The sequence below is a fragment of the Sphaerospermopsis sp. FACHB-1194 genome, from assembly GCF_014696235.1.
Lineage (GTDB): Bacteria > Cyanobacteriota > Cyanobacteriia > Cyanobacteriales > Nostocaceae > Sphaerospermopsis > Sphaerospermopsis kisseleviana.
The window spans coordinates 1-57,671 of the sequence record NZ_JACJPU010000020.1 but is presented as its reverse complement, the minus strand read 5'-3'; the positions used below and the strand labels follow the sequence as shown (position 1 = coordinate 57,671).

The window sequence follows — 57,671 nt, the reverse complement described above, 5'->3', positions numbered from 1 at the left end:
TAATAGCCATCGGAATGACTTCCACAGGTACCGCAAAAACAGAACCCAAACGGTCAACCAACTTACCGCTATCAACTACCACAATAAATTCTTTTGCTAGATAATCTACCACTTTTTCCCGGGTATGTGCAGCACCACCACCTTTAATCAAGTTTTTATGGGGGTCAACTTCATCAGCACCATCAATAGCGATATCAATATGATCAATAGCGTCTAAAGTGGTGAGAGGAACACCGTACTGTTTTGCTAACACTTCCGACTGAAACGAAGTAGGGATACCGACAATATCTTTAAGTTCACCAGACTTGAGGCGATCGCCCAAAAACTGTATAGTGTAAGCTGTAGTTGAACCCGTACCCAACCCAACAATAGAACCTGATTTTACTAGGTTCGCTGCTGCTTTACCAACTTCTTGCTTCATTAACTTTACGGGATCTGCTGATACGGACATTCTCAACTCCTGAAAATTTCACAACATGAAAAATACTCTCATAGCCGAATATACTACAAAATTGGTGATTGGTGATTGGTGATTGGTGATTGGTTAAATAATATATAATCTACAATTACATTAATTATAGATTTATCGGAAAATCAGAAACATTAAAAAACAGTAACCGTCAATATCCAAGAACGAAGCTGAAAATAAACAATTACAATAATCTGGGATATGAAGAAATTAGCAATTTTGACCTTGGGGACATTGAACTTATTAACCTTCCTGTCTATATTTCCAGTCATTGCCCAGGAAGTCAACACACCAAAGCCTTCTATTGAAAATAATATTGAAAATCTTGTTGAAAATACAGACAAGAGCGATTTAGATTATATCCAAAAAGTTGTAGAATCAAAATTAATGGATAACTTACCCGATGGAAAATTTTATCCAGAAAAATTAATCAGTAGGGCAGAATTAGCAGCAATTTTAGTCAAAGCATTTTATTTAGATAAACGCCAAGCAGCTAAACAAGAAAAAACCATAAATGTACCAGATGTTCCGAAATATCATTGGGCATATCAAGATATTCAAACAGTGCTGAAAACCGATATTATGAAAGGATATCGGGGAAATATGTTTTTTCCAAACCAAAGAGTCACTAGGGCAGAAGGTTTAGCAATTTTTGCCCAAGCTTACGGAGTGTTTCAGTTTCCAAATGCAACAGTGAACCAGATTTTATCAAAATACCCTGATCAAAATTCTATACCGACATGGGCAAGAAAGGCGATCGCCACAGTCATAGCAGAAGGTTTCATCAACACAGACCCTAACGGGAATATTAACCCATTAAGCCCCATGACTCGCGGTGACATGGCCTACTTGTTAAGTAGATATTTGCAACGTCAGCAAAAACAGGCAGAAACACCCATAGTTCCCACTACACTGAAATTTTAACGGAGAGATGGGGTGATGGGGTGATGGGGAGAAATTATTTGTATTTTCCCAGTCACCAATCACCAGTCACCAATCACCAGTCAACGTTATATTGATAAAACTGGTGACAGTGAGATTTTTATAGTCCCGGAAGTGGGAAAATCAATTAATGCCAAAAAGTAGAGTTAGAGAGGAAAACCTTATAATATGCACCTGAGTGAAATTACCCATCCTAACCAGTTGCACGGTTTGTCTATTCGGCAGTTACAGCAAATAGCCAAACAAATTAGAGATAAACACTTACAAACCGTAGCCGCAAGTGGGGGACATTTGGGACCAGGTTTAGGAGTTGTAGAATTAACCTTGGGACTATATCAAACATTGGACTTAGATCGGGATAAAGTAATTTGGGATGTAGGACACCAAGCTTATCCCCATAAACTAATTACCGGACGCTACCACGACTTCCACACCCTCAGACAAAAAGACGGAGTAGCGGGATATCTCAAACGTTGTGAAAACCAATTTGATCACTTTGGCGCAGGACACGCTTCTACAAGTATTTCCGCCGCTTTGGGTATGGCCTTAGCCCGTGACTTAAAAGGGGAAAAATTTAAAACAGTAGCGGTGATCGGTGATGGTGCTTTAACCGGCGGTATGGCATTAGAAGCTATTAACCACGCAGGCCACCTCCCTAAAACTAACTTGTTGGTAGTTCTCAATGATAACGAGATGTCCATTTCTCCCAACGTCGGCGCTATTCCCCGCTACTTAAATAAAATGCGCCTCAGTCCCCCGATGCAATTTCTCACTGATAACATTGAGGAACAATTTAAAAATATACCCTTTGTTGGTGATGAACTAGAACGCATTACCGAAGGGATGAAACGGTTAGCTGTTTCCAAAGTTGGCGCAGTTTTTGAAGAACTAGGTTTTACCTACATGGGTCCAGTGGATGGCCATAATTTAGAAGAACTGATCGCCACCTTCCAACAAGCACATCAAATGACCGGTCCAGTGCTGGTTCACGTAGCCACCGTCAAGGGTAAAGGCTATGAAATGGCAGAAAAAGACCAAGTAGGCTATCATGCCCAAAACCCCTTTAATTTGACCACTGGTAAAGCTATTCCTTCTAGTAAACCTAAACCACCTGCTTACGCAAAAGTCTTTTCTCACACTTTGGTGAAATTAGCAGAACAAAACCCGAAGATAGTCGGTATTACTGCTGCTATGGCTACAGGTACAGGTTTAGATAAATTACAAGCTAAATTACCTAACCAATATATTGATGTGGGTATTGCTGAACAACACGCCGTTACCTTAGCTGCGGGTTTAGCTTGTGAAGGTATGCGTCCGGTAGCTGCCATTTATTCTACCTTCTTACAACGTGCCTACGATCAAATTATCCATGATGTCTGCATTCAAAACCTGCCTGTATTTTTCTGTTTAGATCGGGCAGGTATTGTAGGTGCTGACGGTCCAACTCACCAAGGGATGTATGATATAGCTTATCTGCGTTGTATTCCCAACATGGTGTTAATGGCACCCAAGGACGAAGCAGAACTACAACGGATGACAGTCACAGGTATTGAATATACCGATGGACCGATCGCTATGCGTTTCCCCCGTGGTAATGGTTACGGTGTTCCCTTGATGGAAGAAGGCTGGGAAGCGTTGGAAATTGGTAAAGGGGAAATTCTCCGCCAAGGCGATGATGTGTTAATTGTCGGCTATGGTACAATGGTCTACCCAGGTATGCAAGCAGCAGAAATTCTCAGCGAACACGGTATTGAAGCCACTGTCATTAATGCCCGATTTGTGAAACCTTTGGATACAGATTTAATTGTACCTTTGGCAAAACAAATTGGCCGAGTTGTCACTTTGGAAGAAGGTTGTTTAATGGGTGGTTTTGGTTCTGCGGTAGCGGAAGCTTTACTTGATGCGGATGTGGTTGTACCAGTTAAAAGAATTGGTGTTCCTGATATTTTGGTAGATCATGCCACACCAGATGAATCTAAGGCTAGTTTAGGTTTAACCAGTCAGCAAATTGCAGATAATATTTTGCAAGCTTTCTTTAAGAAAGAATTAGCTGCTGTTAAGTAGTTTTCTTTTCTCGTTCCCATACTCTGTATCTCTTATTATCTCTCGTTCCCATACTCTGTATGGGAATGAATTATTTAAGGCTCTGCCTTTAACATCCTGAAAATCCTCAAATCCTGGTAATCCTGATTCTGACAAAATTTATCTATTTCCTCACGCAAAGACGCAAAGGCGCAAAGAAGATATCCTGTACATTCTTAAATACTGATTCTGATCATCTGCGTTCTTATCCTGAAAATCCTTAAATCCTGGATGTTCTGATTCAGACAATACTACTCCCTTGGATTATTATAAAACCTATCATAACACAACCCTGTCAGAAGTCAAGACCCTTGAAAATACGTTGAGTCATTCGCAACCATTCTCAATAATTTCGGGCTAAAAAAGGGTGTTGAAACTTTTTTGGGATTTTGGGGTTAAGAATTGTTAAGGTAGTGACGTTGAGACGCAAAGATAAAATTAATTCATTCCTGGGTTTTTCTAGTTCCCATACTTTGCTATAGTAATCATTGAACCACAAAGAAAACGAAGCTATTTTTAGAAGTTAATGAAAACAGAAAAAACACAAGAATTATTAACGGCTATAGAGTTATTTGCAGGTATTGGAGGTTTTCGTTTAGGTTTGGAATCTGCTAATATTCAAACTATTTGGGCAAATGATATTAATGAATTATCTTGTCAAGTTTATCAGAGTAATTTTGGTGATGATTCTATTGTTTTAGGTGACATTAATAATATTGCTATATCCGATATACCTAATCATAATCTTTTAACTGCTGGTTTTCCTTGTCAACCTTTTAGCCCTGCTGGTAAAAAACTAGGAGTTAGAGATCAGGTTAGAGGAACATTATTTGAACGTATTGTGGAAATTATAGCTGTAAAACAACCACAGTATTTTTTATTGGAAAATGTCAAAAGACTTTTAACAATGGAAAATGGTTATCACTTCAAAGTTATTTTAAATGCCTTATCTGAATTAGATTATTTAATTGAATGGAGAATCATTAGTCCTATTAGTTTTAGTATTCCTCAAAATCGAGAAAGAATTTTTATTTTTGGTACTAAGTTTAATTCTGTCAATATCAATTGTGATTTTTTAGAAAAAACATCTGTATTTTTAACCCAAAAAGATTTGATAAATCTAGAAGATATAGATTTTCTCATAGAAAAATATATGTCCCCTATAGCTGAAAGTAAAGGCAAGAATGGTAATTGGGGAATTGCTTATAAAAATAAAATGTTTACTCGCAATATGTCGCTATTACCAGATATTAAACCCAGAAAAATGCTAAAAGATATTTTGCAAGATGAGACAGCAATAGAACCTCAATTTGATTTTACAATTGATACTTTAGAAAGGATTAAAAAAAGTAAGGCTGTGAATCGTTATTGTCAAGGAGTAGAGATATTATATAATCAGGATGGAGGTTCAAGACTGGGTTATACAATATTTGGTATTAATGGTATTGCATCAACATTAACTGCTTCTACTTCCAGACACTATGAACGCTATAAAGTAAATGATAAATATCGACGTTTAACTAACATTGAATATGCGCGGTTAATGGGTTTTCCTGATCATTGGTGTAGAGAAGCAAAAATTTATGATCAATATGCTTTGTTTGGTAATGCAATTGTTCCTGCTTGTGTAGAATGGGTATGTAAAAGAATTGGTAAAAAAAATATTGAGTTTACTAAATCTAATTACCAACAGTTAACTTTAGCTATTTAGTTTTTTATCTCTTTATTTGATGTATTCTGCAAAATATGGAATTACTCACACTTGAATCGTTGAAAATAGCTGCACGTAGTTTTTGCTTAGAACTGAGTGCAACACCAATTTATAATTTATATGGAGTTACAGATGGAAAAGCTGTAGGAACTTACGTAGAATCTGCTTTTAATCAATATTTATCAACGAGGTATGATTACACTCTTGGTAGTGCAGCGTTAGGAATAGATTTTCCTGGTTTAGAAGTTGATTTAAAAGTAACTTCAATCCGACAACCTCAATCTTCATGTCCCTTTAAAAATGCCAGTCAAAAAGTATATGGTTTAGGTTATCATCTATTAATATTTAGTTATGAAAAAAATGATGACCATAATTCTCGTACTGCAAATCTAAACTTTCAAAACGTTGTTTTTGTAGATAAAAAACGTACTGGAGATTATCAAACTAGCTACGGTTTACAAGAAATTTTACGCCGTCATGGTAATAAAGATGATGTGGTCGCTTTTTTAGAAGAACGAAATTTTCCGTTAGACGAAATTGGTAGAGAAACACTTGCAGAAAGAATTTTACGTGAACCTCCAGAAATTGGCTATCTGACTATTTCCAATGCTTTACAATGGCGATTACAATATAGTAGAGTGATTCAAGTCTCTATTGCAGGAAACACAACAGGTATAGAAAATCTCTTAATTTCTTAATTCACACAAAACTATTTAAAGTTAACAGTAAATCAAATATTTGCTTGATTGAAAATGATGGGTGGATGATATTTTTGTCTGAATCAGGATGTCCAGGATTAAAGGATGTACAGGATGAAAATGACAAATCTCTCTAAAAACCTCTTTCCTTTGTGTCCTTTGCGTCCTTTGCGGTTCGTTATTTATTTAGTGACTTGTGCGTAACCAACCATCATCAAATAACATCCTGAAAATCCTCAAATCCTGGAAATCCTAATTCACACAAAAATCTATTTCGCGCAAAGTCGCTAAGGAGCAAAGTCGCAAAGAAGATATCCTGAAAATCCTGATTCAGACAAAATCCCCATTCCCCCATCTTCTATTCTTCCACCCTATATCCTAACTCTGCTAACCTCACCCGTGAATGTCGCCATTTTGGTTGCACTTTCACAAACAACTCTAAATAAACTTTACCCGCAATTAGTTTTTGGATTTGTTCACGCGCAGCACTACCAATAGATTTTAACATTGTCCCACCTTTACCAATTAAAATTCCTTTTTGGGAATCTCTTTCTACGTGAATAGTTGCCATAACACGGGTAATAGTTGGGGTTTCTTCTACTAAGTCAATGGCGATCGCCACTGAATGAGGTACTTCTTCACGAGTCAACAATAAAATCTGTTCCCTGATTAATTCCCCCATAATAAATCTTTCCGGTTGATCTGTCACCAAATCTGGTGGATAATAAAAAGGACCAGGTTCTAAATGTGCAATTAATAAATCTTGCAGTTCTAGTAAACCCTCACCATTCACCGCTGAAAATTTGAGAATTTGCCATTCATTTTCTCTTGCTAATTCAATATAACTATTATCTATTTTTTCAGAATCTGCTGGTTGTTGATCTATTTTATTAATACCCAAAATTACCGGAATTTCACTCCGACTTAATAACTCAGCAATAAAGCGATCGCCTCCACCACAAACCGCTGTTCCATCAACTACAAACAATACCACATCTACCGATTCAATGGCTATTTTGGCATTTTGTACTAGCACTTCCCCCAGTTGATGATGTGGTTTATGAATCCCTGGAGTATCCACAAAAATTAACTGCGCTTTCTCAGTAGTTAAAATTCCCCTTAACCGATTTCTAGTAGTTTGCGCTACTGGTGAAGTAATCGCTATTTTTTGTCCTATTAATTGATTCATCAAAGTAGATTTACCGACATTAGGACGACCAATAATACCGATAAACCCAGATTTAAAATTAGCTGGTGCTTGGGGAATCGCAAATTCTTCAGCAACTGTAAAACTATAATTATCAATATTACTCACGTTTGATTACACCTTTATATTTTCAAATTAAAATAGATTGGTTTTTTCCCGAAAATAAAACAGACATAGAATCACAAACATAGAATCACATTGTTAGGTGCGAGTATGTCCTTATTCTTAGTTTAATCTATTACTGCATCTATTTTCATTCCCACGTCAAAAATATCTCAGCCATAAGACAAATTTGTGAAAATTATAAAACTACAAGTATTCTGACTCCTAACTCCCAAATTCTGGCAATTTATTCTTCAAGCACTCCCAGGACAAACTCACCTTGATTTACAGCCTAGTTTGTTGATATATCATAAACCAATCCATCAGTTTCAGTGCCAACATCAATTATAGTAGGTAATTTCCCTTCTTTATTAAAGCTGATAATTTGATACAGCCTATCTCCCGCTTTGACAGCACTACCCAATTCAACTCTAGATTGAATCATACCACCTGCGATCGCATAATATCTTTTTCTCTTGCTACTGGATGCAAAATAGATTTTATGGGATAGTGTTTCTGGTAGCATCAAATCACTAATTTGTAAAACCCCTTTGTGTGCTAAATAGTTTTTTATACCCCGTAAACCTTTAGCAACTGAATCAGGTTTTACCTGCATTCCTGTTCCTAGTTCCAATGTCCAAGCTTCGATATCAAATCTGATATTTTTACACCTTCAGGAGTTAATTCTGAATCTATCGAACCACAAAAAGCATGATTGCGGCTACATTCTGTTTCACCGTGACGGAGTAGGTAAAGAGTTAAACTCATAACAATTTTAGATTTTAGATTTTAGATTTTAGATTTTAGATTTTAGATTTTAGATTTTGGGAAATAGCTATATTAGAGAAAGTGCGTTATAAAACTCAACAATAACAATGACCACCACCTTAGTAAATGCCTATTTAGATGGGAATTTTGCCCCAGTTAGCCAAGAAATTACCGCAGAAAACCTCCAAGTCATTGGTGAACTACCCCCCGACCTTTCCGGGATGTTTGTTCGTAATGGACCAAACCCCCAACATTCACCCATAGGACAATATCACTGGTTTGATGGTGATGGAATGTTACACGGTGTAGAAATTACCAATGGTAAAGCTATTTATCGTAACCGTTATGTGCGTACTAGAGGTTGGAACATTGAAAACCAAGTAGGGAAAGCTGTTTGGAGTGGACTTTTAGAACCACCGCAAATGGACAACCCTTATGGACCAGGGAAAAACACCGCTAATACTGCCTTAGTTTGGCACGCTGGACAATTTTTAGCATTGTGGGAAGGAGGATCACCCCATAATATTCAACTTCCTGAATTACAAACCATAGGAGAATATACTTACAATCATAAACTAACTTCCCCTTTTACCGCCCATCCCAAAGTAGACCCAGTTACCGGGGAAATGATGTTCTTTGGTTATTCCTTTGCACCCCCGTACTTACAATATGGCGTAGTTTCTGCACAAGGGGAAATATTGCAGACTGTACCCATTGAACTACCAATAGGGGTAATGATGCACGACTTCGCCATTACTGAAAATTATACCATTTTCATGGATTTACCCCTGACATTCAGTGTAGAACGGATGCAAAGGGGAGAACCAATGATGATGTTTGAGAGCGATCGCCCCAGTCGTTTTGGCATTTTACCCCGTCACGGAGACAACAGCAATATCCGTTGGTTTGAGAGTCCTTCCTGTTACGTTTTCCACACCATGAACGCCTATGAAAAAGAAGACGAAATCATCCTTATCGCTTGTCGCATGAGTTCTACCACCGTATTAGAAACCAATATCTCAACAAATGATCCCACCGCAAATATACCCCTCTTACATCGTTGGCGTTTTCACCTCAAAACAGGTACAGTCACGGAAGAAAAGTTAGATGACGTACCCACAGAATTTCCCCGTGTTAACGAAAACCTGCTAGGGAGAAAAACCCAATACGGTTATGCTGGCAAAATGGCTAATAGTCTTATGCCTTTATTTGATGGTGTAATTAAGTATAATTTCCAAGATGGCAAAACCCAAACCCATGAATTTGGAGAAGGGCGTTATGGTGGTGAAACTGTATTTGCACCTCGTTTAAATACAACCACAAATGCAACCACAGAAGATGATGGTTGGTTAGTTACTTTTGTTTATGATGAAAATTCACAAACTTCTGAATTAGTAGTTATCAATGCTCAAGATATCACCGGTGAACCAGTTGCAAGAGTAATTATTCCCCAAAGAGTACCCTATGGTTTTCACGGTGCTTGGATATCCCAAGTACAATTAAATAGATAATTGGGCATGGGGCATTGTAAAATTAAATTAATCAACTCTTGCCAATTCCCCATTCCCAATTTTATGCCTAAAAAAACCAAGTCTGCATCACCAACACCCCCAACAACCACCACCCTAGCACTTTCTGACCTGCATATATATTTAGCATCTCTAGAAAAAGAACATCAATCCTTATTAAAACAGATTAAGAAAAAGCGCACGGAAATCAATAATTTTGTTGAAAAAATGCGTTCTCTAGCTACAGAAATATTTCAAAAAGCCAGTCCTTGTTTCCGAAAAATGTCAGATTTAGATCAAGAAATTCATGGGTTATTTCAGGAAATTCTGACTACTAGAAAATTTGGTAAACAAACTCAAAACAAAATAGAATCCCTGTACATGAATTTACAAATGTCAGGAATAATTAGCCCCAAAGCTGTAAGTGAAGATGAAGATACTGAACTAGATGAAATGTTTGAAAACCCAGAAACAGACAATCATCAACATCGTCAAAATCAATATTGGGATTCACAACAGGAAGTTGAATCAACCTCTGCTAGTAGAAGTGAAGATTCTCGAAAAATTAGACAGACATTTTTAAAACTAGCAGAAATCTTTCATCCAGACAAAGTACAAGATTCTGAAACACATAAATCTCATACAGAGATCATGAAAGAAATTAATAAAGCTTACCAAGAAGGAGATTTAGCCAGACTATTAGAAATCGAAAGACAACATCAGCTAGGGGAAAATATTGATAATAATAACGAAGATGATTTAAATCGCAGATGTAAAAATTTAGAACAGCAAAATGAAATTCTCAAAACTCAATATGAGAAATTAAAACAGGAACTAAGATTAGCTAAAAATACTCCTGAAGGAGCAATGGTTTCTGATGCTCGCAAAGCTGCTAAACACGGAATTGATGCCACAGGTGTAATGTTGCAGCAATTAGAATCTCAAATTGAAATTGTAGTTGATATTCGTGATTTTATTCAGAACTTTAGAGACAAGAAAATTACCATCAAAGAATTTCTAGAAGGTCCATCCAGTTTGCGTTCCCTCAGAGAAGAAATGATGGAAGAACTCTTAGAAGAAATGATGGCAGAATTTGGCGGAATAATTAATTTTTAAGGAGTCGTAGGGGCGAAGCATTCGGAAAATAACCTGTGATAAAAATTGATAATTTATCGTCCGAATGCTTCGCCCTTACAGGAAAATAACCTGTGATAAAAATTGATAATTTATCGTCCGAATGCTGATGCTTCCAGCACGCTTCGCGAACGCCCTTACAGGAGTCAGGAATTAGAAATTTTAGAAATTAGAAGCAGGATTTAATTTTTAGATACTAATTCAGCAAACTCCCTCAATTTCTGACCATACTTTTCTTGTGCAACCTCAAAAAAATCATTATGATTTGCATCTTCTACCCACAAATAAAGTTTCGGTGTAGTGACAGCAGCAAACAATTTTTCCCCATGCTCAAAAGGAACAATATCATCTAACTTACCGTGCATCACTAAAACCGGAACTTTGACTTTTTTGATCTTCTCTAAATTATTAAACTTATCAAATGGTAAAATGGGAAAAGGTACAACTACCCGAAAAGCAGAAGTAAAGGTACTTTCAATAATTAAACCCGCTATCGGTTTTCTTGCTGCTAAGTCTATCGCTGAACCTCCCCCTACAGAACGTCCAAAAACTATAATTTGCTCTGGTTTGATTTTTAAATCTTCCGTTAAATAATTATAAGCAGTATCAATATCTTGATAAGCAGCATTTTCTGTAGGTGTTCCCTGACTCGTACCATAACCCCGATAGTCATAAGCAAAGACACTAAAACCCACATCCCGTATTTTTTTTAAAGTTGCTCTAATATGTCCTAAGTCTTCAGCATTTCCATGAACATAAAGAATAGTGTACTTAGCAGTAGGGTTTGGTAAATAAACTGCGGAAATTTGCTGATTTTCCCTCGTTTTCAGCTTAATAATGTCTTTTGTATCCTCATAGCTGGAAGGTTGGGGTAAAAAAATCATGCTATCCGCACGAAAATACACATAGACCGCAAATAAGGTATAGATTACAACAAAAGACCGAATCATCCGCTTCCCAGTAAAATCCCCAATTAATAGTTTTTTGAGCCGTTGTTTATTCATGATCTAAAATAGAAAGGTTGTACTTAAATAGAATAGAATTTTGGAGGTTTTTCATGTCCCGTCGTTGTGAACTTACTGGTAAAAAGGCTAATAACGCAATGGCCGTTTCCCACTCTCACCGTCGTACCAAGCGTTTACAACACGCTAATTTGCAAACTAAGCGCGTTTGGTGGCCTGGTGGTAATCGTTGGGTGAAACTAAAACTCTCTACCAAAGCGATTAAAACCCTAGATAGCAAAGGTATAGAAGCAATGGCTAAAGAAGCTGGTATCAATTTAAATCACTATTAAGTAGTCAGGGTTAAAAATTGTCGTGATGAGAAGGCAGCAGGGAAGAGGTTTTTAGACAAATTTGCTTTTTGTTATATGCTTCTGTTTTTTTCGCGCCTTTCTACTTAATCTTCACTTTTCAAGGAAGTAGGGGTAGCGCCTCCGTGCCTACCCCTGTTTTTCGGGCAACCACGGGGGGTTTGCCCCTACTTCACTAATTCAGTACAATTACTGAAATTTTAGGAGCATTGCGAACCGCAAAAGAAAATCCGACTCCTGAAGATGGTAAATATTGTTATTAACCAAGTTGCTAAGGAATAGGAGTCAGGAGTCAGAATGAAGATTTTTCTCTTCCCAATTCCCAATTCCCAATTCCCAATTCCCAATTCCCAATTCCCAATTTTTTAACTTGTGACTTTAAACTTGTGAAAAAGGGCGCTGCTGTGCAGAAATTACTAAATATCCCAAAACAGCATCTAATTATTTTTACCCGTTATCCAGAACCAGGGAAGACCAAAACCAGACTGATACCTGCTTTGGGTGAAGTTGGTGCGGCTGATCTGCAAAAGCAAATGACTGAACATACCATATTACAGGTGCAAGAATTACAAAAGATATCTGCTATAACTGTGGAAGTGCGGTTTGCTGGGGGTAATTGGGAATTAATGCAAAATTGGTTAGGTGTTGGTTTTGTATATCAAACTCAAGGTGAAGGGGACTTAGGTCAGCGGATGATGCGATCGCTTGTAGATGCTTTCAGTAACAATGCAGAACAGGTAATCATCATTGGTACTGATTGTCCTGGTCTAAATTCCCAGATTTTAGCATCAGCCTTTGAGCAATTACAAACCTCTGACCTCGTGCTAGGACCAGCTATAGACGGCGGTTATTACTTAATTGGGTTGCAAAAACCAATTTTAGACTTGTTTACTAGCATTTCCTGGGGAACTAATCAAGTGTTATCACAAACAGTCACAATCGCCCAGGAACTTCATTTGTCTTTTGTAAACCTACCTACATTAGCAGATGTTGACCGTCCAGAAGATTTACTTGTTTGGGAACAGTGTACCCTGATAAATGGCCATTAGCTTTATTGACCCAAACCTTACTTTACAAAAATTATGGTTAACCGTGTTTCGTCCTTCAATAGTTCCCTTATACTCAAAGTAGTTGGGATAGTTTGTATCTTGTCGTTTTTTGTTGATTTTGTGATTTTGTTATTGGGTTTCAGTCTCACTGATAAACAAATACAAATAGGTTTCACAACCGCCCTAGTTGATCGGGGAATTGTTCCACTGGTGGGTTTAGGGATAATATCGGCCGCATATTGGTTAGATAAATTAGAGACTGGAGGCGATCGCTCAGGTCTAGATTTAAGATTACCTTCTATGATACTTGCCAGTATCTTAGGTTTAATGTTTTTGTTAATTTTTCCCTTCCACCTCAACAATGTCCGTCAAGCAAGTACACAACGAGTCAACCAAATTTCCCAAGAAGCTCAACAATTAGAAAACCAAACCAACCAAGAAGCCCAACAAGCAGAAACCCGGCTGAACAGCCAACTATCTGAATTTCAAAGTCAGTTAAATAATGATCAAGCTAAAGCTCAACTAGAACAAGCTAGAAGTCAAGTAAAAGCACAACTCACTCAAATATTAAAGGATGAGCAGAGATATAAGCAAGCACTAGAAAATCCTCAACTACCCCCAGAACAAAAAGAACTACTGAAAAAATTTAAAGCCAACCCCCAAGAACTGGATAAATTTCTTGCCCAACAAACAGATCCTAATCAACTAGCTCAACAAACGACCAGTGAAATTCGCCAACGCAAAGAACAAAAAATTACTGAAATTCGCCAACGTAAGGAAGAAGCTCAAAAACAAGCAAAAAATACTGCTTGGATGTCTGGACTAAGGATAGGTATTAGCAGTTTGATTTTAGCTATTGGTTATACCATCATCGGTTGGACAGGATTAAAAGGATTAAAAGAAATAGGTGCATTACAAAATCGTAAACCTAAAGCCCCACTAGGTTAAGCCATCAGTAAATTTTCAATAGAGTTTGCTGAATAAACATGAAAATATTACAGGTAAAGGATTTTAGGCAATTGGAAATTGAAAAAGCCGCGCTTCACGGCAGACAAGTGTAAACCTTAAAACTACTCCCACTTCCCAACTAGCACTGAGGGATTTACTTCGACTTACTTCGACTTCCCTCAGTACAAGTCGCTAACTGACCAATGACACTCACTGCGAAGCATTTAACTTTTGTGGGCAGCCAGAAATGAAAAAATGTTTTTAATTCTCCTCCTGACTCCTGACTCCTGACTCCGCGCCAAAAATTAATATTCTTAATAAAAGTTATTTAAATTGTCATCAGAAAATCCCCACCTTCACCTTGTGATCCCCAGTTGTAAATGGCGATAAATATAATCTATACTTTTGATCTGATAAATTTGAGCATCTGGTCAGATACCGCGTTAGGATTAATAGTACCTGAGAAACTGGTAACAATCATTTACCAGAATTACAAAGAAAAGTAACACTGGTTAACCAAATATCATAATCCATAGCTATTCATTTGATTATGGGTGATGGGATGCGATTAAACTTGTCTCATCATAGTCAAATGCAATTACAGAGAAGTTGAAAAATTTTAGTAGCCTAAAAAAAGGAGAATCGGGGCTTGGTAATTGAACGGCTGAAACAGGACTTAAAAAATGACCTGATTGCTGGTTTGTTGGTGGTAATTCCCCTAGCAACTACCATCTGGCTGACCATTACTATTGCCAGTTGGGTAGTAAACTTTCTCACCCAAATCCCCAAACAGCTAAATCCCTTTGATGGTCTACATCCGATATTAGTCAATTTATTGAATTTGCTAGTTGGACTGGCAGTACCACTATTGAGCATCCTAGTCATTGGTTTGATGGCTCGGAATATAGTTGGTAAGTGGTTGCTAGATTTTGGGGAGAGAATACTGCAAGCTATACCCTTAGCTGGTCAGGTATACAAAACCCTCAAGCAATTATTAGAAACAATACTCAAAGATTCCAATGGTAAATTTCGCCGTGTCGTTTTATTAGAGTATCCCAGAAAAGGAATTTGGGCGATCGCCTTTGTCACTGGTGCAGTGAGTAGCGATATCCAAACCCAGATGAATCAACCGCTGTTGAGCGTTTTTATCCCCACCACACCTAACCCTACCACTGGATGGTATGCACTGGTTCGAGAAGATGAAGTAGTAAACCTCTCAATATCTATAGAAGACGCTTTTAAAATAGTAGTCTCAGGAGGTATAGTCGCCCCCAATAATGGCATATCCCCATTGGTTTTACCAACCGCAGTGTCAGCCATAGAACCCAAAAGTCACGTTATTTCTGTAGAAGAAGCCTGATTTTTTCTTATTTTTGATTCTTAGCAGTTGCGTCTACAGTCATAACACATACAAGGCGCACATCACTTTGCTGGAAGAAATAAGCTGTTGTACATTTAATTTGTATCAGTCTAGCGGGCAAGATGCCCGCACCACAACACTTAACTAGGGTTTGCTGAAAAAGTCCTTTCATGAGGGAATAGGAGTCAGGAGTCGTAGGGGCGAAGCATTCGGAAAATAACCTGTGATAAAAATTGATAATTTATCCCCCTCAAGCTTCGCCCTTACAGGAAAATAGCCTGTGATAAAAATTGATAATTTATCCCCCGAATGCTTCGCCCTTACAGGAAAATAACCTGTGATAAAAATTGATAATTTATCGCCCGAATGCTTCGCCCTTACAGGAAAATAACCTGTGATAAAAATTGATAATTTATCGCCCGAATGCTTCGCCCTTACAGGAAAATAGCCTGTGATAAAAATTGATAATTTATCGTCCGAATGCTTCGCCCTTACAGGAAAATAGCCTGTGATAAAAATTGATAATTTATCGTCCGAATGCTTCGCCCTTACAGGAAAATAACCTGTGATAAAAATTGATAATTTATCGTCCGAATGCTGATGCTTCCAGCACGCTTCGCGAACGCCCGTACAGGAGTCAGGAGGAGGTTGGAAAATTTCTTTACGATCTCTCAAAATCCAAAAAAATGCACACTTTTTCAAGTATTGAGGGTAATTCATGAATTACCCCTACGCAAGAATAAGGTTTTCAGTCACATCTTGCGTAAGTCCTAATACCCATTACCAATTACCAATTACCAATTACCAATTACCAACAGATAATCTAATTGTTAAAATATGTCAAACTTGATATATTAATAAGTTTGCCCCATTTACTTCATTACTTCTTCCCTAACCAGAACCAGCATTATGCAACGTCGTAAACCCCAGCAAATAGCCAGAGAACTGGCATTGTTAAGCCTCAGCCAGCTGCCAGTCAACCCCAAAAAATTAGAGAAACTGCCAGATGAACAACTGGTAGCCAAATTAGTTTTGGGTGCAGTCCGCACTTTGACTACAGAAGTGCAAGACACCCTGAATAGTGCAGCCGCAGAACTGCAACGCAGTAATGATCGCCTTTTAACCAGTCAAACGCGGGCTTCTGACCTGAATACAGCTAGAACCATGCTGCAAGAAGCGATCACTTGTACCCAAACAGCTATCAACCAATTGGGTACAGCCGTTGATTTTCCAGAATTGATTCAGTTAGCCAATCAAGATAAGGAAGTTCGCAATTATGCTAAAGAAATAGTGATCACCGTTGATGAAAACCGCAACGTTATTGATCAAATAATTTCTGGAGCTTTAGTAGATTGGCAAGTAACACGACTAGCCCAAATAGATCGGGATATCCTACAAATTGCTGTAGCCGAAATGAACTTTATGGCAGTTCCCGCCAGTATTGCCATCAACGAAGCCGTAGAATTAGCTAAACGCTACAGTGGAGATGACGGACATCGCTTTATTAATGGTGTTCTACGTCGTGTCACAGAGCAGAAACAAATAGCATAGAGTGATATCCTCACTTCTTCCCGATCTTTGAGTGCGTTAAAAGTGAGGATATTTGGAAAACTTCCCACTCCGGAAAAAGTGGCAAATTAAATTAAACTGATATAGCAGGTGACTGGTGACTGGTGACTGGTGACTGGTGACTGGTGACTGGTGACTGGGGAAGAAAATTTTAGATTTTAGATTTTAGATTTTAGATTGGAGTTAACAAAAACAATCCAAAATTCAAAATCCAAAATCCAAAATAAATAGGGTTTGCTGAATAAACCTAAAACCTTGATATATCAAAGGTTAGAGGCTGATAAACACAGAAATTAGTGCAAGGGTTTTGAAGGGTATACCGGAAAAAGTGTGCATTTTTTGGGATTTCAAGAGATGGCAAAGAAATTTTCAAATCTCCTCCTGACTCCTGACTCCTGACTCCTGACTCCTGACTCCTGACTCCTGACTCCTGACTCCTGACTCCTGACTCCTGACTCCTGACTAGCTAACTAATAACTGATAATTGATATCTAATAACTAATAATATTGCTGCAATGGTTTTTAATTGGTTCCGCCGTAACGATTCTTCTCAACCCCCTCAAACACAACCACAGGGGGAAACTCAGCCTACACAAGAAGCACAGCCAGAACCAGCCGCAGAAACTACACCTGATACTGCGGACCTATTGGCTTATGCTAAAGCTGCTTATAAAAATATTCAGCAAAAACAACAATCTCAGCCCCAAGAAACTGCACCAGCAGAGGCATCTGTTATTGGAGAAAAAGCAGAAACAGTTGTTGTAGAAGAAGCAGTTACACCAACCCCAGCAGAAACAACTGCTGTTACTGAAGATGTTACTGAAGAAAAAGCAGAAACATCTGTAGAGGAAACAGTTACACCAACTCCAATAGAAACAACTGCTGTTACTGAAGAAACCGCAGCAGCGCCAGCAGAAGAAGTAACTGTACCAACACCAGTAGAAGCAACATCTGATACTAAGGAATTAGAAGTTACTAGCCCAGAAACTCCAGTTAGTGATCAACAACCAGCAACTTTATCGTTTTTAGAACGGGCAGCAGCAGAAAGGCAAGCCAAACAGGAAAGATTGATAGCCAGTGCGGTTGAAGTTGCACAACCGGAAATAACACCAACTTCAACACCAACTTCAACATCAACTTCAACCACACCAGAAACAGCAGCAGAAATTCCCGTTATAGAATTTGATGATGGGTTTGTATGGTCAGCAGAAGTTTTAGCAGCACAAGGTAGAAAGGCCGAAGATATTTCTATAGAAGAAATTACCTGGTTGAAAAAATTACGCCAAGGTTTAGATAAAACTCGGCGCAATATCCTTAACCAACTCAAAGCCATTGTTGGACAAGGACCATTAAATCAAGCTGCTGTAACTGAAATTGAAGCATTACTTTTACAAGCTGATGTGGGTGTAGAAGCCACAGATTTTATTATTGATGCTTTACAGCAAAAATTGCGGGATGAAGTCACCCCACCAGAACAGGCGATCGCCTACCTGAAACAAATCCTCCGGGATATGCTAGATGCACCAATTGAAGCAGCACCCAGATCCAGCTTTGCCCCAGAAAAAGATAACTTAACCATTTGGTTAATTACAGGAGTTAACGGTGCTGGTAAAACTACAACAATCGGTAAAATCGCCCATTTAGCCCAAAAATCTGGCTATAATTGCTTAATTGGTGCTGCTGACACTTTCCGGGCTGCTGCCGTAGAACAAGTGAAAGTTTGGGGAACAAGAAGCGGAGTAGAAGTGATAGCTAATCCTGGGAAGAATACAGATCCAGCCGCAGTGGTATTTGATGCGATCGCCGCCGCCCAATCACGAGGCACGGAATTATTATTAGTAGATACCGCTGGCAGACTGCAAAACAAGAAAAACTTAATGGACGAATTAAGTAAAATTCGTCGAATTATTGACAAAAAAGCCCCAAATGCCCATGTGGAATCTCTCTTAGTTTTAGATTCTACCTTGGGACAAAACGGACTGCGACAAGCTGAGGTATTTTCCCAAGCTGCCCAACTCAGCGGCGTTGTCTTAACCAAGCTAGATGGTACAGCTAAAGGAGGAGTAGCTTTAGCAGTTGTACAACAGTTAGGCTTACCTATTCGCTTTATTGGTGCTGGAGAAGGAATTGAAGATTTACGTCCATTCTCTAGTTATGAATTTGTCGAAGCACTTTTAAATGGGTGATTGGTGATTGGTGATTGGTGATTGGTGATACAATTTTGGATTTTGGATTTTGGATTTTGGATTTTGGATTGTATTTCATGAATCAAATCTAAAATCTAAAATTCTTCTGCCTCCTGCCTTCTGCCTCCTGCCTTCTGCCTCCTGCCTTCTGCCTTCTGCCTCCTGCCTTCTGCCTTCTGCCTTCTGCCTTCTGCCTCCTGACTCCTGACTCCTGACTCCTGACTCCTGACTCCTGACTCCTATAAATTAAAATAATTCTTTTTTTTTGACAAAAAATGGCCAACTTCTGGTAGAATTTCACACTAAAGCTATTTTTATCACTGCCCAATGATCCATCTAATACAGCACAAGGTTCATTGATGACTGTAAAAGGTATTCATACACAAGTGGATGAGTGTAAACAAAGTAGCTAATGACTCCTAACTTAGTTATCAGGTTCTACTGGCAAAATTACATACAAATACTCTCTCTTAACCATTTACAGATGTAAATTATCATGGTTTAACTAAAACACTCGATATAGGTTTTGGTTGAAAGAATCCAGAGTATCCTGAGTCTAGGTTCTATTTCCTATAGATTCTAGATATTTTGTCTTGAGCTAAATTACATATTTAGCCATTCAAAATTTCATAGCTAATCAGCTAATAAACTGAATATAGAAAATTTATATCTGAGTAAATATTCAGGAAATTTATGATATACCAGTTAAATGTTTACAATTTATTACTTGTATTTTGGAGTTTACAGGTAGGATGAAAAATATTTTTTGTCTCACTCCAGTAGGAACACCCGGTTTAACAAGCCAGTCTCAAATCCATTCATCGAAAAATCTCCAGACTTACTCTGTAGGTGTAAGCAACGACTCTGATTAAAAGAAAGTTTTATTTCCCCAGATATATGAATTACTAATTAAGGCATGAAAAAATTGTAAGCCGTCTATAGCGTTATCAAAATTACTGCTTTATACTAGACAGGGTTTAACTAAAAATACAATGACCGGAAACTCCTGATAAATGGCAAACAATAAAACCAGCAAATGCAATACTGTTCAAAATTACATCCTCAATCTTTCTACTCTTGCTAAAATGACTAATCTTGTCGAATATGATTGAGCAACACTAAATAAAAAATTGCTCATAAATCATAAATCTGCCATCTGTTAATATTAAATGCAATAGTATATTTACCTGTGTCTCAAGTTCCTTCTCACTCCACCGAAATTAATAGTAGTGCCACCACAGATGTCACTCCAGTTGTGGCACTGAAAGAACTTGTGGCTAGACTGCATCGGGAACAGAACAAAATTCAAGATTTGCTGAGTTCTTTAGGATTTGCTCTCAGAAGTTTCAATAATTTGAATCAGTTTTTGGAACTGATTCCTCTCATGGCCACCAGAGTTACCGATGCTGAAGGTAGCGCCCTATTTCTCTATAAACCAAATGGTCAAATTAGGTTAGAGCAGCTACATTGGCAGGATAGTCAACAACGGAAAATTATCCGCAAAGCCCTAGAAAATGCTACAAGTCAAATTACACTGTTACCTAATTCTGTACCACTGACAACCACAGGAATTTTAGATGCTCAGATGCATCAATATTTAGGACCAGATGTGCAGATTTTTGGTACAGCAATTATAGTTAAACATACAGAAAGGGGATGGCTTTATGTTTTAAGCCGTGATCCAGAATATAGTTGGACAGAAACTAGACAAAAGTTAGTAAGGTTAGTTGCAGATCAAACAGCGGTAGCTATTGACAACGATGAACTAGCAGTAGAATTGAGGAAAAAAGAACGATTAGATCAAGAATTAGAAATTGGTGCTGAGATTCAACGCCGACTTTTACCGCGTCAATGTCCTAATGTTCCTGGTGCTGTTTTGGCTGCACGTTGTAAACCGGCTAATCGTGTGGGTGGAGATTATTATGATTTTATTCCCACAAATCATAATCAGTTTAAATCTAATCTTAATAGCAGTAAAGAAGATGCCCGTTGGGCTTTGGTAATTGGGGATGTGATGGGTAAAGGTGTTCCTGCTGGTTTAATTATGACCATGTTGCGAGGAATGCTCAGAGGTGAAGTATTACATGGTAATTCTGCGGCGGGAATTTTGCAAAATTTGAATCGTGTTATGTATGCCGATTTGGAAAATTCTCACCGGTTTGTCACTTTGTTTTATTCAGAATATAATCCCCGTACAAGATTGTTATCTTATAGTAATGCAGCACATAATCCGCCTTTGTGGTGGCACGCTGCTACTAAAACAGTGACGAGATTGGATACTATGGGGATGTTGATTGGTTTGGATGCAAATAGTCAATATGAGAATGGGGAAGCACAATTAGAACCAGGGGATACAGTTATTTATTATACAGATGGTTTAACGGATGCGGCGGCGGCTGGTGGCGATCGCTTTGATGAAGATAATTTTGTGACTTCTTTTAATGCTGCTTGTCGTTATTGCAATGGACCCCAGGAAATTGTTGATTATTTGTTTGATAAGGTTCAGAATTTTATCGGTTCTGAACGGCAAAATACTGATGATATGACTATGGTAGTTTTACAAATTTTGTGATTACAGGAGGCAGGAGTCGGGAGATCAAGCTGACTTTTAAACTCATTTTAAACTCATTGGTCAATGGGACAGATATTGAGTTATAATAAGTGGTCGCAAACATTAGTAAGTTATAGCCGGATTTGTCCCGGAGGTACGATTGACCACAAAATTTATCTTAAAAATTCTCTGGTTAGATGAGAACGTAGCTTTAGCAGTTGATCAGGTTGTTGGTAAAGGCACAAGCCCCTTAACTAAATACTTCTTCTGGCCTCGTAATGATGCGTGGGAAGAACTGAAAAAAGAGTTAGAATCCAAACACTGGATTACTGATGTTGATCGCGTTGAGTTGCTAAACAAAGCCACAGAAGTGATCAACTACTGGCAAGAAGAAGGCAGAAACCGCCCAATGGCAGAAGCACAATTGAAGTTTCCCGAAGTTGCCTTTACAGGTAGCGCCTGATTGTTTTAATTTGGTGATTGGTAATTGGTAATTGGTAATTGGTAATTATCAATTACTACCCAGTCCCGATCTTCCAATTATTCCATAGTTTAATGGTTTTATCTTTACTACACATAACCTTAAAACTCCCGTGGTGCAGGCATCTTGCCTGCATAAATCATAATATAATCATTATAATATAATCATTGAAAATCTGATGTAACATATAGAGCTTTAAAAGCCCTAGTTACAGCTTACAAATAATATTAAGTGTAAAAACATTTTTGTTTGTATTACTACATTTTCAGCAAACTCTACACAAGCTCTGAAACCCTTCTAGGGATAATTCATGAATTGTCCCTACATTAACTCTTACATAAAATTCATTAGAATAGGCTACTTCCACAGTCATGTATGATGTAGTCATTGGTTGGAGATGCAAACCGTGACTACTTACAACATTGAATTACAAGCGGGAATTTTACGGATTAAATTTGGCGAACCTGCCCAAAACAACCAAATAGTAAAGGATGCAGCGACACGCTTAGAGGAAATGGCGCAGTCGGGAGAATTAGCAGGGGGTCAATTATTGAAAATTAATGGACCTGTATCTATTCCCGTGGCTTTTGTTTTGGCGCATAAGCTGGCACATATTTATGGTGCAATTGGTTTTTATGACCCAAAGCTGGGTAAGTATGTGATTTGTATTACTCACAATCCCGCTTATAAGCTGGGAGATTTGATTGATTAAATACATTACCCAATTGTTACTATATGTAAATACTCTGGTTTACACTTTGTATTAATTATTTACAGCGATTGTAATATTCTCAGTTATCATATTGAGTGATAATCATATAAGCTTATAGGTAGAATTTACTGATGACAGCGAGATGAGGATGTTTGGGGCGGAGATGTTTGGGGGTGTGAGTTACAGTTGTAGTAATAAGAAGTATTTATGATGAAAAGTTATCAAGTCACATTGCAGATTCTTCAACAAGCGATCGCAGTTTTGGCAAACTGGGTTAAGTCTGATGTTGTCAACAAGTTATCTTTATCAGCTTCAGATAGTATTGATGATGCTGTCAAAGAAGCTATTCAAGAAGCTCAGAAGATTCTATTTTGGCCTAAACAGGGAGAACCACAGGCTTTAAGATTACTATTTGATTATGTGAATTTGAATCCTGAAGAAAAGCAGAAAAAGCAGACAAAAGAACATTATTGGATACCTGAAGCTATAGATAATAATGATCCTAAAATTCCCTATCCAGTTACAAAAAAACCAGATTTAGAGAGTTTAAAAAAAGATATCAAAACAGCCTTAGATAGTTTAGAACAAGAAGATTATCAAAATCTATCTTTGTTAACTTTAATTGTGGAAAAATTTGGCTCATTTATTAGTTTTGGGGAGGAAAATATAGCCTTAATAGACTTGGTTAAAAGTACGGCCGCAGTTGCAGCAGCTTTAGTCAATAATACTGAATCTAAAAATATTACTTTAATTGCTGGTGACTTATCAGGGATTCAAAAATTCATTTATACCATATCTTCCGATGGGGCATTAAAATCATTAAGAGCGAGGAGTTTTTATTTAGAGTTAGTTACGGAAGAAGTCGTACAACAATTGTTAGATAAATTAGAACTTCCTCGGACTAATGTAATTTATGCAGGTGGTGGTAATTTATATATTTTGGCTTCTGGGAAAAAAGAAGTTAAAAGTGTGATTAAAGAAGTACGTCAACAATTTAATGAATGGTTGTTAAAGGAATTTGAAGGGAAAGTATTTCTAGCTTTAGACTGTTTATGTTTTTCCACATCTGATCTAAAACCAGAACCTAAAAGTTCTCAGGAAAATTCTCAAGCTTCTAAATTTGCGGAAAATTGGTCAAAAGCTACTAAAAATTTAGCTGTTCATAAATCTCAGAAATTTTGTGATCAAATTAGTGATTTAATCAAACCACGTTACAGTCATGAACCGTGTCGCGTTTGTCATCGTGACGATGTAGAACCAGACAAACTAAAACCACTGAATGACAATGAATCAGATTCAGTTTTAGCTTGTGGAACTTGCCGCAGTATGTTTGATTTAGGAGGTCAGTTATTTAAAGTTAATGCTATTGTGAGATCAAAACAAAAAGATATAGCTAACACATTACATACACTTTCATTTCCTGGAAATATCTATTATCATCTATTTGAAAATTGGAAACAAATAGATCCTACTGCTGATATGGTTCTATTAGTCAATGATTGGACATTAGAACATTATCAATTTAAGCATTTTAAAAATGTTTATCCCTTGTTATTAGGTAACTATGGAAAACAAGGTAAATTAGGCTTTATGCGTGCTGAAGAAATGGCAGGAAAAGCCAAAGGAATCGAAAGAGTTGCATCTTTAAGAATGGATGTAGATAGATTAGGACAAATATTTGCTAAAGGTTTAGGTGAAAATCAAACATTACCTAGATTAGCAGGAATTTCCAGACAAATGAGTTATTTTTTCAAAGTTTATCTCAATAGTTTAGCAAAACAAAGATCAAAAAATATTCCCGAAAATATCAAACAATTATTGCCAAAAGATGAAGAATATAATATACTATTTATATATGCAGGGGGTGATGATTTATTTATTAGTGGGGCATGGAATGAAGTAGTAAATTTTGCCTTTGATGTTTATCAATCTTTTCGATCCTATACAGGATATAATCCAAACATTACCCTATCAGGTGGAATCAGCATTGATACACCCAAATTTCCTCTTTATCAAGCAGCTAAATCTTCTGGTCATGCTGAAGATGCAGCTAAAGGAAATGGTAGAGATAGTTTAGGATTATTTGGTCAAGTTTTCAAATGGGATGAATGGCTGGGAATAAAAGATATAAATGATGATAATCTTGATAGTGATATTAAGAAATATCTATCTTCAGAAAACAAGCCAGAGTTTTTAGGTATCCTGCCATTTGTGCAGATATTAGAACAGGAAAATATAGGGGTGAATTATTCCCGTAATTTTGTGCGTAACCTACTCATCACTGCACAAATTCAAGAACAGGCTTTAGAAAAATTTAAAGAGAATAAAAAATCAGAGGAGGCTTTAGGAACTCGCTATTATTTGCATCTTCCAAAAATAGCTTATACTTTATCGAGATTACCCAGAGAAGTATTAAAGAATGATGATTTTAGAACTTCTTTAAAAAGTCCTTACAATGCACCATATTTTCGCGCTATTGCTACTTGGATTGAATTATTAAATCGTGGATAATTATATGCCAGAACCTATTAAACCAAAAATATCTTCTCCATCAGTAAGTTCCAATCAATTATCAATTTCTCAAAATAATATCAGTGATACACATAATATTGTTGACGAGATTATAAAAACTATTGGTGGATTGCCAGAAGGATTAAAAACATATCCTATCAGACATTTAGTTAATCATGCTAAAAAATTTGGACCATTTCTAAAACAACAAAGATTAGAAACTAATCAAGTACGTAAGTTTCTAGATGCTGTCAATCGTTTAAAAGCCGAATTAGCTGAAAAAGGAGATTTTTCTGCAATAGAAACAGACGTGGTTTTATTGCAACCAAAATTAGCTTATGCAGCAGCTAGACAAAAAGCAGCAAAACCATTAAGTGATGTCATGTCAATTGCTATTGATAAAGTTCATAGCAAAGAAGATTTTGAACGTTTAGTACAATTTTTAGAATCAATTATTGCTTATCACAAAGCAGAAGGAGGAAAATAATCATGACAGTATCTTATACACAAACTCCCTTATTAGGAAAAGTTTCTCTCAAGTGTCAATTAACAGCACAAACAGGTTTACATATTGGTGGTGGTGGTGAAAATTTAGATATTGGAGGATTAGATAAACCAGTAATTCGTGATCCTTTAACTAAATATCCATATTTACCTGGATCATCAATTAAAGGTAAATTAAGAGCAACATTAGAACGGTTATTAAATAAACCTTTAAACCGTCCAGGTAGTCGTGATACTCGACGTTATGAAAGTGATGATTTAGCTGATGGTTTTACCGAAGTAGAAAGAGATCGTTTTATTCGTTATGAAGGTGCGAGAACTTGCCAAATAAGTCGTTTATTTGGTTCTACAGGTGGTTCTAACTTTTGGATGGAAATAGAAACCGCGAAAAAGGAAGGTTTGTTTTCTGATAAAAGTCCTACTCGCACAATTCAACATGAAAATAAAAATTACAACTGTGTAAAAATCTCTAGTGGTAGAAATGCACCCAGTCGTTTAATCATTAGAGACAGTCATTTACATCCAGATTCCGCAACACAATTAAAACAAGTGGATACTGGTTTGTTTATGACAGAATGGAAATTTGAAAATAATATCGACAGAGTAACAGCAGCAGCAAACCCCCGACAATTAGAAAGAGTTCCTGCGGGTTCAAAGTTTAATTTTGAGTTAGTTTACACGGTAGAAAATGCTGAACAAGCAGTGAAAGATTTAGAAAATATAGCGATCGCTCTGGCATTTTTAGAAGATGATGCACTAGGAGGAAATGGTTCTAGAGGATATGGAAAAGTAAGATTTGAGAATTTTCTTTTTACCTATCGCAGTTTAGAACAATATCGCCAAATGACACAAACACCAGGAGGAACATCAGCAATACAATCACTAGAACCTATCAGTAACACTCAAGCACTTTTAGATAATTTTAGAAATTTGCGCGAGTACATCCAGCGATTATTACCAGGAAATTAATCATGAGTGTTTGGAAATTAGTTAAACTCAACTTTGGTAACAATCCCGCGCATTTTGGGGAAGTAGGAATAGGAATGGAAGAAACGAGCGATCGCATCCGTTCCGATAGTTTATTTAGTGCTTGGGTTAGCAACTATGCGCGGATGTTTGGGAAAGATGCAGTAGAGGAATTATTACAACTATTTCCCACTGCAAAAAATCCTGAACTAATTCCACCATTCCGCATTAGTTCAACATTTATCTATCGAGAAGTGGGGAAAGATAAAAGTCAAAATACTCAAAATACTCAAAATACTCAAAATACTATTTACTATCTTCCCCGTCCTCTAAAATTTCCTATCAACTATCCAGATGATGATTTAGAATTTTTCAAAACCTACAAAAAGCTGAATTATTTACCCTTAGAAATTTGGCAAAGATGGTATCAAGGAACAGGATTTTCAAAGGAAGATCACGAGGAATTAAAAAATTATCGTGAAGATAAACCAGAAGGAAAACTAGCAGCAGCGGAAACATTTAATTACAAAAAAGCTTGTAAAACTCATCAACTCCCAAAAATAGGAATTGATAGAGTTACCACAGCAACTAACCTTTATCATACTGGCTTTGTTCACTTTGCTAGTGGTGATAACTCCGCAGGATTATATTTTCTTATCGAACTTTCTCCAAAAGGTGAAAAATTAGCGGATAAATTGCAAGCAGCTTTACATTTTTTAGGAGAAGAAGGAATAGGAGGAGAACGTTCTAGTGGTGCGGGAAGATTCACAGCTAAATGGTCAGAATTACCAGAAATTTGGCAAAAAGTTGTTAGTTTTAAAGGTGGTAAATTTCACACTTTAATTAGCTTATTTTGGGATTCTCACCTACAACCAGACTTTCTGGAAAATTCCAGTTATGAAATCCAAGAAAGAGGAGGATGGATAGTAGAAAGCCAAATTCGTCGTCAAATGGTGCGGATGTTTACTGAAGGTTCAGTTTTTACCTCCTCACGTACTGGAAAACTGGTAAATGTGACACCAACAGAATTTACAAGACATCAAATTTACCGTAGTGGTATTAGTTTAACTCTACCAATTAATACAAAAGAGGAAAAAGATAATGACAATTGTTGCTCAATTAGCATTAAAAAAACCAGACTTGTATGAAACCAGAAAAATACAGTTAACCGGTCCTATTTTACATATTGGTTCATCTGTATCTAGGTTAAATCCCTTTGAATATGTACAGACAGCAAAAAAAGTTTATCTTCCTAACCAAGAAGCATTAGCTAAAGGTTTATTAAAAAAAGGAGGAAGATTTTTAAATGATTATATTCAAGCAATTGAAAATAATGAAAATATTACCAAACTGTTAGAACAAGCATTTGGTAATAAATGGTGGACAGCAACAGACAGCAATGAAAATCCTATCTTTCCTGAAAATGCAATTAGTCACAAATTAGCGGAAAGAGTTACAGATTTACGTCCGATGATTCGCAATGGGATGGGATATTTATTTATTCCTGGTTCATCCATTAAAGGAGCAATGAAAACTGCGATACTTTATCATTTATTAAAACATCCAGATAAATATAAAATTCCCCAAACTAGCAGAGTCAGTGAAATTGAAAAACAACTTAAAGCAAGATTAGGAGAATTAAATAATAAACGGAATCAAACATTTGCTGATGATAAAATAATGGATAGTTTATTTTCTGATTTTTCCTTAATTTATCAAGGTAAAGCATTTAGTGGTAGTAGTCAAAATACAGACCTTTTACGCTGTTTAAAAATTAGTGATTCCGAATCATTAATTAAAACCGAAGTTCCTGGAAAAACAGGTAAACCCATTCCTATAAATTTACCAGTCGTGGTAGAAGTTATAGTTTCTAGTAGATTTGATGACTATCGAGCGAAATATAAAGCTTCTCTTTATGTGGAAATGGTGCGGAATGTGAAAACCGAATTTACTATTACATTAGATCAACAAATGTTGACTTGGTTTAAACATAAACAAGGAATGAAACTACCATTTAACAACATTGATGAATTATTACAAATATGTCAAGAATTTGCACAAGAACAATGGGATTATGAACATGATTATTGGAATACAATAGAAAATAATCCTCAAGCATCTGGTAAAAACTTAGATTTTAGTAATATTGGTGATTTTTATGAACCAGAAAAATGTCCCTACTCAATGCGATTAGGTTGGGGTAGTGGGATGACAGGAACAACAGTAGGGTTATGTTTTGATGATGATTTGAGAGCAGAATTAAGAGATATTTGTGGTTTAAAAGCACCTGGTTTTGAAGCGCCAAAATCTCGGAGAACTATTATAAGTTCTGATGGAGAGATTAAATTTGTACCAGGATGGGTTAAGTTTAAGAATTTATCATAAAAACCATCAAATAATACTTTATAATCACAATGCTAATCAATTCTACATTTACCTTCACCGTACCCACATCAACAATTTTACCCCGTCCTTATGGGTTAGAACTGATTAAACAAATACATCAAAAACTAAACCTAGAAATAGGATCGGAAATCATACCTTCAGTTTCCTACTCAGGAATAACAGGATATTATTTAACATCCAGAGATTTTATCACCTTCCATCCAGAAGAATTTTATCAATTATCCCTATCTGGATTAAATGAAACCTCAGCTAAAGCAATTTCTCATCTAGATTTTGGCGATTCATTAGAATTTTTAGGGGCAAAATTTAACATTATTAATCGAGAAGATGAAATCACCAGCTATGAGGAATTATATACAAAATTAGTGGGAAATGAACCGGAAGCTATGAGAAATTATCACTTACAATTTATCACACCTACAGCTTTCGCTCAAGGTAATTCAAAATTATGTTTACCTGTTCCCACATTAATGTTTTCTAGTTGGTTGGAAAAGTGGAATAATTTTGCACCTGTTTATTTAGGAGGTGATGAATTAATTGCTTATCTTAATAATGCAATTTTACTTAAACATCACAAAATTCAAACACGAAGTTTTCAACTCACTAAAAGTTTTGTGAATGGATTTGTTGGTGATGTGAGGTTACAGGTTTTTCAACGTGCTGATCCTTTATTAGCAAATGTGGCTAATTTATTAGTTCAATATGCGCGGTTTGCTGGTACAGGAATTAAGACACGGTTGGGAATGGGACAAACATTAGTTAAAGAATCTAATTAGTACATCAAAGAAAGGAGCAAAAAATCATGAATACAAAACCTACAATTATTATTTCCCCTTGTGGAACTAGCTTGTTAACTAATGGTACAGATGAAAATCTTAGAAAACTCCTCAATAAAACAACAAATTTGCAGGAAAAAGAACTTAGCCAAGAACAAAAAGAAATTATCTCTAAGCACATCAATGAGCGTAAAATTCTACTACAAAATTCAGGAATTAATGAAGCAAAAAAATTAAGTGCTGAACTAAATGGAATCATTACTTACTATGCTGGAAGTCTAAAAGGGGAACATATTTTACTGGCTACAGATACTTATTTAGGTAATACGACAGCTAATATGGTAGCTGAATGGTTACAACAACAAAAGTTAAAAGCAATTCCCAAAAATATTAAAAATCTTTCCACTAAGGACATTGAATCATTTAGAATTGCCTTATCTGAAATAGTCCAATGGTGTGATGAAGTGCTTGAACTACAATATGCCAGACCTCACTGGAATGTAGTTTTTAACTTAACAGGCGGATTCAAAAGTGTTAATGGATTTCTTCAAGCCGTTGCCATGTTTTATGCAGATGAAAGTATTTATATATTTGAATCAGGTTCTCAATTATTAAAAATTCCTCGTTTACCTATACAGCTAGATCCAGAAGGATTTATTGAGAAAAATTTATCTGCTTTTCGTCGTATGGAAATTTTATCCCAAGAATTATATGCAGAAGAATGTCACGAAATTCCTGAAACATTAACAGAACAAATTGATGATCGTGTTTCACTATCAGAATGGGGTAAACTTTTATGGAAAAAATGTTACAAGCAATACTATCAAAAACATTTATTACCTCCGGTAAGTAAAAAATTGAATTATTCTGAACGCTTTATACAGGATGCAAGTAATTTATCAAAAGATCGCTTACTAATTATCAATGAAAGAATAGACCAGCTTTCCAAGTATTTAGAATCTTTAGATTCTGATAAAGAAGTATATAATCCCAGTTCTCTTGACTTTAAACCCTTGAGAGGTAGACCTTTTAAAAGTAAATTTTCTCCAGAACCAACCCATGAATGTGATGCTTGGTCAGATAGGGATGCTAAAAGACTATATGGGCATTTTGAAGGTAATAATTATTGGATTGATATATTAGGAGATCATCTTTAAATCAATCTGTACATCAATTTCCCTAAAAATCACATCTGCATCTGAATCAAACCGCTAACACTCAACCCAACCTACCCAGTTTCTTAGTTTTGAGCTTACAGCTATTTTCAGGTAAATAAACCACATTTTGATTTAGATTTCGCGTCAACAATGTAGGGGCGAAGCATTCGGACAGTTAATTATCGGTTTTTACCTAAGACTATCATCCGAATGCTTCGCCCTGACTGTGGTCTAAAGACATGAAAACCGCTGTAACCGAAAAGTATTGTATCCCGACTGGGAATCATAGCGAAGCGTGGCGTTAACCTACTCAGACTCTACAAACTCTGGCAGATCATTAGGAGCGCCACAAGCAGAAATATTACTGGAAAATTTCACTTCTGACTCTACAAACTCTGGCAGATCATTAGGTGCGCCACAAGCAGAAATATTACCCGTAAAATTCACATCCGCCATTAATTCTGGATGTTCTTGTTTACGTTGTGCAATTTCTTCACGGGTGAGAATCTTCGACTCGTCAAAACCTAACTCAATTTCTGTGTTTAACCCCTTATACTTCACCCGTTTTAAATTGTAAAATCGTTTGTTGAGGGTGGTTGTCACAAAAGCTTTCAAACAACCTAAAAGATACTTACGTTTAAAAGCATCCTTCTCAAACCAATACTCAAAACTTTTGCGGAGGTAAAACCGGGCATAATTTCGCAGCACTCCTTTTAATACATCTTCCCTTTCCATTGCGTCGGGTTTCATGATCGGAGTAACAAAATTATATTGAGAATAATCCCTCACTTCAACGCGATCGCCCAAATCTTGAAATAACTCAGAAAATGGCCAAGGAGTAAACATATTCCAGTTTACCATGTCCGCTTTCCAATCCAAAGCCATTTTGTAAGTTTCCTCAATTGTTTCAGGGGTTTCATTTTCCAAACCCATAATAAATTGAGCTTCCGCCAACATACCATTTTGTTTTAACAATTGAATTGCCCGTTTATTTTGTTCAATTGTGGTTTCTTTACGGAACAAATTCAATTTTAATTGTGCTGCTGCTTCTGTTCCCAAGGAAACATGAACTAACCCAGCTTTGCGGTACAATGGTAAATCATGTTCATCCCGCAATATATCCGTCACCCTGGTATTTATTCCCCAATGCACACCCAAATTTCTTTCTATCAACTCGTTACACAAAGCGATAAATTTGGGTTTATTAATAGTTGGTTCTTCATCTGCTAAAATGAAAAATCCCACCTTATGTTTTTTCACCAAAATTTCGATTTGATCAACAAATTGTTTCGGACTGCTAGAACGATATTTGCGCCAAAATGCCCACTGGGAACAAAAACGACAGGTGAAAGGACAACCTCTAGCATAGTTGGGAACAGCTACCCGCACATTTAGCGGAGTATAGATATATTTACTCCAATCTAATAAATCCCAATCTGGGGTGAGAGTATCTAAATCAGCAATCGGCGGATGGGCTGGTGTAGCGACAACTTGCCCATTTTCTAAGAAAGCAATACCTAAGATATTACGACGTTCTGCTTCATCTTTTCCGCGAGCGATCGCACTGATTAAATTAACAGTTATTTCTTCCCCTTCACCCCGAATAATATAATCTACCCAAGGAGCTTCATTGAGAACTTCACTGTACATATAGGTAGGATGAATCCCACCCATAATAGTTGTAGCTTCAGGGCAAACTTGTTTAACAATTTCTAGGGTTTTTTGCGATTGATAAATCATCGGTGTAATTGCTGTCGCCAAAACAATATCTGGCTGATGCTTTTTGATAATTTCTGCTAAAGCATCATCAGCAATATAATCAGTCATGGCATCAACAAAACGAATGTCGGTAAAGCCAGCAGTTTTCAACGCCCCACCCACATAGGGAACCCAACTAGGTGGCCAATTTCCCGCAATTTCCGCACCACCAGAATGATAATTGGGTTGAATCATCAGAATCCGCATAATCTAACTCCTAACTCTTACCAGAAAAGTCAACGATGGAAAATATCCCACTTTTAACTATGTTGCTTCTTCTAGAAAATTTAAAAAGGAGAAAAATTTCTGGATAAATTATTACTAATTGATGTAAATTACATAAGCAAAAAAAATGGTTCTTCAGTACATAGTATGCAAAATCAATCTCAAAAAACTGCGGAAGGCTTAATATACATAAGACATAAGTTACAAATATTGGATATTTTTACAAAAATTGCCTCTTTACCCTGTTAAGAGTTCCCTGTTAAGAGTTCCCTCTTTCAGACTGGTAATTTAGCATAACAAGTACGGTAGAACCAAAAAAATTACCAGTTAAATTACTGCACACAAGTTGTAATTGCTCGATTTTTATCTTGTAAATTACTGGTTAAATTAATTTACTTCTATTACTTTATAGCTATGCAGCCTTAAATTTAAAAAAGTTCTGAAAAACTTAATCTTTGGGCTTTAATTATCTTTGTAATATCTGTTTCAATACTTGTCGGTTAAGCACAAAAAAATAAAATCGCGTAGGTTGGGTTGAGGAACGAAACCCAACATTGACAAGGGTTTGTTAGGTTTCACTTTGTTCAACCCAACCTACGAAAATCCTTAACCGAGCAGTATTGATATCTGTTTCAATTTGATTCATTTAAACGTTTTATTCTCCTTGCGGGGAGTTGGTAGTTTGAAACCTAAAACCTTTTAGGATTCAATCAGTGGAAACTATAGCCAGTTTCAGTCCCCTTGCGGGGATTAGGTAATTAGAAACGCTAGGGAAAGCTACTAAAAAGCTGGATGCTAACGGGTTTCAGTCCCCTTGCGGGGATTAGGTAATTAGAAACAGCCTGATAAGGGCTTAAAGGTGCGGATCTGTCATGTTTCAGTCCCCTTGCGGGGATTAGGTAATTAGAAACTACCGTATTCAACCGTGGTAAGGACATAAGTAAAGTTTCAGTCCCCTTGCGGGGATTAGGTAATTAGAAACTCCAGTTCTTAATGGAAGTAAGACCTAATGTTAAGTTTCAGTCCCCTTGCGGGGATTAGGTAATTAGAAACCAGAGCAGGTAGCCAGTAGGTTTTGCCTTTTGCGTTTCAGTCCCCTTGCGGGGATTAGGTAATTAGAAACCTGTATAGCTCTGATGAGGGCTACACAGATGGAGACCTGTTTCAGTCCCCTTGCGGGGATTAGGTAATTAGAAACAAAGAAATGGTGTACCAGAAAGTTATGTAGAGGTCATGTTTCAGTCCCCTTGCGGGGATTAGGTAATTAGAAACTTTACCGTTCAGCGGTTAAAGAGTTAGGTGGTGAGTTTCAGTCCCCTTGCGGGGATTAGGTAATTAGAAACCGGAAAAAGTCTTGGTATAAATGCTGGAGACGTTTTGTTTCAGTCCCCTTGCGGGGATTAGGTAATTAGAAACGCTAAACAAATCCTGCAATCCAACCTAAACTACGGGTTTCAGTCCCCTTGCGGGGATTAGGTAATTAGAAACGATGACTTGTTTGAAACTATTGAAGGATTTTTTGATGTTTCAGTCCCCTTGCGGGGATTAGGTAATTAGAAACACCAAAAGCAATGATTAATAGAATTGGGCAGTTTGTTTCAGTCCCCTTGCGGGGATTAGGTAATTAGAAACAACTGTATCAGTATGTTGAGTCTTTGTTTAACCAGAATGGTTTCAGTCCCCTTGCGGGGATTAGGTAATTAGAAACTTTTGATAATGTCTACAATTTGCTGTTCATTCTCATCTACGTTTCAGTCCCCTTGCGGGGATTAGGTAATTAGAAACTGGCTATTGCTACTTATATGGCGGGTGAGAAAGATGGTTTCAGTCCCCTTGCGGGGATTAGGTAATTAGAAACTAATTCAAGTATTTGGACAGGAAGGGTAATCATGAAAGTTTCAGTCCCCTTGCGGGGATTAGGTAATTAGAAACTTGAGGAGGACTGGTTTTATAAAACGACTTCTGAGGTTTCAGTCCCCTTGCGGGGATTAGGTAATTAGAAACCCCTTGTACCACAAGGATTACAGCCAGCCCCAGATACAGGTTTCAGTCCCCTTGCGGGGATTAGGTAATTAGAAACCAAGATTATCCCGAACAATCCAGAGCAGGAGAAATGTTTCAGTCCCCTTGCGGGGATTAGGTAATTAGAAACACGGTATTCCTGACCCCCTCACAGATGAGAATATAGCAGGTTTCAGTCCCCTTGCGGGGATTAGGTAATTAGAAACAATACACAATTAAACTCTACGATATCAATGATAGTGTTTCAGTCCCCTTGCGGGGATTAGGTAATTAGAAACATTTTCTGTCTCAACAATTCGAGCTAGATTCTCTAGTTTCAGTCCCCTTGCGGGGATTAGGTAATTAGAAACATGGGAACATACCCATCCCGAAAATGAACAAATCGCAAGTTTCAGTCCCCTTGCGGGGATTAGGTAATTAGAAACGATTACCCGGAACAATCCCCCAAAACCGGAGAAATGTTTCAGTCCCCTTGCGGGGATTAGGTAATTAGAAACACTCCCCAGATGTGGGGTAAGTAATGCAGATGTGGGGGTTTCAGTCCCCTTGCGGGGATTAGGTAATTAGAAACACTACTAGGAATTAGGGGAATTGTACAGGGTGATATTTATGTTTCAGTCCCCTTGCGGGGATTAGGTAATTAGAAACGATAAATCTGGTGTCGTAGTGCAGATGGTGAGTGTGGTTTCAGTCCCCTTGCGGGGATTAGGTAATTAGAAACGAGCGTGACGACATCCAGCAAGAAAGGCTAAAACTAGTTTCAGTCCCCTTGCGGGGATTAGGTAATTAGAAACCAAATGAGCCTCTAAAGCCACAAAATAGCGACATAGTGGCGTTTCAGTCCCCTTGCGGGGATTAGGTAATTAGAAACAAATTACTATCCAAGGGTTGCTAAGACCAGAAGATATGTTTCAGTCCCCTTGCGGGGATTAGGTAATTAGAAACCAAGGAAGCTGTAAAAAACTCACTATTGTCTATGTTTCAGTCCCCTTGCGGGGATTAGGTAATTAGAAACTTCAGCTAAACTCAACATAGCTCTAGAGTGATACAAACAGAAGCGTTTCAGTCCCCTTGCGGGGATTAGGTAATTAGAAACATTTTCTAATTAACGAAGATTCTGGTGGTGTTTAGTTTCAGTCCCCTTGCGGGGATTAGGTAATTAGAAACCCTTAGTCCAAGAAACTTAATGCAATATGTGGGGTTTCAGTCCCCTTGCGGGGATTAGGTAATTAGAAACTTGAGAATGCTGCTTTCTCTCCTTCTACTTTATGGGGGGTTTCAGTCCCCTTGCGGGGATTAGGTAATTAGAAACAAAGAAGCTTAAAGTGTTCTCTTTCCCTCTCAGGTTGTTTCAGTCCCCTTGCGGGGATTAGGTAATTAGAAACTTTATATTTAGTGATAGTTGATTCACTGATTTCTGTTTCAGTCCCCTTGCGGGGATTAGGTAATTAGAAACCCCGCCCTCTGAAACATAGTCTGGGAGCAGACTGTAGGGGGGAATTTGGCGGACCTCTCAAAAAACCTCATTTCAGGCTTCGGGTCAACTGCCAACTGAAACTGATGAAACGCTAGAACTATTCAATTATCAAGGTTCTGGCGATTTGGCGGACCCCCCAGGGTTTTTGACCCCGCTCTAGGTCTGCCAAATTTATCCTGATCTAAGAGTAAAATTTAGCAACCTACTTGTCAAGAGTTTTTTTGTTACAAATAATTACTGCACTCTTTCTATTTTATATTCAAGTCCCGACTCCTGACTCCTGACTCCTGACTCCTGACTCCTGACTCCTGACTCCTGACTCCTTGATCTCCTGACTCCTTGATCTCCTGACTCCTGACTCCCCACTCCTCACCCCATCCCCACCAGGGGACCAAAACATAGTATAATACAGAAAATCACATTATGTAGCCTCAAAATCATGCCCAGAACAGCTACATCCAGCAAACGCAAAACCCCATCTAAAAATACTCCTCTAGTATGGGCAGATAATAGCGAATTAGTCGGCCTAGTCTTTGACCTAGAAGCAACCAATTCCACATACCTATACTCACAATACACCATCGGACTTCATGCCTGGTTTCTAGATCAAGTCAGACAAATTAACCCTACCCTGTCCGCATATCTTCATGATGGAGAGTCAGAAAAACCCTTCAACATCTCAGCTTTAGAAGGCCAACTGCTTCCCGCAGGTAAACAACTACAACTGCAAGCAAACCAAACCTATCGCTGGCATCTTCACACATTTTCCCAACCAGTAGTAGAGTTTTTAAGTCAGTGGTTAACCCAACTCCCACCAACCCTAAATTTAAGAGATGCTTCCCTACAAATAAAAAAAGTTAGTATTCTCCATCCACCAACTACATATCACCAAATCCTACAATCATCCCTCGGCAAACACACAAACATTAATCTTAGCTTTATTTCCCCTACCAGTTTTCGCCGCAAAGGACATCATTTCCCCCTTCCCGTTCCTGTTAATCTTTTTCATAGTTACCTCAGACGCTGGAACGACTTTTCAGGAATGTCCATAGAACAAGATCCCTTTTTAGAATGGATAGATGAAAACGTCATCATTCACAAATACCGCTTAGAAACAGTAAAAGTTGCAGCCGGTAAAAGAGGTTCAGTCACAGGTTTTACAGGAGCGATATCTCTGGGGTTGAGTAAAACAGCATTAACCAACAGAGAATTTACCCAATTATTTTATGCCTTAATTCAACTTGCTCCCTACTGTGGCACAGGACATAAAACCACCTTTGGACTCGGACAAACCCTGTTAGAATGGGTAGAACCAGAAACCAATACATCAGCAGAAATTATCAACAACCTGCTACCAGAACGCATAGAAGAACTAACAGCAATATTCACCGCAACACGCAAACGCACAGGAGGCGATCGCACCGAAAAAATAGCCACAACTTGGGCGACAATATTAGCAAGACGAGAAATGGGCGAATCATTAAAAGTAATATCCCAAGATTTAGAAATCCCCTACTCCACCGTCAAAACCTACGTTAAATTAGCCCGTAAAGAACTAAAACAATTGACAATTGACAATTGATAATTGACAACTTCCTCATTCAAACTTGACAGCAGCTTTCAAGTATTTTTACCACACCCTTCTTATTCTCTAATTCTCTTACTCCGCGCCTCTGCGTCTCTGCGTGAAATAAAAAAATGTGATTTAATTATCCATTATCCGGTAAATTTCTTGGTGGTATCAACCGCCCCTGATAAAACCGTTTTTCCAACCTACCCAAACCAAACCAAATTCCTGCACCACCAACCACAACCAAAGACAGAAAACCAACAGTAAAAATATCCTGCTGCTTATAAACAAACATCAGCAAAGGAAGCAACCCCCAAACCAAAACTGTTAACCCTGCAACCCCCATCCGCAACTTTTGTAAATTAGCCAAAGCACCCCGACAACTAGCACATTTTTTTGTATGGGAGTGGTATCTATCTAACAACTCTTCCTTTGATAATGGTGGTGAGAAACTTTTTCCAGGAAACGGATCAATACTATATTGATTCACCCAAGAACGCAATTGAAATACAAATAAATCTGCCTTAGTTGGCAAATAAAACGCCTTAGTAAAATTCTCACTTCCACCCCGTGCGGCTAAATATCTTTCTTGATGATGTAAGAAAATTTGATCATCTTCTAAAACCCCATTTTGTCCAATGTGAGAATACCAACGGGGAGTTAATTTTAAAAATATTCCTGGTAATTTAGCAGAAAACTTAAAAGGAAAAATCGCAAATAACCGACATTCACCTTTACGAATTGGAGTAGCATAAACAACAGTTAAAGTTCTACCAAACTGTTTAGATGTCAAGTCATGCCACATTAAACCAGGAGCAATAAAAGTAGTATATTGTTTTCCTAAAGTACCTTTGCGGGGTCCTTCTTCCCAAATTCCTTTAAATCCCCATTTTCCTGATTCTACTACTTCTAATTCCACAGGAGCAACATTAGCGCGGTTGCCGACGGTACGGTGATGGGTGTAAGGTATATGACTAGAATCTAAGACATTTTCCATTAACGTCAAAGCATCATAGGGAATATCTCTAAAAGTATTGAGACAAACCCAACCTTCCGGTTCTTCTTCTAAAATATCAACAATGGGAACTTTAGTTTTAGAGGCATTTTCCGCAGTTCCCGGATAAACAAATAACATTCCTTGTTTAACGGTGGTTGGGAATGAAGTTACACAAGCACGTTGAGAAATTTCTGCTTTTCCTCCTGCGACTTGTTGGGGAATGCGATCGCATTTTCCCGTGCCTGAAAAAGTCCAACCATGATAAGGACATTCTAACAATCCATCTTCATTAATTCTACCTTCTGATAGAGGCGCTAAACGGTGAGGACATTGATCTAAAAATGCTCGCCATATATGCGCGTTATTATCCCACCATAAAACCAGATCCTTCTCTAGCAAAGTGAAGCGAGTAGGCTGGGTTTTGTCTAAATCTTCCACATAATGAACAGGATACCATACCTCTTGCCAATCAAAGCGATCTGGATCGAGTCCACCAGCGGGAAGTAATTCTGTGGTTATGGTTGGAGATGCGTTTGACTGGATAATGCTGTTGGACATGATAGAATTAACAATGATTGTAAATAATGTTTATTACCCCAAAACTAAGATAACAATTTTTTAATAATTTTGGCAGATAGATTTCAAAAATCAGCTTATGATTGAACCGCAAAGTACGCAAAGTACGCAAAGGTAAGAGAGTTTCAGAGAGTTTTTGGTGTTGCTGCGGTTATTTTGGCAAAATTGGGATGTTCCGCAGAAATCAGCCAATTGTCTAAAATTGTATTACTCAAGTATTTTAACAAAAAAAGTAAAACTATGATAGTAGATGCGGGAAAATGTACAGCAGCGAAAACAGAGTTACGTCAAATATTAGCTGCTTGTGGTGGTAATACTAAAGATCAAAATGTCATTGCTGCAATTGAAAATCTCCAATCTTTCAACCCGACAAAAGCACCAGCCCAAAGTGGTAGTTTAATGGATAGTGAATGGTTGTTGATCAGTGCGCCAAATTTTCCCCAAGGTGAACTACTAGCAAATGGCAAATATGCTTATACTTTGGGGCGTTTGGCTTTTAATATGTTTCAACCAACAAAATTAAAATTAGTAATTGATCGCGTTTTGCAACCTGTGTTTCCAGTAGGAAATGGAGAGCAAAGAACTCATGATATTGTGGTGGAATTTACAACTATTGATGAATCTGTTCCCCAACTTTCGGGAATTGTAATCAACCAAGGAATTTGTCAATCTGTCAGTGATACATTGCTACAAGTTCAGTTTACAGGAGGAATTTTAAAACCGCAATCTACAACCAATTTAGAAGATTGGAAAGCGGTTTTTAGTGAACAAGGTAAACCAGAAAAAAGAAGTTGGCAAGATATTTTGATGTCTGGTTTTTTAAAGTTGATGTTTGGTTTAGTTCCTCCACAAACTATGAATCCTGAAACTGGAGAAGTTTCGTTTATGATGAATCGTTCTCCTAAAGGACGTTTAGAAATTCTTTATTTAGATGAAGAATTAAGAATTACTCGTGGAGAAAAAGGAACTGTTTTAGTTTGTGAAAGACTGGGTTCAAACAATTGACAATTGACAATTGATAATTGACAATTAATTGAAAATGTTTGTTTTTACCTTGTAGGGGCGTTCGCGAAGCGTGCTGGAAGCATCAGCATTCGGGTGATAACCTAAGCTGTTGTGCATTTAATTTGTATAAGTGGAACAGGCAAGATGCCTGTTCCACAAGAGTTCAGAATATTAGGATTATACAATTTAGCTGTGTAACAGCTTAAAACAATTGATAATTGACAATTGATAATTGACAATTAATTGAAAATTTTTGTTTTTACCTTGTAGGGGCGTTCGCGAAGCGTGCTGGAAGCATCAGCATTCGGGTGATAACCTATCACTGAAACCAGTTCATATTCTGTCCGAATGCTATACGCCCTGACGATTAATGAATCGGTGTTCTAGGTACTAAAGAAGCAACAATTATCAATTATCAATTATCAATTATCAATTATTAATTCTTCCTTTAAACGATACAAAATTGTATTTTTATCAACTTGGGTCAAAATCTCCTGAATGACGGTATTAGCGCCCAATTGTCCCCACGTACAGCCTTTTTCTAAATAGACCTGTGCAGCTTTACCCACAGCATAAGCACCATAACCAGCAATACCGCCTTGAGCGATCGCACTACCAGCAAATGTAGTAATATTCAGAGGATTATCACCACTAGCAATAACAGCAGAACTTTTACCTAAACCTAATACAAAACTACTGCCTATTTCTCCTAATAATAAACCACCGGAACTCAATAAAATCGTTCTTAATAAATTTGTTGCTTCATAGCTAGTCATGGGTAAAGAATATAATCTAGCTAAGGAACGAATTAAAGCTAAATCTGTAATTACACCACCAATAATATCTAAAAAAGCGATAGGATTTAACCCGATAGCTAAAGCTTTATATGTTGCGAACTTCCAAATAATATCTTCCGCTTCTTGTTGCCGAAAATCAACAGTTTTTTGGGCAATAACTTCTTCAGCTTCCCGCGCTTGAATGAGTGCATTTAAAGCTAAGAGCGATCGCCCTTCTCTATTTAATATATGCAAAATTGTTTGTTTCAGTTCATCTACCTGGGGAGGTGGTGTTTCCCATTCATAACTCACACTTCCATCAGGATATTCTACTCTGACTTCCATCGGTGCAGGTTCTGCTGCAACCATGACAATTTCATCAGGTAATAATGGTGTCGCTTGGGGATCTCCAGCACCTAAAACTTGTAAATTCTGATAAATGCTTTTTCTATCTGTATCAGGATACAAATCAATTTTATTAAATACTAAAATCAGCGGTTTTTGTGCTTGACGTAATTGCAGCAATGCTTGATACTCAGTTCTAGTAATATCTCCCGACACCACAAACAAAATCAAATCAGCTTGCTGTGCCACATCTCGCGCCATTTGCGCCCTGGTTTCTCCCTCAATCTCATCTAAACCAGGTGTATCAATTAATTCGACAATTACCTTACCACCTGGTTTCCAACGTAGCGATCGCGGCCATTGAGTCACACCATTCAGCGGTCCAGTTTGCAGAATTTTTTCCCCCAGCAAAGAATTTAACACCGCAGACTTACCACGACTCACCAAACCAAAGGCCGCTATTCTCACCACATTAGAGTCTAGTTTGCTAAGTGTGGTGGTTAAAACCTCTATTTCTGGTTTTACCAAACCTGCTAATTCTTGTTTAGATGATAGCTGGCCTGACTTGCGGAGATATCCATACCAAGATATCGCTTGTCTAAGACTAGCACGGGCGCGGTTTAAATGAGTTTCTTGCAGTTGAGACAAGGTGACAGCAAAAAAATAGATTACATATCTATTTATATCGAAAATTTGAGCCTTGTGACTGCTGCCTTAACAATTGATAATTGATAATTGACAATTGACAATTGACAATTGACAGTGGTAGCATCCCAATTTTGACAACATAAACGCAGCAATACTAAAAACTCTCTTAAACCCTCTTAACTTTGTGTCCTTTGCGTTCTTTGCGGTTCAATCAGATCAAGCCTGGGAGAAAATGCAAGATTGCAAAAAAATAAACTTACACATTTGGGATGCTCCCTTGACAGTGGATAATTAATTATCAATTATCAACTATCAATTATCAACTATCAACTATCACCCAAAGCTTCAACAATGGTGCGGGTATTGGCTTCCATCATTTTTATGTAAGTCTCTGCCTCGCTTCCTTTTTCACCAATAGAATCAGAGTAAAGTTGATTTGGTGCAAGTTTCACACCAGCATCTTCCGCTACCGTTTTGATTAAAGCGGGATTAATTGTAGTTTCCGCAAAAATTGCCGGCACACCTATTTTTTTAATCTCATCAACTAATTGTTTCACAGTCTGGGCGCTTGGTTGTTCTTCAGTGCTAATCCCTATTAAAGTTCCGGCAATTTCCAAACCATAAGCATTAGCATAATATTGAAAAGCATCGTGGGTAGTAATCAATTTGCGTTTTTCTGGGGGAATAGTTTGAATTTGTTGTTGAATCCAATTATTTAATTGTTGTAATTCATTTGTCAATTTTTTTGCATTTTGAGTAAATTTTTCTTTGTCCTCTGGTGATAACTCAATCAATGAATCTCTAATAGCATTTACCATAGAGATAGCATTTTCTGCACTGCCCCAAACGTGAGGATCGGGGACAATTTGCCCTTGACTTTCTTCTAGTTTTAAAGGTTCAACAACTTCTCCCACCGCTAACTTTTTCGCTTTTCCTCCAGCAGCATTCATTAACTTAATAATTCCCGGTTCTAAGTTGTAACCGTTATATAAAATTAAATCCGCTGTTGCCAAAACTCGACTATCTGCGGGTACAGGTTCATAAACGTGCGGATCTGCACCTGGTTGGAGAATACCAGTTAAATTTATTTCCTCTCCTCCAACCTCCTCCGCCAAATCAGCAATGATAGTGCTAGTTGCTACAACTTGCGGCTTACCATCCCCCGGTGGTTGCGACTCAGAAGGAGTACAACCAAATAAAACCAAAGGTAGAAATATTCCCAAACAAAACGGGGAAATATGGAAAGCAATCTTTGTTTTCTTAAACACAGTGCGGCAGTCTATCCCTGACATTAGTTTCATTTATCTAATTGATTAATTCAAATTATTGGTTTTTTCATTTTTTTCTCATTTTTATAGTAAGCTCAAAGAATAGATATTTTAAACACCGATATGCAAAATATTTCTTTTTACCAAACATTCAATTTATTACGGAGACAGTCACAGGAAATACCTGTACAAACGAGAAAATCTATTGATATGAGTTCTCAAGCAACCATTAACATATCCCATTTAGGAGTATATTACCGCACACAAGAAGCTTTACGGGATGTGAACTGCATCATCAAACCAGGAAAATTAACAGGAATTTTTGGACCTAATGGTGCTGGTAAAAGCACACTAATGAAAGCCATGTTGGGATTAGTTCCCAAGAGTAGCGGTAACGTCTTGTATGAAAATAAACCTTTAATGCAGCAACTAGAAAAAGTTGCCTACGTACCACAAAGAAGCCAAATAGACTGGAATTACCCCGCTACAGTGTGGGATGTAGTGATGATGGGGCGTGTAAAAAAAACAGGTTGGTTGCGTAGTTTCTCGGCTGTTAGTCGCCAAGTAGCAAAAGCAGCCTTAGAACGGGTAGGAATGAAAGAATACAGCGATCGCCCTATTGGAGAACTATCAGGAGGACAACAACAGAGAGTATTTTTAGCCCGTGCATTAACCCAACAAGCAGAAATTTTTTGTTTTGACGAACCCTTTGTAGGAATAGATCAAAAAACCCAAACAATAATTTTTGAAGTTTTTCACGAACTAACAGCAGCCAATAAAATTGTATTAGTAGTAAACCACGACTTAGGCGAATCAATCACCCATTTTGATGATTTAATTTTACTGAATTGTGAACTAATCGCCACAGGTTCACGCCAACAAGTTCTCACAGAAGAAAACCTACATCGTGCTTATGGTGGAAAAGTCATCTACTTCAGTGATGCAGCATAATAAATTATAATTCAGGAGTCAGGAGTCAGGAGTCAGGAGTCAGGAGTCAGGAGTCAGGAGTCAGGAGTCAGGAGTCAGGAGTCAGGAGTCAGGAGTCAGGAGTCAGGAGTCAGGAGTCAAGAGTAAAACCTGCTTGATAGTTGATTTTTGGATTAAATTTTGTACTTCATTTACCTGCAAGATACTGTAATTATTTTATCTATCTCTTCCTCTTCCTTCTCTTCTTCCTTCGTGTACTTCGTGCCTTTGTGGTTCATTCTCATTTATGTTAAACACACTCATTGAACCATTACAATATAGCTTCATGCAACGTTCATTAATCATCGCCATATTAGTAGGCTTATTATGTGCGATAGTTGGTAGTTACTTAATGGTACAAAGACTAGCATTACTAGGTGATGCGATCAGCCATTCCGTACTACCAGGACTGGCGATCGCCTTCATGATAGGTGCTAATATTTTTATTGGGGCGTTTATTGCCGGGATATTAAGTACCATAGCCATAGCATTTATTAAAACCCGTTCCCCCATCAAAGAAGATGCAGCAATGGGGATAGTATTTTCAGCTTTTTTTGCCCTTGGTATTACCCTAATTACAATCATTCAAAAAAGCAATAAAATCGACCTTAATCATTTTTTATTTGGTAACATTCTCGGCGTAACAGTTGACGAAGTGCGAGACACAGCTATCATTGCTGCTATCGTTTTAATCATCGTTTTTTTACTATACAAAGAACTGTTATTTTACACCTTTGATCCATTAGGCGCACAAGCCGCAGGTTTACCAATTAATCGTTTAAACTTTGGTTTAATGTTGTTAATTTCTTTAACAATTGTCGCCAGCATGAAAGCTGTAGGCGTGATTTTAGTATTATCACTATTAATTACCCCAGGGGCAACTGCATATTTATTAGTAAAACGATTACATGAAGTAATGATTTTAGGGGCGGTAATTGGTGTAATTTCTAGTATTAGCGGAATGTATCTGAGCTATTTTTATAATTTACCTTCTGGACCTGCGATTGTGTTGGTTGTTTCGGGTTTATTTATCTTAGCTTTTTTGTTTAGTCCTAGACATGGAATTTTTCAGCACGCTGGAGGCAAACAGCAGAAAACAGGAAGTTAGGGAATATCACCTTTTACCCATCTTCACAGAAGATGGGCAAAAAAGCGATCGCTCTTGTTAAATTCTTCCTGATTTAGCAGACACCCCGGCGGAAATACATAAACCTTAATTGATCAATTACCCTCAGGTGGAACTGGGGGTTTCACTAAAACATTTTTCGATTATATACAAAAAAAATATTTGCATAACCGAAACTTTCCGGATCTAGTCAAAATCCCTACGGATAAGAAAAACAGTAGATGCACCTTAATTTAGATCATTACCCTCAGCCATTAGCTGGGGGTTTTATTTGAGCAATTTTGAATTGCTTTGAATTGCTTAGTTTTGTATTTTTGTGAGCAAAAAAGTTCTTTGACCAATAGAACTTTAATTGAGTGTGAATTTCTATGAATCACTTTTTCCTCAGCTTTTTAGGCTGGGTATTTTATTATAGCGTATTCTTTAAAGAAAGGGTATTTTTTAATAAAACTTTATCATTTCCAGAAAACCGCAATTTTAAAGCAAACCAGCAGCTGACCAGACTGCATAACCAATCAGTGCAAATAACAACGTAATCAAAGCTGTCATCACATAACAAATACATATTAGCAATCCATCCGATTCAATACTGGCAACAGCAAAAAGTAAAATACCGATGGTAGGGATAGGATTGGTAAAGGGAACAGGTGACATTAATAGAACAGTCAACCAGGAAATACAAAAGCCATTAAATCGCCAAGTCAAATCATGAGAAGCAATTTTTGTCAAGCGAGGACGAGTAATTTTTTCTAATAATGAAGTGACTCGACATAAGTTTTGCAGGATAACTTGAGCAAAGGGGCGAGGAAATTGATAAGTAGCGATTTTTCTAGGTAGCCAAGGCGATCGCCTACCAAATAGCATCTGCAAAGACAAAAGCAAACAAGCAGCCCCAAAAGGACCAGTTAACCCTGGAGGCATGGGAAACAAAAACGGTAAAACTAATAATGCAATCACCAAGCTAAAACCCCGTTCTGAGGTTTCTGTCAGCACATCACCTAGAGTTAGTGACTGTTCTGATAAACGTTGCAGTAAAGACTTTATCTCTTGAGAAAATCTTAAATGCATTGTTCTGGGAGTTTATAGGAATTACCATATTCAAAGGCAAAGTTTGAAACAGGATTGTTTCGATCATATAAATTTTGTGCACATCTTGCCCACCTTTTTTCCCATACCACGCTCCCAAAATTTTTCAAATGCTAGGTAATCTGTTTTTACATTGTATCTGCGAAGACATAGCATATTTCATTGCTATGAGGTACAAATAATAACATAGTGTTTCCCAGTCTCATGAGGTACACCCTAATTCATTTACTATTCCCTGTCTCCACGACAAGACTTTCTCAGCAAACCCTATTTAGATAAATAAACCCCAACTTTGTATCACAAAATTGAGGATTATTGTTTTTGACTGATAGAGCTAGAGCTTAGACAACAGGTGTATTTCTTTGATCTGTCATGCTATCAACTAAAGCTGCCGCTTGTTTGAGTGCTTCTGTTCTGTCTACTATCAAGTGATGGGGAGGTAACAAACTTAAAACTCCCAAATTTTCCAGACGTTTCTTAACTTTACCTGTTGTACCAACAAGAATCACTTGACGACCTTTTTCACAAGCTTCTCGAATAGCACCTTCAAGAGTTAAAGAAGCTGTTACACCCATCATTGGTACATCACTCAAGTCAAAAACAATTACATCACAATCTTGAATGGCGTTATGTTCACGAGAAATGGCTTTAGAAACACCAAATATCATCGCGCCACTTAAATAGAATAGCAAAATCCGACCATTGGCTTGATCTAACAAACCCTTTTCTTCTTCACTTAAATCAATGTTATCATCAGCATCACTGATAGCTTTTACAGTTTCTGAATTCATACTGGAAAGACGTTCAATGGTTAAGATGTTGGCAATAAATACACCCACACCTACAGCCACAATTAAGTCTACAAACACAGTCAAGAGTAACACACCATACATGATGATAGAACCCTTGAGAGAGACTTTGTGAGAACGTTTTAAGAAACTCCAGTCCAGAATATCAATACCCACTTTTAACGCAATACCCGCCAAAACAGCCATTGGAATATCTTTAGTTATACCAGCAGCACCCAAAACTACCACTAATAAAACCAACGCACGAGTAATACCAGAAACTGCCGTTTGCGCCCCAGTTTGGATATTAACCACAGTTCCCATTGTTGCACCCGCACCGGGTAAACCACCACACAAACCAGAGACAATGTTAGCAATACCTTGACCAATTAATTCTTTATCAGATTTGTGTTCTGTCCGGGTTAAGCTATCAGCAACTACCGCAGTTAATAGGGTATCAATACATCCCAACATCCCCAACATTACCCCATCAACTAACATCAGGGTTAGGTTTGATAAGGTGAAGGTTGGCATTTGGATTTTGGGTAAACCAGTTTCAATTACACCAATACGTTTGATATCAGCATCACCAAAAAAGATAATTGAAACTACAGTTACTACTATTAAAGCAATTAACTGAGGGGGAACAATACGTTTAACTTTTGACGGCGTTAAATAAATAATTGCCACCGTCATCACACCCAAAATCAAAGCAATGGGGTTGATATTTGCTAATAAATCCGGCAGGTTTGTGACTATTCCTAAAACTCCACCTTTGGGGGTTGACTGTCCCAGGAAAGGTGCTGTTTGCAAAATAATTAAAATCACCCCAATTCCTGACATAAAGCCAGAAATTACACTGTAGGGCATGAGGGTGATATATCTCCCTAACTTGAAAACACCAAAGATGATTTGAAATAACCCTGCTAACATGACTACGGTAAAAGCCATAGCCAAACCGTTTTCTGGGTCTTTTGCTGTGAAAGAACTGATAATACCGGTAATAACTACAGTCATTGGACCTGTAGGTTCAGAAATTAAGGTAGGTGTACCACCAAACAAGGCAGCAAACAAGCCTACACACACAGCGCCATAAAGACCGGCAACAGGACCAGCACCGGAAGCAACCCCGAAGGCTAAAGCTAGTGGTAGAGATACAATGGCGGCAGTCACACCGCCGAAAATATCACCGCGTAAATTACGAGTATGAATGGTGTTAGTTATTTCCATTAGTGGATGCTCAATGACAACAGAATTGTACGGTTTAAACAGGTTGTTTCTGTCTAATGACATTCACAATTTTAGTCATATAAAAACATCTACACTTATCTCTTAGAAACTCAAATGTGAGGAGAAATGTAATTATGTTATATTTATTTACAGTGATAATTATTGGGTGGCTTTGATAATTCCCATTTTGTGAAATAGTGGGATTATCTAAGCTACCTTTTCTCTCACGTTGAAGGACTGAGTTCTATCTGATTGTTGGTGTGGATGTTTGCTAAAATTGCTAGAAAACTGGCAATGGCTAGATATATTTTAGATATCTATGAGACTTGACAAAATGATTTTTTAAAAAATGTGATCATTTTTGGGCATTTGCATTTTGGTGAGTTGAAGATTAAGTGTTATGTCCGGTGATACTAGGTAAAAAGATTTTTATGTGACTGGAAAATACTGTTACTTAGTTGCACTTAAATTGCGTTTATTAACAGAAGTAAGCGAAAATAAACGTAACAGAGTTGATCCTAGACACAAAAAACCAGAACTTACTCTAGTAAACAATAAAAATAGCATACAGCCTTTAGCACTCAAAAAATTATTTTTTGAATGTATTTCTTGAATGCAATATTTAAATATATGATCTTCCCACGCCTGTGGTAAAGTTACGAATTTTTCTGTATTTCTGGGTATTTTAAAAAATGTTTAGCCTTCTGGTCTCATTGTCAAGACTGATGATACTAAGTACGTGAGCAAAATTAATTTAACATTTTTGGAATAAACAAGAATTTCTATATTTCTTAAACGCTTTGAGTAACGACCATCAAAAAACCGGGGTCATGCCCCGGCTTTTAAACTCTGCGTCGTTTCGACTCAACAGCCGTCTGGTCCACAGAAATGTCTTCCGTACAGTACCTCTGCTTCACAGATATAGATAATGCCCGCATAATCGGTAAAAAATGTAATTGCGACCTTATCTGCTATATTCTCCGCCATCTCCCGTGTTTCGGTGAGTACCTCGAACTTCACATTTGAATCGGTGTCAGCAGTATTGGGTTTACCGGTAGAGCGCACGTTACGACTACCTTTACCGCCAGTATCCACCACTGTGTAACCAGTCGCTCCGCATTCTTCAATGATCTTGGCGACCTTTTTGAGCAGCACCTTTTCGGTGACGATGACGAGCTTGTTGGCACGCTTGGACATATTGATTACCTCCTTACCTACGTAACTTGATATTATATATTTTTGTTATGCAAACCCAATACTGAGTTGCTTAGTCTGCCGGGTCAAAGGAGCGCCAACAGACCACGACCCCTCTGGGATTAGCCGCCGATCGCCTGGGCAAGCCCGACAAAGAAGGGTATACACAAGCCGATTGCAACTGGTGTACCAATGGCTGTGGATGCACCTATATAAGCGGAGGGGTTAGCTGAAGGAATACCTGCCCGCAAGGTAGGAGGACCGGAGATATCGGAACTAGAGGAAGCGATAACAGCTAGAACTACAACACCACCCATGCTGAAGTTCATGGTGTAGTGAGCAATCATACCTAAACCGAAGGCAATTAACCCATGTATAAATGGTGCTATCACACTATACACAACGTACCATTGAGCTACCTTACGCAGTTCACCAACCCTTGACCAAGCTTCCATACCCATAACCAACATCAAGATCGAGAGCAAACCACGAAAGGCGGGATCGTAGAAGCTTTTGTAGACACTTTCCGGCTGGGTGAACAGTCCCAGAGCTAGACCTAACAACATGGCGGATAAAGCAGGACCACGGAGACTTTCCTCGATGATTGGCCATATCTTCACTTTATTCTCACCGGGATCTTTCTGCTGACTGAGATACTCCTGTCTGGTAGTGGGATAATCGCCTGCCGCCACAGCCTGCTTGCTGAAAGACTCCTGCATGGCAGATTCGCCGGCTTCTTTAAGTTTCCTCTTGTTGAGGTAAATATTAGCTACCACAATGGCAGTTACAAGGGCGGGGATATCCATGAAGGGATAGAGTGCGCCAGTCCATGCTTCAAAGGGAATTTTTTGTTCTTCCAGTACCGTCAGACCGGCAGCCATTGTAGAACCACTCACCGCACCAAATAACCCCCCGGTGGCGATCGCATCCACAGTTCTAACTTTAGGCAGCTTGGCCAATGTGTACCGGGCGATGAATACAACCCCAATACCTGTGATTACAGCAAACAATGCGGGTAAAACCATATCCAACAGATTGGAATTACGGATCGCAATTCCACCAGTCAAACCGATTTTGGTCAGCAGCATGAAGACGATGATCGTACAAATTGACTCTGGAATTACCAATTCGCTACCCAGAGCAGCAATGATCATTCCACCAATCAAAAAGGCCAGTGTTGGGGACTGCAACTGAGCAATAAAGTCCGTAATAAATAAGGACACAAAATCCACGAATACCTCCTTGTGACTCCTCTGATCAGGAGCATTGCAATAAATAAACTAAATGAACTTTAAAGAAATAAAGAAAGAGTGAGACTCTTCACACCTACAGCACGGGTTTTTACCGCAGACTGAAATTACAAGCACTTAGCCACACCAAAACAACTATTTTCAACTGCCAAAAACTTGATCGCTAATAATGCAACTATGATTATTTGGTAATAACAACCCTTGGTAACAATTAAAAATTTTGTCACCCAGTTTACTATTAGTTGAAAATATTAATGTTGGCTAATTTCTGTTGATGTAATTTCCAGAAGTTAAGCTGTCAAAATAAAAAGTAAAGAGTGTTTATTAACAGCCTTTTCATTTTTATGTTGCGGTAGAGGATATACTAATGTTGATATAAATATGTAATTTCAACATTTAAGTTTTATTAAAACTTTTTTCTCAAAATACATTTGTCAATGCTCCTCAAGTAGTGCTTAACTGTTTTCTAGGTACAAAAAACAGCAAGTGTAAAATATCTTGCTGATTTGTAATTATGTTTGACAATTTACATGAATTGTGAATTAAGGTTCTACTTCAGGAGAAATCCTAGTTACCTTGAAACACAATCATGCAGAACTATCTACCCAGTTTGGTTTTTGCAGTTGAAACCGGGGATCAACTGTTTGATTACAAATAGCATACAGCCTTTAGGTCAAAAAAAAATAACCCAAAGACATGAATTATAAAAAAAATATTATATACCTCATATAAGCAGAAGCTTATATGAAAGCCCAAAATTGGCTGTGTTAGTCAATGTATAAATTTTATTCTATGAAAACCATTATTTATTTATGAGGTATTGACAATCTGAGGGTTAAAGCCACGGAGATTTTAAGTAAGTCGCCATGAAAAAAACAGTTCAAAAATCAATAGTTATGGATCTAGAATTATCAAACAGAATTCTTATTCAAGTCATTTCCCACAGCAATGAGAAGGAAAACAAATGATAATTATTGCCTACAGTTATACTCACCCACTATTGGAAACTACTCCCGATGAAGCTAGTTGGGGTTGGGAAGTAGATCACATTTATCAAGACCTGGGAGAGCGATCGCAACTACAACAATTAATAAGTGACTGTGAAACCGAACCTGCAAATTATCTGTTGATTCGACGTTTAGAAGAATTGGGAGATACATTAGCACAAGTGAGCGATCGCCTCAACCAATTAGAAGCTATGGGCGTAATAGTCATTGCTACTGAACAACAATATACATCTGAATCTGCTAAATTCCGTGTCGAACTCCTCAACTTACTCCAAGAAATTCAGCGTCAACAACGTAGTCGCCGCATCCGTCAAGGACACGCTAAAAATCGTCTCGAAGCCTTACCACCACCAGGTAAAGTTCCCTATGGCTATCGTAGAAGCAAAGACAAATATATTATTGATCGCAGTACATCACCTATAGTCAAAGATTTTTTTGACAACTTTCTACTTTATGCTTCTCTACGCGGTGCTGTTCGTTATCTAGCCAAAAAATACGCTAAAAAAATCTCTGTCACTACCGGCAGACGTTGGTTAACAAACCCCGTTTATCGTGGTGATACCGCTTATCAAAATGGAGAAATTATTTCTGACACTCACATAGGTATCATTTCCAGGGAAGAAGCAGCGCAAGTTGACAGACTTTTACGCCGCAATAGTCGTTTACCATCTCGTACCGCTAGTGCGCCCCATTCTTTAGCGGGGTTAGTTGTTTGTAGTCAATGTCAGTCTAGAATGATAGTCACTCGTGTTACCCAGCGTTTTCAAGAACATGAGTATTTATATTTACGCAATACAAATTGTCCCCAAAATCCTAAATGTCGTGCTATTCCTTATCAAGATGTTTTGGAAAAGACAATTGAAATTGTTTGTCAAGATTTACCTTTAGCAGTTGCAGGAATGAATTTTCCCCAATTAGATACTATTAAAAATAGTTTAAATCATAAAATTGCACATCAACAACAAATCCTTGAACAGTTACCCACCTTGATAGAAACTGGAGTTTTAGATCCAGAAACAGCTAAAATCAGAGCTTATAAACTTCGCACAGAAATTTCTCAAATGCAAGCCAAATTAGCTATTCTCCCTCCTGTCAACTTGCGTGCTGTTGCTGAAGTTGTTTCTATTCCCCAATTTTGGTTAGATTTATCAGAAGTAGAAAGACGATTTTATTTAAGAGAATTTATCCAGCAAATAGAGATAATTCGTCAAGGTGAAAACTGGCATTTACAGGTAAATTTCATTTTTTAATAAGTTTTAATAAGTAGGGGTTGCTGATAGCGGAGCGTGGCGTAAGCCTTCAATAATGGACAATTACAGCTATTTTCAGGTAAATAAACCACATTTTGATTTAGGTTTCTTGATTTAGGTTTCGCGTCAAAAATGTAGGGGCGAAGCATTCGGACAATTAATTATCGGTTTTTACCGAAGACTATCATCCGAATGCTTCGCCCTGACTGTGGTCTAAGAGGATGTTTTAAAAGTCCCTCATGATGTATCAAAAATTTTAGATCCCCCTAAATCCCCCTTGAACAGGGGGACTTTGATTCTAGTTACCCCCTTATTAAGGGGGGTTAGGGGGGATCTGCAAGTGTATAAAGTCACCATCTAAAACTTTTCAAACAACCTCTAAAGACATAAAAACTGCTGTAACAATTAAAAATTGACAATGAAACAATTATCAATTGTCAATTGTCAATTGTCAATTGCTAAAAGTCTTTTCGTGGAAATCAGGAATTGGTGATTCAAAACCTACCGACTCCTAACTCCTGACTCCTTGATCTCCTACCTAAAGAATTTGTGATAAAAACTTCCTTGTTCTCTCTTCCTTGGGTTCAGTAAAAAACACATCAGGAGTTGCTTCTTCAACCAAAAAACCACCATCCAAAAACACCACTCTATCAGCAACTTCCCGCGCAAAACCAACTTCATGAGTTACAACCACCATCGTCATTCCCTCACTAGCAAGGTTTCGCATCACATCTAAAACTTCTCTCACCATTTCCGGATCTAACGCAGAAGTCGGTTCATCAAACAACATAATTTTTGGTTGCATAGCTAACGCACGCGCAATAGCTACCCGTTGTTGTTGTCCCCCTGATAACTGTCCTGGATATTTATTTGCTTGGGCTAAAATTCCCACCCTTTCTAACAGTTGCATTGCTAATTCTTCCGCTTTTTGTTTTGGTAATTTACGTACCCAAATCGGTGCTAAAGTGATATTTTGTAAAACTGTTAAATGGGGAAATAAATTAAACTGTTGAAACACCATCCCCGCTTCTCTGCGGACAGCTTCAATATTTTTTAAATCACTACTTAAAGTAATTCCATCAATAGTTATTTTTCCCTGTTGATATTCTTCCAAAGCATTAAATGTTCTGATAAAAGTTGATTTTCCTGAACCGGAAGGACCCATTAAAACAACAACTTCACCCCGGTTGACTGTTAAACTCACTCCTTTAAGAACGTGAAATTTACCATACCACTTATGAACATCCTCAGCGATAATAATTGGTGCTTTTATTGTTTCTTGTGCTTTCATATATTTCAACCTCAATTGAATAATTGTCTATAGCTGTAGACAAGGTAATTAGAACATTTAGTAAAACGATAACTTATACAATTAAAAGCTTTTAATACTGTCACCTGTCACCTGTCACCTTGCTTTTCTAACCTGCGAGAAGCTAAAGACATTGAATAACAAAATACCCAATAAATTGCCCCAATAAATATATAAACTTCTGCATATCTCCCTAAAAATCGCGGTTGTGCTAAAATAGAACGAGCAATTCCTGTTAATTCCACCAAACCCACTAAAGATAACAATGAAGTATCTTTAAATAAACCTATAAACTGTCCCACAATTGCCGGAACTACAGCGCGTAAAGCTTGGGGCAATATAATTAATATTAACACTAAAACTGAATTTAATCCTAGTGCCTTTCCTGCTTCAAATTGTCCCCTGGAAATTGATTGTAAACCACCGCGTACATTTTCAGCCATATAAGCAGCACTAAATAAAACCAGTCCCGCAATTCCTCTAATTAAGCGATCTAAACGTAAATCATTTGGTAAAAATAAAGGTAACATAACTTGGGCAATAAACAAAATTCCTATTAATGGTAGTCCTCTAACTATTTCAATATAAAGAATAGAAAACCAGCGAATTATCAATAAATTACTGGTTCTTCCTAATGCTAATAATACTCCAATGGGAAAGGAAAGAACAATACTAACAATTGCCATTAATAATGTTAACATCAACCCATTCCACAGATTTGTGGAAACAGATTTTAAACCAAAACCTCCTCCAATTAACCAGATATTAATTGCAAAAGATAATAACCATGCTGGTGCAAGCCAAGGTGTGATAAATTGAGAAAATCGGTTTTTGATGGCATTTTGTTTTTTAGTAAATAAACTCCAGGTTATCACACTTAAAGTTGTGATGATTCCTAAAACTATCCACAAACGCCAATATAAGGTTTTAGGAAATCTCCCCACTAAAAATAAATGTAAATTGGCTTGAATAACTTGCCATTGTGCTTGAGTAAATACCCAAACTACTATTCCTTTAATTATCCAAAAGAGAAAGATTAAACACAGAATACTTAATACTGTATTATACCAGTTATTAAAGAGATTTTTCCTTAACCAAGTTAATTTATTCATGGGTTATTGTTTATTTATTGTTGTTCTCGTTCCCATACTCTGTATGGGAATTAATTATAGAAGAATCTGGCTTCTATTAAACCATAGTCAGAGACTATGTGATAGCATTCCCCGTCTCAGACTGGGAACGAGATAACAATTATCAATTGTCAATTGTCAATTGTCAATTGTCAATTATCAATTGATAACTATCTTTCTTTGATCTGAAATTTATGATTGATTAAATTCATCATCAAGGAAATAATTAAACTAAGAGTGAGATAGGTAAGCATAATTAATATCATCACTTCTACAGCTTTTCCCGTTTGGTTAAAAGTGGTAGAAGCAACAAAATAAATATCTGGATAACCAATAGCGATCGCCAAACTAGAATTTTTAGTTAAATTCAAATATTGACTGGTAAGTGGGGGAATAATTACCCGCAAAGCTTGGGGAAAAATAATCAACCGCATTAACAAAGTTGATTTTAAACCCAAAGATAAACCCGCTTCCCATTGTCCCTTAGCTACTGATTTTATCCCACCTCTGACAATTTCGGCAATAAACGCACCTGTGTAAAAAGTTAACCCTAATAACAATGTCGAAAATTCTGGAGTTAAGTTAAAACCCAGAACTTCTAAACCATTTTGACTAAGTTTAATGAAACCAAAAACAGAAATTTTATTTTCTAAATTTGGTAAACTCAGAAAAACTGCAAAGTACCAAAATAACAACTGTAATAATAAGGGTGTGTTTCTAAAAATCTCCACATAAACTAAACTGATATTTCTCACTAACCAATTATCAGATAAACGCGCAATTCCCGCAGTTATTCCCACAATTGTTGTGAGGATAATTCCCAAAATTGCTACACGCAAGGAATTAATTAACCCAACCCATAAAGCACGCAAATAGGTATCAGTGGGATTATAGTTAATAGGAGTTTCGCCAATATCAAAAGACGCTTGTTGCTGGAGAAAATCAAAACCAAAGTTAATTCTTAATTGCTGTAAGTTGCGGTTGACATTTATCCATAATATAGTAACTATAGCTATTGCTAAAATGACAGCTATAACTTGTGTTGTAATTTGCAAAAAACGATAATCACGCCATATCGGTGGTTTGGAATTAGTCATTATTCATTAGTTATAGTATTTACCAAGCTAGTGAGGTACAGAGTTTTTTATCTTAGGGAATTGGGAATTGGTAATTGGTAATTGGTAATTGGTAATTGGGAATTGGGAATTGGGAATTGGGAATTGGGAATTGGGAATTGGGAATTGGGAATTGGGAATTGGGAATTGGTAATTGGGAATTGCTGATTAAAAAACATAAAATTGATTACCCAGTCACCAGTCCCCAGTCACCAGTCACCAGTCCCCAGTCCCCAGTCACCAGTCACCAGTCCCCAGTCCCCAGTCACCAGTCCCCAGTCACCAGTCCCCAGTCCCCAGTCACCAGTCCCCAGTCACCAGTCACCAGTCACCAGTCACCAGTCACCAGTCCCCAGTCACCAGTCCCCAGTCACCAGTCCCCAGTCACCAGTCCCCAGTCCCCAGTCCCCAGTCCCCAGTCCCCAGTCCCCAGTCCCCAGT

General features: G+C 37.6%; 46 protein-coding genes, 1 pseudogene and 1 CRISPR repeat array (1 of these 48 running past the window's edge). Of the genes and pseudogenes, 28 read left to right on the top strand and 19 right to left on the bottom strand.

The window, feature by feature from the left end; translation table 11 throughout:
- A protein-coding gene (gene rpiA / locus H6F45_RS13390) for a ribose-5-phosphate isomerase RpiA (RefSeq protein WP_096569597.1) crosses the window boundary here: on the bottom strand, positions 1-451 show its 5' portion. The gene continues 260 nt to the left of window position 1, outside the view; 451 of the gene's 711 nt are visible here — the first part of the coding sequence; its start codon is at positions 449-451; its stop codon lies off the left edge, out of view.
- Between the two features lie 219 nt (positions 452-670).
- Here rpiA and H6F45_RS13385 point away from each other — a divergent pair, with 219 nt between their 5' ends.
- The 4 genes from H6F45_RS13385 (at position 671) to H6F45_RS13370 (ending at position 5,902) form a co-directional block, all read left to right on the top strand.
- On the top strand, positions 671-1,393 hold the full coding sequence (locus H6F45_RS13385; protein ID WP_190347411.1) for an S-layer homology domain-containing protein: 723 nt from the start codon (positions 671-673) through the stop codon (positions 1,391-1,393).
- Positions 1,394-1,579: 186 nt separating this feature from the next.
- On the top strand, positions 1,580-3,475 hold the full coding sequence (gene dxs / locus H6F45_RS13380) for a 1-deoxy-D-xylulose-5-phosphate synthase (protein ID WP_137667870.1): 1,896 nt from the start codon (positions 1,580-1,582) through the stop codon (positions 3,473-3,475).
- Between the two features lie 544 nt (positions 3,476-4,019).
- Positions 4,020-5,204 carry a DNA (cytosine-5-)-methyltransferase gene (dcm, locus tag H6F45_RS13375; protein ID WP_190347410.1) on the top strand — a complete coding sequence of 395 codons (1,185 nt, stop codon included), beginning with the start codon at positions 4,020-4,022 and terminating at the stop codon, positions 5,202-5,204.
- A gap of 35 nt (positions 5,205-5,239) precedes the next feature.
- Positions 5,240-5,902: a restriction endonuclease gene (locus H6F45_RS13370; protein WP_190347409.1), complete on the top strand. Its 663-nt coding sequence runs from the start codon at positions 5,240-5,242 to the stop codon at positions 5,900-5,902.
- 358 nt (positions 5,903-6,260) lie between these two features.
- Here the strand turns inward: H6F45_RS13370 and era are convergent, their stop codons facing one another.
- The 3 genes and pseudogenes from era to H6F45_RS13355 all read right to left on the bottom strand — a co-directional run bounded on the left by era (position 6,261) and on the right by H6F45_RS13355 (position 7,979).
- Positions 6,261-7,217, bottom strand: a complete 957-nt coding sequence (gene era, locus H6F45_RS13365; protein ID WP_137669264.1) for a GTPase Era — start codon at positions 7,215-7,217, stop codon at positions 6,261-6,263.
- A 286-nt stretch (positions 7,218-7,503) separates the two neighbouring features.
- Positions 7,504-7,878 (bottom strand): annotated as a pseudogene (locus H6F45_RS13360) (succinylglutamate desuccinylase/aspartoacylase family protein); the annotation flags it as partial.
- Positions 7,836-7,979, bottom strand: coding sequence for a histidine phosphatase family protein (locus H6F45_RS13355; RefSeq protein ID WP_137669262.1), 144 nt, complete (start codon positions 7,977-7,979; stop codon positions 7,836-7,838). The gene H6F45_RS13355 and the pseudogene H6F45_RS13360, both read right to left, overlap by 43 nt.
- 107 nt (positions 7,980-8,086) lie before the next feature.
- Here H6F45_RS13355 and H6F45_RS13350 point away from each other — a divergent pair, with 107 nt between their 5' ends.
- Together H6F45_RS13350 and H6F45_RS13345 are read left to right on the top strand one after the other, a co-directional pair.
- Positions 8,087-9,490, top strand: a complete 1,404-nt coding sequence (locus H6F45_RS13350; RefSeq protein ID WP_190347408.1) for a carotenoid oxygenase family protein — start codon at positions 8,087-8,089, stop codon at positions 9,488-9,490.
- A gap of 63 nt (positions 9,491-9,553) precedes the next feature.
- Entirely contained in the window at positions 9,554-10,603 is a 1,050-nt protein-coding gene (locus tag H6F45_RS13345) for a J domain-containing protein (protein WP_190347407.1), read from the top strand.
- A 200-nt stretch (positions 10,604-10,803) separates the two neighbouring features.
- Here the strand turns inward: H6F45_RS13345 and H6F45_RS13340 are convergent, their stop codons facing one another.
- Positions 10,804-11,625 (bottom strand): alpha/beta hydrolase, encoded by an 822-nt coding sequence (locus tag H6F45_RS13340; protein ID WP_190347406.1) that lies wholly within the window; start codon positions 11,623-11,625, stop codon positions 10,804-10,806.
- Positions 11,626-11,678: 53 nt separating this feature from the next.
- On the opposite strand from H6F45_RS13340, the gene rpmB reads away from it, so the two are divergent.
- The 4 genes from rpmB (at position 11,679) to H6F45_RS13320 (ending at position 15,290) form a co-directional block, all read left to right on the top strand.
- Positions 11,679-11,915: a 50S ribosomal protein L28 gene (rpmB, locus tag H6F45_RS13335; RefSeq protein ID WP_096569572.1), complete on the top strand. Its 237-nt coding sequence runs from the start codon at positions 11,679-11,681 to the stop codon at positions 11,913-11,915.
- Positions 11,916-12,337: 422 nt separating this feature from the next.
- Positions 12,338-12,982: a TIGR04282 family arsenosugar biosynthesis glycosyltransferase gene (locus H6F45_RS13330; RefSeq protein WP_096572729.1), complete on the top strand. Its 645-nt coding sequence runs from the start codon at positions 12,338-12,340 to the stop codon at positions 12,980-12,982.
- 33 nt (positions 12,983-13,015) lie between these two features.
- Positions 13,016-13,930: an HpsJ family protein gene (locus tag H6F45_RS13325; protein ID WP_190347405.1), complete on the top strand. Its 915-nt coding sequence runs from the start codon at positions 13,016-13,018 to the stop codon at positions 13,928-13,930.
- A 649-nt stretch (positions 13,931-14,579) separates the two neighbouring features.
- Positions 14,580-15,290, top strand: coding sequence for a DUF502 domain-containing protein (locus H6F45_RS13320; protein ID WP_096569568.1), 711 nt, complete (start codon positions 14,580-14,582; stop codon positions 15,288-15,290).
- A gap of 168 nt (positions 15,291-15,458) precedes the next feature.
- Here the strand turns inward: H6F45_RS13320 and H6F45_RS13315 are convergent, their stop codons facing one another.
- The gene (locus H6F45_RS13315; protein WP_190347404.1) at positions 15,459-16,010 is read right to left on the bottom strand and encodes a hypothetical protein; all 552 of its coding nucleotides are present in this window, start codon (positions 16,008-16,010) and stop codon (positions 15,459-15,461) included.
- A 189-nt stretch (positions 16,011-16,199) separates the two neighbouring features.
- On the opposite strand from H6F45_RS13315, the gene nusB reads away from it, so the two are divergent.
- Together nusB and ftsY are read left to right on the top strand one after the other, a co-directional pair.
- Entirely contained in the window at positions 16,200-16,841 is a 642-nt protein-coding gene (gene nusB, locus H6F45_RS13310; protein WP_096569565.1) for a transcription antitermination factor NusB, read from the top strand.
- A 533-nt stretch (positions 16,842-17,374) separates the two neighbouring features.
- The gene (ftsY, locus tag H6F45_RS13305; protein ID WP_137669217.1) at positions 17,375-19,045 is read left to right on the top strand and encodes a signal recognition particle-docking protein FtsY; all 1,671 of its coding nucleotides are present in this window, start codon (positions 17,375-17,377) and stop codon (positions 19,043-19,045) included.
- A gap of 88 nt (positions 19,046-19,133) precedes the next feature.
- Here the strand turns inward: ftsY and H6F45_RS13300 are convergent, their stop codons facing one another.
- Positions 19,134-19,328, bottom strand: coding sequence for a hypothetical protein (locus tag H6F45_RS13300; RefSeq protein ID WP_190347403.1), 195 nt, complete (start codon positions 19,326-19,328; stop codon positions 19,134-19,136).
- A gap of 906 nt (positions 19,329-20,234) precedes the next feature.
- Between H6F45_RS13300 and H6F45_RS13295 the strand changes: the two genes are divergently transcribed.
- The 10 genes from H6F45_RS13295 to H6F45_RS13250 all read left to right on the top strand — a co-directional run bounded on the left by H6F45_RS13295 (position 20,235) and on the right by H6F45_RS13250 (position 31,109).
- Complete coding sequence (locus H6F45_RS13295; RefSeq protein WP_190347402.1) at positions 20,235-21,617, top strand: PP2C family protein-serine/threonine phosphatase; 1,383 nt, start codon at positions 20,235-20,237, stop codon at positions 21,615-21,617.
- A 139-nt stretch (positions 21,618-21,756) separates the two neighbouring features.
- The gene (locus H6F45_RS13290) at positions 21,757-22,059 is read left to right on the top strand and encodes a 30S ribosomal protein PSRP-3 (protein ID WP_096569556.1); all 303 of its coding nucleotides are present in this window, start codon (positions 21,757-21,759) and stop codon (positions 22,057-22,059) included.
- A gap of 424 nt (positions 22,060-22,483) precedes the next feature.
- Positions 22,484-22,789 (top strand): CRISPR-associated protein Csx3, encoded by a 306-nt coding sequence (locus tag H6F45_RS27335; RefSeq protein WP_190347401.1) that lies wholly within the window; start codon positions 22,484-22,486, stop codon positions 22,787-22,789.
- Between the two features lie 207 nt (positions 22,790-22,996).
- Complete coding sequence (gene cas10, locus H6F45_RS13280; RefSeq protein ID WP_190347400.1) at positions 22,997-25,300, top strand: type III-A CRISPR-associated protein Cas10/Csm1; 2,304 nt, start codon at positions 22,997-22,999, stop codon at positions 25,298-25,300.
- A gap of 4 nt (positions 25,301-25,304) precedes the next feature.
- A complete protein-coding gene (gene csm2, locus H6F45_RS13275) occupies positions 25,305-25,787 on the top strand; it encodes a type III-A CRISPR-associated protein Csm2 (RefSeq protein WP_190347399.1) in 483 nt (160 codons plus the stop codon).
- A gap of 2 nt (positions 25,788-25,789) precedes the next feature.
- Positions 25,790-26,773, top strand: coding sequence for a type III-A CRISPR-associated RAMP protein Csm3 (csm3, locus tag H6F45_RS13270; protein ID WP_190347398.1), 984 nt, complete (start codon positions 25,790-25,792; stop codon positions 26,771-26,773).
- Positions 26,774-26,775: 2 nt separating this feature from the next.
- Entirely contained in the window at positions 26,776-27,918 is a 1,143-nt protein-coding gene (gene csm4 / locus H6F45_RS13265; RefSeq protein ID WP_190347397.1) for a type III-A CRISPR-associated RAMP protein Csm4, read from the top strand.
- Positions 27,872-29,155, top strand: coding sequence for a type III-A CRISPR-associated RAMP protein Csm5 (csm5, locus tag H6F45_RS13260; protein WP_190347396.1), 1,284 nt, complete (start codon positions 27,872-27,874; stop codon positions 29,153-29,155). Before csm4 ends, csm5 begins: the two co-directional genes overlap by 47 nt.
- 29 nt (positions 29,156-29,184) lie before the next feature.
- Positions 29,185-29,952, top strand: coding sequence for a CRISPR system precrRNA processing endoribonuclease RAMP protein Cas6 (gene cas6 / locus H6F45_RS13255; RefSeq protein WP_190347395.1), 768 nt, complete (start codon positions 29,185-29,187; stop codon positions 29,950-29,952).
- A gap of 26 nt (positions 29,953-29,978) precedes the next feature.
- On the top strand, positions 29,979-31,109 hold the full coding sequence (locus tag H6F45_RS13250) for a putative CRISPR-associated protein (protein WP_096569534.1): 1,131 nt from the start codon (positions 29,979-29,981) through the stop codon (positions 31,107-31,109).
- 306 nt (positions 31,110-31,415) lie between these two features.
- On the opposite strand, the gene bchE is transcribed toward H6F45_RS13250, so the two are convergent.
- Complete coding sequence (gene bchE, locus H6F45_RS13245; protein ID WP_096569531.1) at positions 31,416-33,074, bottom strand: magnesium-protoporphyrin IX monomethyl ester anaerobic oxidative cyclase; 1,659 nt, start codon at positions 33,072-33,074, stop codon at positions 31,416-31,418.
- A 670-nt stretch (positions 33,075-33,744) separates the two neighbouring features.
- Positions 33,745-36,570: a CRISPR direct-repeat array (repeat unit 37 nt; unit sequence GTTTCAGTCCCCTTGCGGGGATTAGGTAATTAGAAAC).
- A gap of 280 nt (positions 36,571-36,850) precedes the next feature.
- Positions 36,851-36,991, bottom strand: a complete 141-nt coding sequence (locus tag H6F45_RS13240) for a hypothetical protein (RefSeq protein WP_190347394.1) — start codon at positions 36,989-36,991, stop codon at positions 36,851-36,853.
- 39 nt (positions 36,992-37,030) lie between these two features.
- Between H6F45_RS13240 and cas6 (H6F45_RS13235) the strand changes: the two genes are divergently transcribed.
- Positions 37,031-38,173 (top strand): CRISPR-associated endoribonuclease Cas6, encoded by a 1,143-nt coding sequence (gene cas6 / locus H6F45_RS13235; protein WP_190347393.1) that lies wholly within the window; start codon positions 37,031-37,033, stop codon positions 38,171-38,173.
- Between the two features lie 127 nt (positions 38,174-38,300).
- Here the strand turns inward: cas6 (H6F45_RS13235) and H6F45_RS13230 are convergent, their stop codons facing one another.
- Complete coding sequence (locus H6F45_RS13230) at positions 38,301-39,716, bottom strand: Rieske 2Fe-2S domain-containing protein (protein WP_190347392.1); 1,416 nt, start codon at positions 39,714-39,716, stop codon at positions 38,301-38,303.
- Between the two features lie 210 nt (positions 39,717-39,926).
- On the opposite strand from H6F45_RS13230, the gene H6F45_RS13225 reads away from it, so the two are divergent.
- Entirely contained in the window at positions 39,927-40,739 is an 813-nt protein-coding gene (locus H6F45_RS13225; protein ID WP_242052615.1) for a PAP/fibrillin family protein, read from the top strand.
- Between the two features lie 422 nt (positions 40,740-41,161).
- Here H6F45_RS13225 and H6F45_RS13220 read toward each other — a convergent pair whose 3' ends face one another.
- Positions 41,162-42,508, bottom strand: coding sequence for a GTP-binding protein (locus H6F45_RS13220; RefSeq protein WP_190347391.1), 1,347 nt, complete (start codon positions 42,506-42,508; stop codon positions 41,162-41,164).
- A 326-nt stretch (positions 42,509-42,834) separates the two neighbouring features.
- Positions 42,835-43,809, bottom strand: a complete 975-nt coding sequence (locus H6F45_RS13215) for a metal ABC transporter substrate-binding protein (protein WP_137667772.1) — start codon at positions 43,807-43,809, stop codon at positions 42,835-42,837.
- 90 nt (positions 43,810-43,899) lie between these two features.
- Here H6F45_RS13215 and H6F45_RS13210 point away from each other — a divergent pair, with 90 nt between their 5' ends.
- Together H6F45_RS13210 and H6F45_RS13205 are read left to right on the top strand one after the other, a co-directional pair.
- Positions 43,900-44,727, top strand: a complete 828-nt coding sequence (locus H6F45_RS13210) for a metal ABC transporter ATP-binding protein (protein WP_096569518.1) — start codon at positions 43,900-43,902, stop codon at positions 44,725-44,727.
- 265 nt (positions 44,728-44,992) lie between these two features.
- Positions 44,993-45,853 carry a metal ABC transporter permease gene (locus H6F45_RS13205; protein ID WP_096569515.1) on the top strand — a complete coding sequence of 287 codons (861 nt, stop codon included), beginning with the start codon at positions 44,993-44,995 and terminating at the stop codon, positions 45,851-45,853.
- A 495-nt stretch (positions 45,854-46,348) separates the two neighbouring features.
- On the opposite strand, the gene H6F45_RS13200 is transcribed toward H6F45_RS13205, so the two are convergent.
- The 4 genes from H6F45_RS13200 to H6F45_RS13185 form a co-directional block, all read right to left on the bottom strand.
- The gene (locus H6F45_RS13200; protein ID WP_190347390.1) at positions 46,349-46,939 is read right to left on the bottom strand and encodes an exopolysaccharide biosynthesis protein; all 591 of its coding nucleotides are present in this window, start codon (positions 46,937-46,939) and stop codon (positions 46,349-46,351) included.
- Positions 46,940-47,298: 359 nt separating this feature from the next.
- On the bottom strand, positions 47,299-48,975 hold the full coding sequence (locus H6F45_RS13195) for a SulP family inorganic anion transporter (protein ID WP_190347389.1): 1,677 nt from the start codon (positions 48,973-48,975) through the stop codon (positions 47,299-47,301).
- Positions 48,976-49,839: 864 nt separating this feature from the next.
- Positions 49,840-50,172, bottom strand: coding sequence for a hypothetical protein (locus H6F45_RS13190; protein WP_190347388.1), 333 nt, complete (start codon positions 50,170-50,172; stop codon positions 49,840-49,842).
- Between the two features lie 119 nt (positions 50,173-50,291).
- Entirely contained in the window at positions 50,292-51,401 is a 1,110-nt protein-coding gene (locus tag H6F45_RS13185; RefSeq protein WP_190347387.1) for a sodium-dependent bicarbonate transport family permease, read from the bottom strand.
- A gap of 982 nt (positions 51,402-52,383) precedes the next feature.
- Here H6F45_RS13185 and H6F45_RS13180 point away from each other — a divergent pair.
- Positions 52,384-53,676, top strand: a complete 1,293-nt coding sequence (locus tag H6F45_RS13180; RefSeq protein WP_190347386.1) for a recombinase family protein — start codon at positions 52,384-52,386, stop codon at positions 53,674-53,676.
- A 538-nt stretch (positions 53,677-54,214) separates the two neighbouring features.
- Here the strand turns inward: H6F45_RS13180 and H6F45_RS13175 are convergent.
- The 3 genes from H6F45_RS13175 to H6F45_RS13165 all read right to left on the bottom strand — a co-directional run bounded on the left by H6F45_RS13175 (position 54,215) and on the right by H6F45_RS13165 (position 57,212).
- Complete coding sequence (locus H6F45_RS13175) at positions 54,215-54,967, bottom strand: amino acid ABC transporter ATP-binding protein (protein WP_096569496.1); 753 nt, start codon at positions 54,965-54,967, stop codon at positions 54,215-54,217.
- 107 nt (positions 54,968-55,074) lie between these two features.
- Positions 55,075-56,097, bottom strand: a complete 1,023-nt coding sequence (locus tag H6F45_RS13170; RefSeq protein WP_190347385.1) for an amino acid ABC transporter permease — start codon at positions 56,095-56,097, stop codon at positions 55,075-55,077.
- A gap of 188 nt (positions 56,098-56,285) precedes the next feature.
- On the bottom strand, positions 56,286-57,212 hold the full coding sequence (locus tag H6F45_RS13165) for an ABC transporter permease subunit (protein WP_190347384.1): 927 nt from the start codon (positions 57,210-57,212) through the stop codon (positions 56,286-56,288).
- A 95-nt stretch (positions 57,213-57,307) separates the two neighbouring features.
- Between H6F45_RS13165 and H6F45_RS13160 the strand changes: the two genes are divergently transcribed.
- On the top strand, positions 57,308-57,671 hold a 364-nt coding region (locus H6F45_RS13160; RefSeq protein ID WP_190347383.1), incomplete at its 3' end, for a hypothetical protein.

Coding starts and splice junctions, on each gene's coding strand:
- H6F45_RS13370 (WP_190347409.1), top strand. CDS start 5,240: ATGGAATTACTCACACTTGAATCGTTGAAAATAGCTGCACGTAGTTTT.
- H6F45_RS13325 (WP_190347405.1), top strand. CDS start 13,016: ATGGTTAACCGTGTTTCGTCCTTCAATAGTTCCCTTATACTCAAAGTA.
- H6F45_RS13355 (WP_137669262.1), bottom strand. CDS start 7,979: ATGAGTTTAACTCTTTACCTACTCCGTCACGGTGAAACAGAATGTAGC.
- H6F45_RS13170 (WP_190347385.1), bottom strand. CDS start 56,097: ATGAATAAATTAACTTGGTTAAGGAAAAATCTCTTTAATAACTGGTAT.
- dcm (WP_190347410.1), top strand. CDS start 4,020: ATGAAAACAGAAAAAACACAAGAATTATTAACGGCTATAGAGTTATTT.
- cas6 (WP_190347395.1), top strand. CDS start 29,185: ATGCTAATCAATTCTACATTTACCTTCACCGTACCCACATCAACAATT.
- csm3 (WP_190347398.1), top strand. CDS start 25,790: ATGACAGTATCTTATACACAAACTCCCTTATTAGGAAAAGTTTCTCTC.
- H6F45_RS13250 (WP_096569534.1), top strand. CDS start 29,979: ATGAATACAAAACCTACAATTATTATTTCCCCTTGTGGAACTAGCTTG.
- H6F45_RS13205 (WP_096569515.1), top strand. CDS start 44,993: ATGTTAAACACACTCATTGAACCATTACAATATAGCTTCATGCAACGT.
- H6F45_RS13230 (WP_190347392.1), bottom strand. CDS start 39,716: ATGTCCAACAGCATTATCCAGTCAAACGCATCTCCAACCATAACCACA.
- H6F45_RS13385 (WP_190347411.1), top strand. CDS start 671: ATGAAGAAATTAGCAATTTTGACCTTGGGGACATTGAACTTATTAACC.
- ftsY (WP_137669217.1), top strand. CDS start 17,375: ATGGTTTTTAATTGGTTCCGCCGTAACGATTCTTCTCAACCCCCTCAA.
- bchE (WP_096569531.1), bottom strand. CDS start 33,074: ATGCGGATTCTGATGATTCAACCCAATTATCATTCTGGTGGTGCGGAA.
- H6F45_RS13340 (WP_190347406.1), bottom strand. CDS start 11,625: ATGAATAAACAACGGCTCAAAAAACTATTAATTGGGGATTTTACTGGG.
- csm5 (WP_190347396.1), top strand. CDS start 27,872: ATGACAATTGTTGCTCAATTAGCATTAAAAAAACCAGACTTGTATGAA.
- H6F45_RS13210 (WP_096569518.1), top strand. CDS start 43,900: ATGCAAAATATTTCTTTTTACCAAACATTCAATTTATTACGGAGACAG.
- H6F45_RS13165 (WP_190347384.1), bottom strand. CDS start 57,212: ATGACTAATTCCAAACCACCGATATGGCGTGATTATCGTTTTTTGCAA.
- H6F45_RS13240 (WP_190347394.1), bottom strand. CDS start 36,991: ATGTTTTGGTCCCCTGGTGGGGATGGGGTGAGGAGTGGGGAGTCAGGA.
- rpmB (WP_096569572.1), top strand. CDS start 11,679: ATGTCCCGTCGTTGTGAACTTACTGGTAAAAAGGCTAATAACGCAATG.
- H6F45_RS13215 (WP_137667772.1), bottom strand. CDS start 43,809: ATGAAACTAATGTCAGGGATAGACTGCCGCACTGTGTTTAAGAAAACA.
- H6F45_RS13350 (WP_190347408.1), top strand. CDS start 8,087: ATGACCACCACCTTAGTAAATGCCTATTTAGATGGGAATTTTGCCCCA.
- dxs (WP_137667870.1), top strand. CDS start 1,580: ATGCACCTGAGTGAAATTACCCATCCTAACCAGTTGCACGGTTTGTCT.
- nusB (WP_096569565.1), top strand. CDS start 16,200: ATGCAACGTCGTAAACCCCAGCAAATAGCCAGAGAACTGGCATTGTTA.
- H6F45_RS13195 (WP_190347389.1), bottom strand. CDS start 48,975: ATGGAAATAACTAACACCATTCATACTCGTAATTTACGCGGTGATATT.
- cas6 (WP_190347393.1), top strand. CDS start 37,031: ATGCCCAGAACAGCTACATCCAGCAAACGCAAAACCCCATCTAAAAAT.
- csm4 (WP_190347397.1), top strand. CDS start 26,776: ATGAGTGTTTGGAAATTAGTTAAACTCAACTTTGGTAACAATCCCGCG.
- cas10 (WP_190347400.1), top strand. CDS start 22,997: ATGATGAAAAGTTATCAAGTCACATTGCAGATTCTTCAACAAGCGATC.
- H6F45_RS13200 (WP_190347390.1), bottom strand. CDS start 46,939: ATGCATTTAAGATTTTCTCAAGAGATAAAGTCTTTACTGCAACGTTTA.
- H6F45_RS13180 (WP_190347386.1), top strand. CDS start 52,384: ATGATAATTATTGCCTACAGTTATACTCACCCACTATTGGAAACTACT.
- csm2 (WP_190347399.1), top strand. CDS start 25,305: ATGCCAGAACCTATTAAACCAAAAATATCTTCTCCATCAGTAAGTTCC.
- H6F45_RS13315 (WP_190347404.1), bottom strand. CDS start 16,010: ATGAATTACCCTCAATACTTGAAAAAGTGTGCATTTTTTTGGATTTTG.
- H6F45_RS13345 (WP_190347407.1), top strand. CDS start 9,554: ATGCCTAAAAAAACCAAGTCTGCATCACCAACACCCCCAACAACCACC.
- H6F45_RS13175 (WP_096569496.1), bottom strand. CDS start 54,967: ATGAAAGCACAAGAAACAATAAAAGCACCAATTATTATCGCTGAGGAT.
- H6F45_RS13190 (WP_190347388.1), bottom strand. CDS start 50,172: ATGTCCAAGCGTGCCAACAAGCTCGTCATCGTCACCGAAAAGGTGCTG.